Origin of the sequence: Tamaricihabitans halophyticus (assembly GCF_004340875.1) — a bacterium.
GTDB classification, from domain to species: Bacteria; Actinomycetota; Actinomycetes; order Mycobacteriales; family Pseudonocardiaceae; genus Tamaricihabitans; species Tamaricihabitans halophyticus.
Window position 1 is genome coordinate 1 of sequence record NZ_SLXQ01000027.1, and the last position, 41810, is coordinate 41810.

A 41810-nucleotide genomic window follows, 5' to 3' on the forward strand; every position below is an offset into this window, starting at 1 on the left:
CCATCGGCACCACCACCCGCTGGGGCGCCTACCGCTTCGGCATCCTCACCCTCATCCCCGTCCTCCTCATCGCCGCCAGCTGGCAATGGCTCGGCGGTCACATCGCCCAGTCGAGCGCGGTTGACGTCTCCACGGCCAAGCCCGCCAACGGCACCGAGTACCCGGTCGACCCGAACCATCCGGGCGCGATGGCGCACACCGAGGGATTCCGTTACACCGGGGAAACCGGTGTGCGCACCGCCCCCTCCGCGGTGACCCTGCCCGACGACTGGGCCCGCCTGGTCGAGCCGGACTGTCGGGTGTCCGAGTACAACGAGGAGCTGGAGATCTGTGCCAGCGATGTCCGCGCACCGAAGCGGGACATCGTGGTGGTCGGCGATTCCCACGCCCAGCAGTACCTTGGCGTGTTCAAGCCGATCGCGGACAAACAGAACTGGCGGATCACCACCATGCTGCGGGGCGGCTGCCCGTTCTCCACCCAGTCCGAGACCCGCCAGGGCAGCGAACGGTGCGTGGACTGGAACGCCGCGGCGCTCCGGGAGATCATCGAGATGCGCCCGGACGCGGTATTCACCATGGCCACCAGGAACGTCCGGGTCGGCTTGACTGAACAAACCCCACCGGGGTTTGTCGAACAGTGGCGCAAACTCGAGGCGAGCGGAATCCCGCTGGTCGGGCTCAGGGACAACCCACGGTTCACCGGCCCGCCGGCGGACTGTGTGGCGGAATACGGCAAGGACGCGAAGCGCTGTGCCACGTCAAGGGCGACACTGCTCGCGAAGGAAGCTCCCTACCAGCGCATTCCGAATATCCCGTCGAACGTGCGGTTCCTCGACTTCAGCGATTACCTGTGCACCGCCACGAGCTGTCCGCCGGTCATCGGCAACGTCTACGTGTACATGGACAACAACCACCTCAGCGCCACCTACATGTCCACGATGGCCAATATCGTGGACGAGCGGGTGCATGCCGTGCTCGGCTGGTAGCAGTCGCGCGATACCCTGGGGGCGTGTCCGGCCGTTTTCGCTCGATCGCCCGCCTCGCGCTGGTACTCGGCGTGCTTGGTGGATTGTTCGGAATGCACGGACTGCCGGGGCATGTTCCGGTTGTCCGAGCGGCGGATAGTCTGGTCACGGCCGCGCCGGCGGGGCACGCCGGGCACGGGAGTTCGACCGACGACCGTACGCCGGTCGACGGTTCGCACGGCGGGCCAACCTGCGAAGCGCGCGGGGTGCAGCAGGCGCCAAGCCCGCATGTCGACGCTACGGCCTTGCCGGTGTCGCTGGTTCCGCCAGCCACGCTGGATGACGCGGCGGGTCAGTTCACGGCAGGCAGCGATACCGGGGCGGCTCGCGCCGCGCCATTACGCACCGAATTATGCGTGTACCGAATTTAGGCCGAATCCTCGAATTTGTTTGTGACGTTCCCGCGTGATTGTCGCGCGGTGATTCGTATATCGATTTTTCACACTTATTTCTCGAGGAGTAGACCTATGTTTCGACGTGTTTCGGCTCGACGTGCGCTGGTTGGCGCGCTCGCGGCGCTCGGCGTAGCGCTTGCCGGTTGTGGCACCGGCGAGGACGCGGAGCAGCAGGCTCCCGATGCCACGGAGAGTTCGGCCAGCGCGGGCAAGCAGTTCAACGATGCGGATATCGCCTTCGCGACGGAAATGATCCCGCATCACCGGCAAGCCGTACAGATGGCTGAGCTGGCGCCGGATCGCGCGGCCAACCCCACGTTGCGCGAACTTGCCAAGGAGATCAAAGGCGCCCAGCAGCCGGAAATCGACACGATGAGCGGTTGGTTGCGGGACTGGGGTGAGCCGGTCCCGAGCGCGGACCAGTCCGGCGGAGGGCAACATGATGGTCACGGTATGGCCGAGGGACACGGGATGCCCGGAATGCTGACCGAGGACCAACTGGCCGAACTGCGCGGGGCTTCCGGTGCGGAATTCGACCAGCTGTTCGCCAGGCTGATGATCGAGCATCACGAGGGCGCCGTGACGATGTCCAAGGACCAGCAGAAGAACGGGGTCAACGACGCGGCGACCAAGCTGGCCGGCGAGATCATCGCCACCCAGCAGGCGGAGATCACCGAACTGCGCGGCATGCTGGGCAGTTAGTTGCCTACTCGCTGGGGTCCGCTCCGGGCCCCAGCGAGTATTTTCGTGCCTGGTCAGGACTCGGGCCGCCAAGGGCTGTGCGAATCGGTGGGGCGAGTGGGGTCATGGAAGCGGGGCGTATCCGGCTCCGCGGCGCGTAGTGGCACCAGATTCGCGGTGATCGCGCGCATGATCCGGGTGTGCGCGCGCATCGCGTCGCCAACGCGGTCAGCGGAAAGGTCGCCGAGATCCACCGGTTCGCCGAAATGGACCCGGAACCGGCGCTGGCCGGCCAGCGCTTTGGCGAACGATGTGACCAGCGGTTTGAGGTCCTGCCAGCCCCGAACCGTTGGCGTCCCCCAGTACATCGCTTCGTGTGCGCCCCACTGGCTGATGGTGATGACCGGAACATCGCCGTGCAGCGCCATCCTGGCCAATCCGGTCTTACCGCGTTCTGGCCACAGCCCGGGCTCCCTGCTGATGCGCCCTTCCGGGTACACCAGCAGGGGCACTCGGGCATCCCGGAGCGCGTTGGTTGCCCTGCCGAAAGCCTCGGCGACATTGCTTTTGCCTCTGTCGACCCGGATATGCCCGCTTGCCCGCAGCAGCCTGCCAAGAACCGGCGCGTCGAGTAGGCCGGCGGTGAGCATGAACCGGGGTGCGACGCCGAGGGCACGGCAGGCGGCGATGAGGACGAAGGGATCGAACATGCCGATATGGTTCGCCGCGACCAGTACCGGGCGGCCGCGCAGTTCATCCGGAAAGGTGCCGGTGACCTCGAGTTTGCCGACCAATCGGACCAGCGCGCTGTCGATTGCCGTGAGGGCACGCCATACCTGGGGAACATCCGAGATATGCGGACTCCGGCGTGTCGGCTCGGTCGAGTCGTAGTCGCGGGCCACCATGAGCAGAGCATGGCATGCGGTGCGCGGCCAGCCACGGGAAGGTGACGTTATTGACCGTGCGTGGTCGGTTCGTCGGGAATGTTGCCACTGTGACGCGAGTGGCTGCTGGGACTTTGGCCGTCCCGGCGTTACCGTGGAAGCATGGCTAGCCGCACGGTGACCTCGGGGAGTACCAAGACGCGCGCCGGTTCGGGCGCGTCCCGGTCCAGCACGAGCAAATCCGGATCCGGCAAGTCCGGGTCCGGAAAATCGACCGCGAGCAAGTCTGGCGGGTCTCGTTCTGGCGCTTCGCGGTCGAGCGGTAGCCGGTCCACGGCTCGGAAGCGGCCGGCCCGGCGTAGTTCCGCCACCGGCAGGGCGGTTCGCGGTACCTGGAACATGCTGGCCAAAGGCACCGGCGGGCTGGCCCGCACATTGGGGCGTACCCGTGATCTGGAGCCAGCGCACCGCCGCGATGGGTTGGCCTTCGGCTACATCGCGCTTGGCCTGATCATTGGCATGGCGGCCTGGTGGCAGGCGGCCGGTCCGGTGGGCCAGTACGTGGAGATCGGTGTCCGCAGCGCCGTGGGTGCCGGTGTCACGGCACTTCCCATGGTGCTGCTGGTGGTCGGCATCGTGCTGATGCGCAGTGAACCGCAGCCGGAACGGCGTCCGCGCAGGGTTATCGGATCGATCCTGTTCGTTCTCGCGTTGTTGGGTTTGCTGCACCTGTTCGCTGGCCAGTCCGAGCAGTATTCGGACTGGCTGTATGGCGGCGGCGCGATCGGTTTCGTTACCGGCGGCTACCTGGCCAAGGGCGTGACGGCGTGGGTGGCCATCCCGATCCTGTTGTTGGTGCTCGGGTACGGCGTGTTGGTGTTCACCGGCACGCCGGTGCGGGAGATTCCGACCAGGCTGCGGGAATGGGGTGTTGACCCGGAGGAGCACGCCGAGTTCGACGACGATGAGCCTGAGCTGGAACCAGAGAACGAGGTCCGGCTGCGCCGGCCGTCCCGGCGGCGCCAGGCAAGTACGGAGGAGTCCGACGAGCCAACGGCGGAACTCGCCGCGACCCCGGAGGCGCCGGCCACACCGGCGAAACGTAAGCCGGCCGAGGTGCGCGCGGCCGAGCCGCCCGAGCAGGCGAAGCCGAGCAAGGCCGAGGCTCCGGCGATCCAGGTACGCGCCGTGGAGGGTGACTACACGCTGCCGCCGCCGGATCTGCTGGTAGCCGGGGACGCGCCGAAGGCGCGGAGCAAGGCCAACGACTCGATGATCGAGGCGATCAACGGGGTACTCGATCAGTTCAAAGTGGATGCACAGGTCACTGGTTTCACCAGGGGGCCGACCGTGACCCGCTATGAGGTCGAGCTTGGTCCCGGGGTGAAGGTCGAGAAGATCACCGCGCTGACCAAGAACATCGCCTACGCGGTGGCCACCGACAATGTTCGGCTACTCGCGCCGATTCCCGGCAAATCCGCGGTTGGTATCGAGGTACCGAACTCGGATCGGGAAATGGTGCGGCTGGGCGATGTGCTGCGTTCGGGAACGGCCGGCAAGGATCCGCACCCGATGCTGATCGGGCTTGGTAAGGACATCGAAGGTCATATGGTGACCGCGAACCTCACCAAGATGCCGCATCTGCTGTGTGCCGGTTCCACCGGTTCGGGTAAGTCCAGTTTCGTCAACTCGATGCTGGTGTCCTTGCTCAGCAGAGCGACACCGGAAGAGGTCAGGATGATCCTGATCGACCCGAAGATGGTGGAGCTGACCCCGTACGAAGGTATCCCGCATCTGATCACCCCGATCATCACCCAGCCGAAGAAGGCGGCCGCGGCGCTGGCGTGGCTGGTCGAGGAGATGGAGCAGCGCTACCAGGATATGCAGGCCAGCAGGGTGCGGCATATCGATGACTTCAACAAGAAGGTGCGGGACGGGGAGATCACCGCGCCGCCGGGCAGTGAGCGCGAGTACCGGCCGTATCCCTACATCATGGCGATCGTGGATGAGCTCGCGGACCTGATGATGACCGCGCCGCGCGATGTGGAGGACGCGATCGTGCGGATCACCCAGAAGGCCCGCGCCGCCGGTATTCACCTGGTGCTGGCGACCCAGCGGCCATCAGTGGACGTGGTGACCGGGTTGATCAAGACGAATGTGCCGTCCCGCTTGGCGTTCGCCACCTCCTCGCTCACCGATTCGCGGGTGATCCTGGACCAGCCGGGCGCGGAGAAGCTGATCGGCATGGGCGATGGGCTGTACCTGCCGATGGGGGCGGGCAAACCGGTTCGTATTCAGGGCGCGTTCGTGGCTGACGAGGAGATCGCCTCGATCGTGGCGTTCACCAAGGAGCAGGCGCAGCCCGAGTACACCGAGGGCGTCACCGCCGCGAAGGCGAGCGAGCAGAAAGACGTCGACCCGGATATCGGCGATGACCTGGAAGTCTTCCTGCAGGCCGCCGAGTTGGTGGTCACCTCGCAGTTCGGTTCCACCTCGATGTTGCAGCGCAAACTGCGGGTTGGTTTCGCCAAGGCGGGTCGGCTGATGGACCTGCTGGAGACCAGGGGAGTGGTCGGCCCCTCCGAGGGGTCGAAGGCACGCGAAGTGCTACTCAAACCTGATGAACTGCAGAACTTCGTGGTTTCGGTGCGCGGCGGACCACCACCAGAAGTGCCCGATTAGTGGTGCGCGGATGCGCCGAACGTCGCTGAATCGCTGTTAGTTGCCGCCGAATTTGCGGACGGCCTGGTAGTAGGTCCATGCGGTACCGAGGCAGATTCGGTTCCCCGCGCAGATCTGTTTCAGGTCGGCGTGGAACCGATCGTCCAGCCGGAGCCGAGTGTCCGCATTGAACCGTTGCTGGCGTTTGTAATTGCGGTAGCCGAAATCGTGTCGATGGCATGCCGGGGTGAACTGGAAGCCGAACGGGTTGTCCGGCGCGGCGGAGCAGCCGTCCGAGGACCAGTCGAGCTCGGCGGGGCGCGGCGTGCTGGCGCGAACCTGGCCGAACTCGGCGAGGGACAGCTGGAACAGGTAGCGGTCGGTGACCTGCCGCACCGACTCGGCCTGTGCCACACCGGCACCCGCGAAGGTCACGGTCCCGGCGAGTAGTAGCGCGGCTAGCGCGTGACGGAAAAAGCGGGCGGGGCGGACGGACGATAAGCCAGACATCAACGCGCTCCCGTGTTCTCTGGCGCCGGTTCGGCCGGGACGATCTTGCTCATTGTGGCCAGCGCGATTGGCGTCGAGCACCGCCGTCAGGGTGCCGTGGCACCGCACCTTCGGGTGCCATGATCACCGAGTGTCAGGTGAGTTCGAGCAGCATCCTGCTGTTGCCGAGGGTGTTCGGCTTGACATAGGGCAAGTCGAGAAACTCCGCTACGCCGCGATCGGCCGAGCGGCGCATCTCCGCGTAGACCTCGGGATCCACCGGGGTACCGGCGATTTCCACGAAACCGTGGCTCGCGAAGAACCGGGTTTCGAAGGTCAGCACGAACAGCCGGGGCAGGCCGAGGTCCTTGGCCAGCTGGATCAGCTGGCGCACGATCGCGTGACCCACCCCGCCGCGGCGGATCGTGCGGTCCACCGCGACCGTACGGATTTCCGCGAGATCTTCCCAGAGCACGTGCAGCGCGCCGCAGCCGACGACCGTTCCGTCCAGCTCGGCCACCCAGAATTCCTGCACCGCCTCATAGAGCGTCACCAACTCCTTTTCCAGCAGCACTCGTCCCGCGTACTGGTCCACCAGGGACTTGATGACTCGGACATCGTCGATGCGGGCCCGCCGCACGGTAAGGCCTTCGGTCACCACCCGAGCTTAGATGTCGTGCCATGGCCAGGTCATACCGCCGCCGTATCGCGTGATGCCAGCTGAGCTACTTGCGGAATCGGGCCATATGGGACTCAGCCCATTCCCGGCCGAGTTGGGCAAGGACTTGGGCGGACCACGGGCAGCGGACCGGCTGTGACCAGTTCAGTGAGTACCGTTCCAAGGTGCCCATTCCGACACGGATGGCGGCCGCGCCTTCAACCCATTCGAATACAAAGGACGCGTAGCTGAACACGAGCACGACGGTTCCGTCTGGCAGCGCACGTCGGTACGGACCAGCCGTCTGATACGGCGCCCGATACACCGTGACCCTCCGTCCGTTGCGATGCGTGAAGACTTCGGCGCGCACTCCGGGTGGGAGAAAGGCTGGATCGATGGTGCCGCTCACCTGCCGACACCTTGACTTTCGGTTGCCGGGTGCACTGCTTTCGCCGCCTGTCCCGATTCCAGTTCACCACTCGTGTCGTCCTCGACGGGGGCGTTCCCGTCGAAATCGTGCACGACACCGTCCATGCCGATATACCAACTCATACACATAGGGTCATCGATACGATCGGATGCGGGCAGAGCACCGAGCGGGGCAAACTGACAGGGCAATCTGCGAGGCGCTAGTTGGTTTGGCAGAGCCTTCAACATGCGAGGTGGTAGATGGGACCGAACTGTCAACTCCGCGCGCGACGAGAGGCCACGCCTTCCACCGTAGTTCCTACTGGGCATATGAGTCGGGAAGAGCTTGCCGAAGCCGTTAACGAATACCTGTGGAAAACTACAGGTACGCGATATGATCTTGATGCCAACTCCATCGCCCGCTACGAGCGAGGCAAGGTGCGTTGGCCGAGTCGGCATTACCGCGAAGGATTGCGCGAGGTCTTGGGCGTAGCCGCAGATAGCGAGATAGGTTTCTGGCCAACTCGGCGTGGCAAAACCAAACCGCTGGCGCAGCCGAATTCGGCAATCGGCGAGATGAGCACGAGTGTTGATCTTTCAGTGCTTGCCGGTACGTATGTGGAGACTCCCGTGCCAACGCGGGCCGGTTGGACAGACGTGGAGCATGTACGCGCTGCCACGCGTGTAGCGGCCATGTCGGAGAACCGATTTGGCGGTGTCTTGTCCGCCGAGTCGGCCGCCGGGCAGCTGCGCTGGGCTGGAAGGCTGATCGAGGCGCAAGCGACTGATCAGGTGCGGCGAGCCATATTCGAAGCTGCGGGCAACCTTGCCAGTGTCGTCGCCTTCTCGGCGTTCGATTTCGCGAATTATGGTGCCGCCGAGCGATACTTTCAGTTCGCGTTATGGTGCTCGGGCCAAGGGGAGTCATGGCCACTGCGTGCCAATACGCTCGCCGAGATGGCGCGAATGGCCACCTATCTTGGCGATCTCGACCATGCGCTGAGTTTGATCGAGTTCGCCCAAGTTCGCGCAGACCGCGTTTCTGGTACGGCCCGAGCGATGCTCGCTGTCGTACATGCTCGGCTACTTGCTCTCAACGGACGGTATGCCGAGGCACGAATCGCGGTAGAGCGTGCCGACGAGCAATTCGCTGGCCGCGATGTTGCTGAGGACCCACCTTGGCTCTGCTACTACGACGAAGCCGAACACCAGGGTAGTACCGGTAAGGCACTGTTGCCCGGAGCTGTCGAAACGGGCGATCTCGATATTGCGGCATCCCGTTTGCGAGCGGCCATACGTTTACATGATCAGCACTATCCTCGGTCGAGGGTTTTCTCGTTGATCCGGTTGGCCTCGCTAACCATGTCGGTGGGCGATCCGCATGAGGCGGTGTCGATAGGTCGCCAGGCGCTAGACGGGGCGACTCGCTTGCGATCTAAGCGGATCGCAAGCGAGCTACATGGGTTGGCGCGGGTCTCGAGGCGGCACAGCGACATAACCGACGTTGCCGAACTACGGCAGGATCTAGTGGCCTCGGGGACGGACAGGCATTAAGGGTGATCGGATCATGATGGCGGGCGCCGCTGCGGCGAGTGACGTGCTTTCGGTTGCCGGGCGGCTGGCGCATGTCGATACGACGGATGCCGAGTTGATCCGGGATGGCGCCAACACCCTGTACCGGTTGCCACACGGGATCGTCGCCAGGATCGGCAGAGCGGGAACTGCGCATATCGCGCGGCGGGAGCTGCGGGTAGCCCGGTGGCTGGCCAATGTTGGCGTGCCTGCGATCCAGCCCGTCGCGATACCCGCGCAACCGCACCTGGTGCGCGATCGTCCGGTTACCTGGTGGGAACTGCTTCCGCCGCACCGCGTAGCAACGCCGAGCGAGTTGGGCGCGGTGCTGAACGCCCTGCATCGACTAGCTGTCCCCAGCGAGCTTGATCTGCCCTTCTATGACCCATTCGTTGGTATCGACCACGCGATGCTCGCTGACGCGGTCGGTATCGAACCAGCTGATCGTGACTGGCTAGTGCGGCGGTTCGACGACCTACGGGAGCGCTATCGACAAGCAGATTACGCCTCATCCCGGTGCGTGCTGCACGGCGACGCATGGCAGGGCAATATCGCGGTGACCGAAACCGGTCGGGTGATCGTCCTGGACCTGGAGCGGTTCGCGATCGGCCCACCCGAGTGGGATTTGGTCCAGCTTGCGGTGGACTACACGGATTTCGCCCGGCTGGGCACTGGTGACTATCAAGCGTTCGTCAGCACATACGGCGGCTACGACGTCACTGGCGCGCCACGTTACCGGCTTCTCGCTGATATTCAGGAGTTTCGCTGGGTCTGCTTTACTCTGAGTAAAACGGCGACGCGGCCCGAAGCCATCCAGGAGACACGACACCGAATTCACTGTCTGCGCGGCGACGTACCCCGTCCATGGACCTGGACCGCGTTGTAGAGCAGCACCAGCGCCGAACCGCAATCTTTAGGGATCTTGCGGGACTCAGGAGTCCAGTTCCGTTTCGGCTTGTTTGAGTGCCGCGAACTCTTCTTCTGGTGCGTTCGCGACGAGGCGGTGTCTACTGTAGAACCAGAAGTAGCCGATGGCGGCGAGGAAGATCGCTGCGGTGATCGCGGCCGCGAGTCGGTCGACGAAGAAGGTGGCGATGACGGCGGCCAGTGCGAGCACGAGGGCTATCGAGGTGGTGACGGCGCCGCCCGGGGTGCGGTAGGGCCGCGCGAGGTTTGGCTCCCGTTTTCGCAGCACGATATGCGATACGTTCAGCAGCACATAGGACACCGTGGCGCCGAAAACCGCGATGTTGATGAGTTTCGCACCATCCTGGGTGATGGTTGCCAGTGCGAAACCGATCGTGCCGGGTATCAGCAGCGCCATGTACGGGGTCTTGCGGCGGCCGGTCACGGACAGCCAGCGGGGCAGGTAGCCCGCCCTGGACAGCGCGAACAACTGGCGCGAGTAGGCATAGATGATCGAGAAGAAACTCGCGACCAACCCGGCGAGCCCAACATAGTTCACCACCTGCGCCAGGAAATTGTCTCCGCCATACGCTGCCCGCACCGCTGCCGGCAGTGGATTGTCCGCCTCCGCGATCGCACTGGAGCCAGCCCCGCCAGGCGCGGTGAGCAGGATCAGCGCGGCGAAGCCCAACAGCACCAGCATGGCCGCGATAATGCCCCGCGGCATATCCCTGCGCGGCTCCCGCGCTTCCTCCGCCGCCAGCGGAACCCCCTCCACGGCGAGGAAGAACCAGATTCCGTACACCAGCGCGGCAAGCACGCCGGCGATGCCGAACGGTAGGAACGTGCTCGCGCCAGCGGCATCGGTCGGGGCGATATCGAACAGATTGTCCACGGAGAACTGTGGGATCATTCCGGCGACGAATGCCACCAGCGCTACTACGGCGATCGCGGTGATCACGAACATCACCCGCAGCGCCTCGCCCACACCGCGCAGATGAATCCCGATGAACAGCACATAGCAGGCGAGATATACCGGCCAACTGTTGGTCAACCCGAACAGGCCGAGCGTTTCCACGTACCCGCCGATGAACACGGAGATCGCCGCTGGCGCGATCGCGTACTCGATCAGGATCGCCGTACCGGTGGCGAATCCGCCAAGCGGACCGAGTGCCCGACGGGCGAAACCGTAACCAGCGCCGGCCACCGGCAGGGCGGACGCCATCTCGGCGAGTCCGAGAATCATGCAGGTATACATTGTCGCCATCAGCGCGGTGGCGATCAGCAACCCGCCCCAGCCGCCTTCGGCCAGCCCGAAGTTCCAGCCCGCGAAATCTCCGGATATCACATAGCTGACCCCCAGCCCGGCGAGCAACACCCAGCCAGCCGCACCGCGCTTGAGCTGCCGATGTTTGAGGTACTGCGCATCCAGATGCTGGTATTCCACCTTGGCACCGTGCCGGCGCGACTTACTCATCCGTGGCTCCACCACTGTCTCGGGCCATCGTCGTGGGACCGCCCTCTAATGGAATAGGAACGTTCCATTGGAACTTGGGTAGAGTGGTCCAGTTCACGCCTTCGTGTCAATACATCTCCTGCGGTTTGTTGACTCTAGTGCCACCACGCTGGTGCTCCTGGCGAAACTTGACACCGGACGGGCTGGTCAGTTTGACTCCGAAAAGGGATAAACATGGACCTTTAAACGGCCCTCGTTGAACTCGCCCAACCCGGGAGGAACGCCGCATGGAGGCATCCGACGGCACGCTGAGTGTGCCGCGACTACGTGAACTCGTCGAGGCCGGAGCGGTCGATACCGTCCTCGTGGCACTGACCGATATGCAGGGCAGGCTGCAAGGCAAACGGTGCTCAGCGCGTTATTTCCTGGAGGAAGTGCTCGCCCACGGCACCGAGGCATGCAACTACCTGCTCGCGGTGGATGTGGACATGAATACCGTGGACGGCTACTCGATGTCCTCATGGGAGACCGGCTACGGCGACTTCGTGCTGCGCCCCGATCTGCGTACGCTCCGGCCGATTCCGTGGCAGGAGGGCACCGTGGCCGTGCTCTGCGATCTGGAATGGGTCGGCGGCGGGCCGGTGCCCGTTTCGCCGCGTCAGGTGTTGCGGCGGCAGCTGGATCGCCTCGAGCAACGCGGGCTCGCGGCGTACGTGGGGACCGAACTCGAGTTCATCGTGTTCGACGACAGCTACGAGCAGGCATGGGACCGCGGCTACCGGGACCTGCGCCCCGGGAATCAGTACAATGTGGACTACTCGATGCTGGGCACGGCTAGGCTGGAACCGCTACTGCGGGATATCCGCAACTCGATGACCGGCGCCGGCCTGTATCCGGAGTCGGTGAAAGGCGAATGCAACCCTGGCCAGCATGAGATCGCCTTCCGGTACGCCGATGCCTTGACCACATGCGACAACCACAGCATCTACAAGAATGGCGCCAAGGAGATCTCCGCGCGACACGGCAAGAGTCTGACCTTCATGGCCAAGTACAACGAGCGAGAAGGCAACTCCTGCCATATCCACATCAGCCTGCGTGGTACGGACGGTTCCGCGGTGCTGCCCGGCGACGACCAGTATGGCTTCTCGCCGCTGATGTCCCGATTCCTCGCCGGCCAGCTGCATTGCCTCGGCGAGCTCGCCTACTTCTTCGCGCCGAACATCAACTCCTACAAGCGCTTTGCGCCCGGCAGCTTCGCGCCGACCACGATCGCCTGGGGGCGGGACAACCGCACCTGTTCGCTGCGGGTGGTGGGGCACGACCAATCGCTCAGGGTGGAAAACCGCGTGCCGGGCGGTGACGTCAACCCGTACCTGGCCGTCGCGGCGCTGATCGCCAGCGGCCTCTACGGCATTGACAACGAGCTAGCACTGGAACCGGAGCTCGCGGGAAACGCCTACACCTCGGGTAAACCTTCCGTGCCAACCACACTGCACGCGGCCGCGGACGCGCTGGCCGACAGCAAGATCGCCAGCGAGGCGTTCGGCGCGGATGTGGTCGAGCACTACCTGAACGCGGCACGTGTGGAGTTGGCCGCTTTCGACGCGGCGGTAACCGATTGGGAGCGGGTTCGTGGCTTCGAGCGACTATGAGCACGGTGATCAGCGCAAGCCGCTGATCGGTATCACGACCTACCTGGAATGGTCGAGCTACGGGGTATGGCACACCGAAGGACCGGTACTGCCACGCACCTATGTGGACGCGACGCTGGCCGCGGGTGGAGTGCCGATGCTGCTGCCACCCGTGGGCACCGATTTCCGACGGATCGTCGACGGGCTCGATGGCTTGGTGCTTTCCGGCGGTGCGGATGTCGACCCGGCACGCTACGGTCAGCAGCCACATTCCCGAACCAGTGCGCGCCCGGACCGCGATGAGTACGAGTTCGGTCTGCTGGCCGCGGCGCTGCGGGCGGAACTCCCGGTACTCGGGGTCTGCCGGGGATTCGAGGTACTGAACGTGGCCTACGGGGGCACGCTGAGCCAACACCTGCCGGATGTGCTCGGGCATGATCGGCACCAGCCGGCCCCCGCGACGTTCGCGACCTCGGAGGTCACCATCGAGCCGGGCAGCGGGCTGGCCAGTGTCCTCGGCACTCGAACCACCGGGCAATGCCACCACCACCAAGGCATTGACGTGCTCGGCAGCGGGCTCACCGCGGTGGCACACACCTCGGACGGCCTGATCGAAGCGGTGGAACGGCCAGGCGCCGGATTCGTCTGCGGCGTGCAGTGGCACCCAGAAGAGGACATCAGCGACGTGCGGCTGTTCGCGGCACTCGTGGCCGCGGCCGCTGACTACGCGACAGGGAAGGGGATATGAGTACGTTCGAGGTAGTGAACCCGGCGACCGAAGAGGTGATCAGCCGTGTTCCGCTGGCCTCCGTGGCGGAGGCCGACGCGGCGATCGCCCGCGCGCACGCCGCGCTACCCGCATGGCGGGACACCGCGCCGGCTGACCGGGCGCGGCTACTGCGCCGCTTTGCCGACGCGGTCGACGCCGACCTGGACAACCTGGCGCGGCTGGAGGTGGCCAACTCCGGGCACCCGATCGGCAACGCCCGCGGGGAAGCCGGCAACGTGCGGGATGTGCTGGAGTACTACGCCGCCGCGCCAGAACGGTTGAGCGGCAAGCAGATTCCAGTGCCGGGCGGCGTGAACATCACCTTCCACGAACCCGTTGGCGTGGTCGGGGTGATCGTGCCGTGGAACTTCCCCATGCCAGTCGCAGGTTGGGGATTCGCGCCCGCGCTGGCCGCGGGGAACACCGTACTGGTCAAACCCGCCGAACTCACCCCGCTGACCGCCATGCGGCTCGGTGAGCTGGCCATTGCAGCGGGTATCCCGCCGGATGTCTTCCAGGTGCTGCCCGGCGCCGGACCTGTGGTCGGCCAGCGGCTGGTGACCCACGAGCTGGTGCGCAAGGTGGTGTTCACCGGTTCGACCCCGGTCGGCAAGGGCATCATGGCCGGCTGTGCCGACCAGGTGAAACAGGTGACCCTGGAACTGGGCGGAAACAACGCGAACATCGTGTTCGCCGACGCGGACCTGGAGCGCGCGGCGGCAGCGGCGCCGTACGGCGTGTTCGACAACTCCGGTCAGGACTGCTGTGCGCGCTCGCGGATCCTGGTGCAGCGCGAGGTGTACGAGAAATTCATGGCGCTGTTCGAACCCGCCGTACGCGGCGTGGTGGTCGGTGATCCCGCGCGGGAGGACACCGAGATGGGTCCGCTGATCTCCGCGGCACACCGCGCGCGGGTCCAGTCCTACCTGCCCGACGAGGGCGCGGTCGCGTTTCGCGGTAGCGCGCCGGGAGGTCCCGGGTTCTGGTTCCCGCCGACCGTGCTCACCCCGGCCGATTCGAGCCATCCCGCCGTCGCCGAGGAGGTGTTTGGTCCCGTCGTCGCGGTACTTCCGTTCACCGACGAGGAGGACGCGGTGCGGATGGCCAACGACACCGACTATGGCCTTTCCGGGTCGATCTGGACCAGAGACGTGGGTAGGGCATTGCGCGCCGCTCGTGGGGTAGCGGCAGGCAACCTCTCGGTGAACTCACATTCCGCGGTGCGGTACTGGACCCCGTTCGGCGGATACAAACAGTCCGGTTTGGGCAGAGAGCTTGGCCCGGACGCGGCGGAGAGTTTCACCGAAACCAAGAACGTATTCATCGCGACCGACTAAGGGGATGTGCGGACAATGACAGTGCCACAGCGAATGGACGGCAAGGTCGTCGTGATCACCGGGGGCGCCAGCGGGATCGGCCTTGCTTCGGCCCGGCGGCTCGCCGGCGAGGGCGCCACCGTGGTGATCGCCGACCTGGACAGCGACGGCGGCCGGGCCGCGGCGGACGAGGTCGGCGGCAGCTTTCACCAGGTGGACGTGACCGAGGAGGCCGAGGTCGCCAGGCTCTTCGAACAGACCGTCGCGGATCATGGCCGACTGGACGTGGCCTTCAACAACGCGGGAATCTCGCCACCCGAAGATGATTCCATTCTGGACACCGGGCTGGCGACGTGGGAGAAGGTACAGCAGGTCAACCTGAACTCGGTGTACTTCTGCTGCAAGCATGCGCTGCCGCAGATGCGCGCACAGGGCAAGGGTTCGATCATCAACACCGCCTCGTTCGTCGCGGTGATGGGGGCGGCGACCTCGCAGATCTCCTACACCGCCTCCAAAGGCGGGGTACTCGCGATGAGCAGGGAACTCGGAGTGCAGTTCGCCAGGGAAGGCATTCGAGTCAACGCATTGTGCCCAGGGCCAGTGAACACGCCGCTGCTCAAGGAGCTGTTCGCCAAGGATCCGGAGCGTGCCGCCCGGCGGCTGGTGCACGTACCGGTTGGCCGGTTCGCCGAGCCGGAGGAGATCGCGGCCGGGGTGGCCTTCCTGGCTAGTGACGACGCCTCCTTCGTCACCGCGTCCACCTTCCTCGTCGATGGTGGCATCTCCGGGGCGTACGTGACCCCGCTGTGAGTGAGCCGATCAGCCCGGACGCCGATCTTGCCGGTGCGGATCTCGCGCTGTTTCGCGCGGTCCGCACCGGCAACGCCTTCGAGGAAACCGTGGAGCGGCTGCTGCAAGCGATCAAACTCGGCGTGGTCGCTCCCGGTCAGCGCCTGCCCGCCGAACGAAACCTCGCGGCCAGACTCAATGTGAGCAGGGTAACGCTGCGCGAAGCGATCCGGGCGCTCGGCGATGCTGGCTACGTGGAGTCCCGGCGCGGCCGCTACGGCGGCACCTTTGTCACCATGCCGCCGGCCGGGGGGCTCGGTGCTGAACCATCCGTAGGTTCGGCCATCGCGCTGGAGGACACGTTGACGATGCGCAGGGCACTCGAGGTGGGCGCCGCGGAGACCGCGGCGGCTCGATCACTCAGTCCGGCCGAGCGCCGGCATCTGCGCGCCCGGTTGGCCGAAAGCAACGAGTCGACCATGGTCGACTACCGGCGTAAGGATTCCCGGTTGCACTTGGCGATCGCCGAGGTCAGCGCTTCGCCGTCGCTCACGACCGCGGTCGCGGACGTGCGGATGCGGGTGAATACGCTGCTGGACGCGATTCCGCAACTGGCGGTGAACATCGAGCATTCGAACCGGCAGCATGAGGCGGTGGTCGGCGCCATTCTTGATGGTGAACCGGAACGGGCGCGCCATGCGATGGCCGAGCATCTGGACGCCACCGCCGCCTTGCTGCGGGGATTCCTGGCCTGATACCCGCGGCGCTGCTCGCAAGCGTGGTAATTCCACCGAGTTTCGTGCGCGGGACGGAGGTTTCACGCGCGGACAGCTACCCTGAGCGGCGTGCCACAACCCACCACACCGCACCCCGCTTCCACCAGCCCCGCCACGGGGGAGCCCGTAGCGGCTGGCCGTGTCGCCATGGTCACTCTTGGTTGCGCGCGTAACGAGGTCGATTCCGAAGAGCTCGCCGGGCGGCTCACCGAGGGAGGCTGGGAGCTCGTCGACGCCGATGCGGGTGCCGCCGATGTGGTGGTGGTGAACACCTGCGGCTTCGTCGAATCGGCGAAGAAGGACTCGGTGGACACGCTGCTCGGCGCGGCCGACTCGGGTGCGAAAGTGGTCGCGGTGGGCTGCCTGGCCGAGCGATACGGCGCCGAACTCGCGGAGAGCTTGCCGGAAGCGGACGCGGTGCTCGGATTCGACCACTACCCGGATATGGCCAACCGGCTCACCGACGTGGTCGCCGGCACCGAGATCGCCGCGCACGATCCCGTCGACCGGCGCACGCTACTGCCCATCTCCCCGGTGCACCGGCCGGAAGCGGCGACCGAGGTCGCGGTGCCCGGACACGCGCAAGGTACGGGGTCCTGGGGGCCGCGGGTGCTCCGCACCAGGCTGGACAGCGCGCCGGTCGCCTCGCTGAAGATCGCCTCGGGCTGCGACCGTCGGTGCTCCTTCTGCGCCATACCCTCGTTTCGTGGCTCGTTCGTCTCCCGGCATCCCGACGAGATAGTCGCCGAGGCGGCCTGGTTGGCCGAACAGGGCGTCCGGGAACTGTTCCTGGTGAGTGAGAACTCCACATCCTACGGCAAGGACCTGGACCGCTCGCTGGGTGGTGGGCGGGCGCTGGAGCTGCTACTTGGCCGGCTGGCGGAAATCCCCGGTATCCACCGGGTTCGGGTGTCCTACCTGCAGCCGGCGGAAACCCGGCCGGGACTGGTGCACACCATCGCGACCACGCCCGGCGTCGCCCAGTACTTCGATCTTTCGTTCCAGCATGCCAGTGAGCCAGTGCTGCGCCGGATGCGCCGGTTCGGTTCGACCGACTCCTTCCTGGCGCTCTGCGATCAGATTCGGGAGCTCGCGCCCGCCGCTGGCATCCGCACCAACGTGATCGTCGGGTTTCCCGGTGAAACCGAGGACGACCTTGCCGAACTCGAGCGGTTCCTGACCTCGGCACGGCTGGACGCGGTTGGCGTGTTCGGCTACTCCGACGAGGACGGCACGGAAGCCGTCGGCCTCGCGGACAAGCTCGACACCGAGGAGATCGCGGAACGCGTCAGCCGGATCTCCGGGTTGGTCGAGGAACTGATCGCGCAGCGCGCGGAGGACCGGATCGGCGACGAGGTGACGGTACTGGTCGAAGGGACCGATCCGGAACCGGTCGGTCGCGCCGCCCATCAGGGGCCGGAAGTCGACGGCGAATGCGTCTTCGTCGCCGACGGCGAACTGGACCTTGCGGACCTCACGGTCGGCGATCTGGTGCGCGCCACGGTAGTCGAAGCCGAAGGTGTCGACCTGGTGGTGCGGGCCGTCGAGAAGCTGGCTGGAGAGGCCTTCCGGTGAGTGCGCCGGATGGCGCCGGCGACGCCGGGGTTGAACCTTCGGCGCGGGGACGGGCTGGGCCGCGTGCGGTTCCCACCGTGAATATCGCCAACGTGCTGACGGTGTCCCGGCTGCTGCTGGTGCCGGTTTTCCTGCTCGCGCTGTTCATGGACGCGGGTGAGTCAACGGGCTGGCGGCTCACCGCGACCGCGCTGTTCGCCATCGCGTCGATAACCGACCAGGTGGATGGCTGGATCGCCCGCAGGTACGGGCTGATTACCGACTTCGGCAAACTCGCCGACCCGATCGCGGACAAGGCGCTCATCGGTGCCGCGCTGGTCGGGCTGAGCGCACTCGGCGAGCTGCCCTGGTGGGTCACCATCGTGATCGGCGTCCGTGAGCTGGGCGTGACACTCTTGCGGTTCTGGGTGATCCGGCACGGCGTGATCCCGGCCAGCCGTGGCGGTAAGGCCAAAACGGTCGCACAGATTCTGGCGATCGTGATCTACCTGCTGCCGCTGCCTGGTTACCTGTTCGTCGTGGGAGCCGTGGCGATGGGTATCGCGGTCGCGCTGACCGTGGTGACCGGCGTGGACTACGTCGTCCGCGCGATCCGGTTACGCGCCAGATCGCTGGCCGATCGCGGGTGATGCCATTGTTCGGCGCGTCCGAAACTCAACTCAAGGAGCTGGTTGCCCAGCTCACCGCCGCCGGCCGGACCGTAGCCTGCGCCGAATCACTGACCGGTGGCCTGGTCTGCGCCGCCCTCACCTCCGTACCCGGTGCCAGCGCGGTGGTACGCGGTGCGCTGGTGGTGTACGCGACCGACCTGAAAGCCGAGCTTGCCGGGGTGGACCCGACCCTGCTCAGCCAGCACGGTGCGGTGCATCCGCGGGTAGCCGACCAACTCGCCGAAGGCGCGCGACGGCGCTGTTCCGCCGACATCGGTCTCGGACTGACCGGTGTCGCCGGGCCTGACCCACAGGATGGGATCGCCGCCGGCACCGTGCACCTTGCCGCGGCCACCGAGGCCGGTGTGCGGCGGCGTACCCTGCGGGCCGCTGGCGATCGCCATGCGGTGCGGGCCGCCGCCGTGGCCGGTGCGCTCGACCTGCTCGCGGCGGCGATCAGCTCGTCAGCGTGATCCGGAAGACCGGTAGTCCGGCGGCACTTTCGCGCAAGCTCGCCTCCGTCGAGTCGCGGTGCACGCCGGGAAACAGCGACCTCGTCTCGGGCCAGCGGGTCAGATAGGCCCGCAGGATCGCCGGCTTTTCCTCGTCGGCGAGTTCGGTCGCGGAGAATGTCCGCGACCCGCGGCCGACCCGGAGTGTGCCCTCGCCAGCCACCCGTAGGTTGCGGACCCACTGCGTATGCCCGCGTGGCGCGACCAGGTAGCGGCTGCCCGCATGTCGTAGTGGGAAGACCGGTGTGCTGTGCCATTGCCCGCTGTTGCGCCCCCGGACCACCAGCTGGTGCGCGCCCCGGACGGATACGCCGAGCCTGGCCAGACCGCCAACCAGGGTCTTCTGCAGGGCGTTGGTGCCGCGGCGCGGTCGAAGATAGCGGGTAGTCGATTCCGTCATGTCAACTCCTAGAGAGCAGTGATCTCGATATAGATCAGTGAACCGGATCTGATGAGTTTTGTCCAGAGCAGTGATCTCGGAATTGTCCGGCGCTCTCACCTGTGCCAGAGTGTGCGCATGAACGCCGGTCGTACGGCCAGGGAGCGGGCCCGTGCCGAGCTCACCGAGGAGATCAAGAACGAAGCGCGTCGCCAGCTGCGCATCGAGGGGCCAGCGGCGCTGTCGCTGCGTGCGGTGGCCCGCGAGCTGGGCATGGTGTCCTCGGCGCTGTACCGGTACTTCCGCAACCGAGATGAACTGCTCACCGCGCTGATCACTGATGCCTACCGGGCACTGGGTGCGGCTGCCGAACAAGCCGTGGCGACGGTGCCAGCCGAAGACCACCGGGACCGTTGGCGCGCCTGCTGGCACGCCGCGCGTGACTGGGCCGTGGCGCACCCGCACGAGTACGCGCTGATCTATGGCTCGCCGGTGCCGGGATATCACGCGCCGGGGGACACCATCGCGGCCGCTCGCCGGCTGGTGCTTGTCCTGCTCGGGGTGCTCAGGGACGGCCATGCGGCTGGTCGGCTACGGCCGCTGGCGCGGGTCAAGCTGCCCGGCGGGCTTGCTGGGCAGCTTGATGCCCTCATCGCCGAGTTCGCGCCGGAACTGTCTCGTGAGCTGTTCGCGCGGCTGCTGTCGGCGTGGACGCAGCTGTTCGGCGCGATCAGCTTCGAACTGTTCGGCCACTACGTGGGTAGCGTGGACCCGAGTGCCGATTTCTTCGCTTACCTGATCGAGGATCTGGCGGACCAGGTCGGGCTACCAGCGTAGCTCCCCGAGTTTGCGGGCGATGGCAGTCTGGTGGGGTGCGAACGGGACATACGCTCGCGATCCTGCGGCACGCGAAGTCGGCGTGGCCGGAAGGGATCGCCGATCAGCTTCGCCCACTAGCCGCGCGCGGTCAGCGGGACGCGCCCATGGCCGGCCGGTGGCTGGCCGGTCGGACACCCGTCCAGTTACTGCTCTGTTCACCCGCGCGGCGTGCCCGCGAGACGGCCGAACTCGTGGTCGCGGAACTGGACCCGGCGCCGGATATCACATGTGACGAGCGGATCTACGCGGGCGGCGTCGACGGGGCGTGCGCCGTACTTCGCGAGCTGCCCGCGAGCCTCGGTGCCGTGGCACTGATCGGGCACAATCCGACGCTGGAGGAACTTGTTGACCTGCTCGGTGGGCGGTCGAGCAGGCTGAAGACCTCGAGTATCGCCGTGCTGGAAAGCCGTTCGCCGTGGGCGGACATCGGTTCGTCCGGATCGGCGAAGCACGCCTGGGGGCGTTTGACCGCCGAACACACCGCGCGCGGCTGAATCGGGAACAAAACCCCGTCGCATTCCGTTCGCTATTGGCGGACACAGTGTGGTTTCGCTGCGAACCCGTACGCCGGGTGGGTACGGTGAAGCCACGAGCTCGCTGGAGAAGGGAGGCGCGCGATGACCGTGCTATTGCGCGAGGCGATCGGCGACCGGCTTCGCCATGCCCGCACGAACAAGGACCGCACGCTGCGCGAGATCTCGCGGGTCGCCCGCGTCAGCCTTGGCTATCTTTCCGAGGTCGAGCGAGGGCGTAAGGAGGCCTCCAGCGAACTGCTCGCGGCCATCTGCGAGGCTCTCGACCTGCCACTCGACGAGCTGCTGAGCAATGTCGCGACGGATGTGCGCGCACTGAGCAGCGTCGCAAGCGGGCTCGGCGAACACCCGGAGCCCGCGACGGTTCCCGCGGCGAGTGGTGCCGAGCAAGCCGAGGCAAGCTCGGACCTGCCGGCGACCGAGGCGGCGCCGGCCGCGACCGCGTCGGCCAGCGCCGCGATGCCCGGAATGTCCGGTGCCGTACTCGCCGAGTCGGTGCCTGCCGGGTTCGCGATGCCGCCGAACCGGGTGGCGAGCGCCGGTTCGCGGCACGTCGAATGGCAGGACGCGCCACTGGGCGGCGCAATGCTCAGTGACGGTGTCATCCGGACCGGAACGCTCGGCAACGAGCTGGCCGATCTGCGACTTTCGCCCAACACGCTGCCCCCGATGGGGACGGGCCTCACCGCCGGCAGGGCGGCCGTGATCGTCGCCGCCTGATCGTCGCTGCCTGATCGGCCGCCGAATGTCCCCGATGTGGTTGCGCTCCGTGTACCCACGGTTCGTATGCTGGCGGGGTCGTACTGAGCGGGTTCAGGAGGTCGGTCGCGGGTGACAACGGTCATCATTATCGTCGTGCTCGTCGTCATCGCGGCTGGTGCGCTCGCGCTTATCCCGCTGATGAACGCGAGTACGCGTCAGGCGCGACTGGCGCCAGAGGAGCCGTCCGGACCGCTACCGGGCAGCCCCGCGCAGGTGTGGCTGGCGCGCGGCGAGCGGGTGCTCGGCGAACTTCGCGGCAAACTGTCCGAAGCGCCGGTTTTCGACATGTTGTCCGCCGATGCCGAGCAGGTCGTCGGTGAGCTGCGGGCGACCGCCGGGCAGGTCGCCGAACTCGATCGTGGGATCGCCCAGATCCCGACGCCCGAGCTGGAGCGGCAGCGGGACCACTTGGCCGAGCAGCTGAGCGCCCGACAGACCGCCGAGGCGAGCCCGGAAGGGCTGACCGAGCAGTACGAGCTCACCAAGGCGCGGGAATCAGTGGAGTCCAGGCTGGCTGTCGCGGAGCGGCAGCGCGCCGCGCGAGACGCCCTGCTGACCAGGATGGAATCCGCCGTACTCGGCTTGGAAAGCTCTCGAGACGAGGTCACCGTCATGCTGGTCGAGTCGGCCGGCGCGGAACTGCCGGCGGCCGCCACCGCCCAGGCCGCGCTTTCCGAGCGACTCACCGGGCTCCGTGCCGGCCTAACCGAGGTCAGGGAGCTCACGGCGGGCGATATGGTGCGGCCGGATACCGATCCGCCGCCAGTTGATCGGTCCAGCGGATGAGGTGATGATCGGGGCCATCCCTGATTTCCCCCGGGGTCAGCTAGAAGGTCTCGCGCTCACCTGACACGATGGAACAAGCGCCGAACACCTGGTCGTTACCCGGCCAGATGGGGGCACGGGCAGCGAGACCGGGATTTGACCAACAAGATCAGCAGAACGAAGAAGGCAGGCGGAGGAGATGGCCAATCCGTTCGTGAAGTTCTGGAAGTACCTGATGGCGGCGTTTTCCAACAAGATCGATGAGAACGCCGACCCCAAGGTACAGATCCAGCAGGCCATCGAGGATGCGCAGAAGCAACATCAGGCGCTTTCCCAGCAGGCGGCCTCGGTGATCGGCAACCAGCGGCAGCTGGAGATGAAGCTCAACCGGCAACTGGGGGAAGTGGAAAAGCTCCAGTCCTCCGCCCGTCAGGCGCTGGTACTCGCCGACGAGGCGCGCTCCAAGGGTGACGACAAGAAGGCGACCGAGTTCGAGAACGCGGCGCAGGGCTTCGCGACCCAACTGGTGACGGCCGAGCAGGGCATCGAAGATCTGAAGACCCTGCACGACCAGTCGCTACAGGCCGCTGAGCAGGCAAAACAGGCCGTTGAGCGCAACTCGATGATGCTCCAGCAGAAACTGGCCGAGCGCACCAAGCTGATGTCCCAGCTTGAGCAGGCCAAGATGCAGGAGCAGGTGTCCGCTTCGCTCAACCAGATGTCCGAACTCGCCGCGCCGGGAAACACCCCTTCGCTCGAAGAGGTGCGGGACAAGATCGAGAAGCGCTACACCACGGCGCTCGGCTCGGCCGAGCTCGCCCAGAATTCGGTTCAGGGACGGATGATGGAGGTGCAGGCCTCCACCACCGAGCTGGCCGGCACCAGCCGGTTGGACCAGATCAGGGCATCGATGCAGGGCGGCAGCGTCGCGGGCGAGGTTACCGGCGGCGCGGACGCCGCCACCGCACCGACGCCGTCGGCGAGCATCCAGCAGGAAATCCAGCAGCGCGTACAGCAGGAGCAGAAGCAAGCTGGCTCGGCCTGACCAGACCGCCGCGTACGCTGGGAGGCGCGGGAGCACTATGGATGGCGCAGCGCCGGCGGACGACGGGCGGTAGACGATGGATCGGCGTAGGGACGGGCTACCCCAGCTTTCCGAGCTCGGGGAACTCTTCGACAAGCATGTCGGGCGCCATCTGGAATCGCCGATGGTCGGCCAGCTCAGGGAGAAGTTCGACCGCTGGAACGACCCGGCCGCTCGCCTGGTCCGGCGCCGGCGCAGGGCCTCCCGGCTGCTGACCTTCTGGATCATCCTGCTGTTGGTGTTCGGAACCGTCGCCGGGCTGGGGTTCGCCGGGGTGGTCGGTGGCGGCGGCGAGATCGTGACACTCGGTTCGAGTGGGTCCTTGCTGCTCGCGATCGTCGCGGGGGCACTGAGCGTACGAACCGGTATCCGACTGCGCGCCCTGAACCGCACCGAACTGCCGGAGAGCAGCACCCCGCCGCCGCTACCCCCGAGGGAATCCGCGGCCCGCGCACCGATGGAGCAGTTGGCCGAGGCGCAGCAGTCACTGGATCAGCTGATGGGGACGCTGCACGCGGGTGGCGGCAGCTCGCTGATTCCGGAGGCCTCGGTGGCCGACGCGCGGGAGACGGCAGCGGAGGCGGCCGCCGCGCTGCACCAGTTGGCCGACCGGATTCAGGCGATCGAGCGGGCACGGGAGTCAGCTCCGCAACGCGAGCGAGTAGCACTGGGGGAGGCGGTGCACACCTTGCTTGGCCAGTTGGAACGTGGCCTCGAGGGTTACCGGAGTTTGGTCGCCGCGGCCGGCCGAGCCGTCGCCGAGAGCAGTGGACACCTCGACGAGCACCAGCGGCGCCTCACCGAGGCCACCGACCACCTGGCTGGACTGGCCATCGCCGTTCGCGAGGTTTCCGCGCGCGGCCAGTGATCGCACCCTGCTCCGTGTTCGGGTGCGGTCACTGGCCGTGTTCGCGTTCTTTAAGGTTAGCGAGCCCGTCGGGGCGGTGAGCGTTAACCGATCGGGCGATCGGTGGGCGAGATCGGGGCGGGGAGCACGTCTCGCCCGGTGAGGTAGGCATCCACCCCAGCCGCTGCCGCCCGACCTTCCGCGATGGCCCAGACGATCAGCGACTGGCCCCGCCCCATATCGCCGGTACTGAACACGCCATCCTGGTTGGTCATAAACGAGGCGTCCCGCGCCACATTGCCGCGCTCGTCGTAATCCACCCCGAGGCCGGTCAGCAGCGCATCCTTTTCCGGGCCGACGAAGCCCATCGCGAGCAGCACCAGCTCGCAGGGTAGCTCTCGCTCGGTGCCTTCGACCGGCTCGAACCTGCCATCGACGTTACGAACCTCGACCAGGCGCAGCGCCCGGACATGCCCCTGCGCGTCACCCAGGAATTCCTGCGTGTTCACCGCGAACATCCGTTCGCCGCCCTCCTCGTGTGCCGAGGAGACCCGGTAGATCATCGGATGCGTTGGCCAGGGCTGGTTCGCTGGCCGGGATTGCGTCGGCGTCGGCATGATCTCCAGCTGCGTCACCGATGCGGCGCCCTGTCGGTGTGCGGTGCCGAGGCAGTCGGCACCGGTGTCGCCACCACCGATGATGACCACGTTCTTGCCCTCCGCGTGAATGGGCGAGCGGTCGAGATCGCCTTCCTGCACCCGGTTGGACGGCGGCAGGTACTCCATCGCCTGGTAAATACCGTCCAGTTCGCGCCCTGGCACGGGCAGATCCCGCCAGGCGGTGGCACCACCCGCGAGCACCACGGCGTCGTGGTCTGCGCGGAGTTGCTCCGTGGGTAGGTCCGCGCCGACATTGACGCCGGCGCGGAAGGTGGTCCCTTCGGCGCGCATCTGGTCAAGCCGGCGATCCAGCCGCCACTTCTCCATTTTGAACTCGGGAATCCCGTACCGCAGCAGTCCACCGATCCGATCAGCTCGTTCGTAAACGGTGACCTCGTGACCTGCCCTGGTCAGCTGTTGCGCCGCGGCGAGCCCCGCCGGCCCGGAGCCGACGACCGCCACCCGCTTCCCGGTTCGCGTGCTCGGCGACTCGGGGCCAACCCACCCTTCCGCCCAGGCACGATCGATGATCTCGATCTCCACCCGCTTGATCGTGACGGCGTCACTGTTGATCGCCAGCACGCAGGCGGATTCGCACGGCGCTGGACACAGCGTGCCAGTGAACTCGGGGAAGTTGTTCGTGGCATGCAGCCGTTCACTGGCCGCCCGCCAGTCCTGTCGCCACACCAGCGTGTTCCACTCGGGAATCAGATTGCCCAGCGGGCAACCCTGGTGGCAGAACGGGATACCGCAGTCCATGCACCGGCCTGCCTGGGCTTCCAACCGGTTGTGCGCGAAGTCCTCGTACACCTCGCGGTAGTCGAGCAGCCGCAGGTCGACCGGTCGGGAAGCCGGGGTCTGCCTGGGGGTGGTGAGGAAACCCTTCGGGTCAGCCATGTGCCGCCTCCATGATCGCTTCGTTGACGTCCCGGCCATCGCGCTCGGCCGCCGCCCGCGCGTTCAGTACTCGCTTGTAGTCCTTCGGCATCACCTTGCCGAAGCGTTCGACGGCGACATCCCAGTCGGCGATCAGCGCGTGTGCCACCGCCGAGCCGGTTTCGGCGTGGTGCCGCTGCACCAGCTCACGGAGGGCCTCGCGATCCTGCTCATCGAGCGGATCGATATCCACCATCTCGGCATTCACCCTGCGCTCGTCCAGGTCGAGCAGGTAGGCGAGACCGCCGGACATGCCAGCGGCGAAGTTCCGGCCGGTTGGCCCGAGCACCACCACGCGGCCGCCGGTCATGTACTCGCAGCCGTGGTCGCCGACGCCCTCGACCACCGCGTCCGCGCCAGAGTTGCGCACGCAGAAGCGTTCCCCAACGACACCGCGTAGGAACGCGCCGCCGGAGGTGGCGCCGTAGAGGATCACGTTTCCGGCGATGACGTTGCGTTCCGCGGTCAACGCCGCCGCCGGGTCCGGACGCAGCGTGATCTGCCCACCGGAAAGTCCCTTACCGACGTAGTCGTTCGCGTCGCCACGTAGTCGCAGGGTGATGCCCTTGGGTAGGAAGGCGCCGAAGGACTGGCCGGCCGATCCGGTGAAGGTGATGTCGATGGTGCCGTCCGGCAGGCCGTCGCCACCCCAACGTTTGGTCAGCGCCGAGCCGAGCATGGTGCCGACCGTGCGGTTGACGTTGCGGATCGGCAGATCCAGCCGCACCGGCTCGATCGGCTCACCGGCTGATGGGGTCAGCACGCCTTCACACAGCTGGATCAGCGTGTTGTCCAACGCTCTGTCCAGACCGTGGTCCTGATCGGTTACCTGGTGCCGGGCGGCACCCTGCTCGAGTTCGGGCACATGGAAGATCGGGTCGAGATCCAGCCCGGCGGTCTTCCAATGGCGCACCGCCTCCCTGGTGTCGAGCAGTTCGGCGTGCCCGACCGCTTCGGCCACCGACCGGAAACCGAGTGCGGCGAGGTACTCGCGCACCTCCTGCGCGATGAACTGGAAGAAATTGACCACATACTCGGCCTTGCCGCTGAACTTCTCCCGCAGCGCTGGATTCTGCGTGGCCACCCCAACCGGACAGGTGTCCAGATGGCACACCCGCATCATGATGCAACCGGATACGACCAGGGGTGCGGTGGCGAAGCCAAACTCCTCCGCGCCAAGGAGCGCCGCGACGATCACGTCTCGACCGGTCTTGAGCTGACCATCGGTCTGCACCACGATGCGGTCCCGCAGCCGGTTCGCCAGCAGGGTCTGCTGGGTCTCGGCGAGGCCGAGTTCCCACGGCGTGCCCGCGTGCTTGATCGAGGACAGTGGCGAAGCACCGGTCCCGCCGTCATGTCCGGAGATCAGGACCACGTCCGCCTTGGCCTTGGACACCCCGGCCGCCACCGTGCCAACGCCCACTTCGGACACCAGTTTGACATGCACCCGGGCCGAGGGATTCGCGTTCTTCAGATCGTGGATCAGTTGGCGCAGGTCCTCGATCGAGTAAATATCGTGGTGCGGTGGCGGCGAGATCAGCCCCACGCCTGGCGTCGAGTGCCGGGTCTTGGCGATCCATGGGTAGACCTTCGGGCCAGGCAGCTGGCCGCCTTCGCCGGGCTTTGCGCCCTGTGCCATCTTGATCTGCAGATCGTCCGCGTTGACCAGATACTCGCTGGTGACGCCGAAGCGGCCGGAAGCGACCTGTTTGATCGCCGAGCGGCGCAGGTCCCCGTTGGAGTCCACAGTGAACCGATCGGAGTCCTCGCCGCCTTCGCCGGTGTTCGACTTGCCGCCCAGCCGGTTCATCGCGATCGCGAGCGTTTCGTGCATTTCCTTGGAGATCGACCCATAGGAGATCGCGCCGGTCGCGAACCGGCGCACGATCTCGGCTACCGGTTCGACCTCGTCGATCGGCACGGGTTCACGCGCGCCCTCGCGGAAGCCGAACAGGCCGCGCAGCGTCATCAGCCGCTCCGCCTGCTCGTCGACCGCCCTGGTGTACTCCTTGAACACCTCGTACTGGCCGGACCGGGTGGAATGCTGCAGCTTGAACACGGTCTGCGGGTTGAACAGATGCAGTTCGCCCTCCCTGCGCCACTGGTACTCGCCACCGATGGCGAGCGAGCGGTGCGGGTTGTGCATCCCGTCTTCCGGAAATGCCAGACGGTGCCGCCTGGCTACCTCGGTGGCCAGTTCGGCGAAGCCGACCCCACCGAGCCGCGAGGTGGTTTCGGCGAAGCAGCTGTCGATGACGTCGCTGCCGAGCCCGATCGCCTCGAAGATCTGCGCCCCGGTGTAGGAGGCCACAGTGGACACGCCCATCTTGGACATGGTCTTGCGCACCCCCTTGCCGAGCGCCTTGATCAGGTTCCGCGTGGCGGTCTTCGCATCGGTGCCCGCGATTTCGCCCTGCTCGGCCATTTCCTCGACGGTGGCCATCGCCAGGTACGGGTTGATGGCCGAGGCGCCGTAGCCGATGAGCAGCGCGATGTGGTGCACCTCTCGGGCATCGCCCGACTCGACGACGAGGCCGACTCTGGTTCGAGTCTTCTCCCGCACCAGGTGGTGGTGTACGGCACCGGTCAGCAGCAACGAGGGGATCGGTGCCCGTTCCGCGTCGACGCCGCGGTCGGAGAGCACGATCAGCCGCGCGCCATCGGTGATCGCGGCGCTTACCTCGGCGCGGATCTCGTCCAGCCGGCGCACCAGCGCCTCGCCACCGCCGCGCACGTCGTAGGTGCCATGCACGGTACAGGCCTGGTATTCCGGACGATCGCCATCGTCGTTGATATGCACCAACTTGGCGAGTTCGTCATTGTCCAGCACGGGGAACGGCAGCACGATTCGCCGGCAGGAGTCGGATCGCGCCTCGAGCAGGTTCGGCTCGGAACCGAGCTGAGCTTCAAGGGAGGTGACCAGTTCCTCGCGGATCGCGTCCAGCGGCGGATTGGTGACCTGCGCGAACAGCTGGGTGAAGTAGTCGAACAGCTGCCTCGGCCGCGCGGAAAGTGGCGCGAGCGGCGCGTCGTTGCCCATCGAGCCGATCGGTTCGGCGCCGCTGGCCGCCATCGGCTGCAGCAGCACCCCAAGTTCTTCGTCGGTGTAGCCGAATGCCTGTTGCCGGCGCACCAGGGAAGCATGGGTGGGTACCTCACGCTCGCGCTCCGGTAGGTCCTCGATCCGGGTCACGCCATCGCGCACCCAGTCGCCATAGGGGTGTTCGGCAGCCAGCTGCCCCTTGATTTCCGCATCGTCGACGATGCGTCCCTGCGCGGTGTCCACAAGGAACATCCGGCCGGGTTCCAGCCGTCCCTTGCGGATCACTTTGGACTGGTCGATCTCCAGCACGCCGACTTCACTGGCCAGCACCACGAGCCCGTCCTCGGTGACCCAGTACCGAGCTGGCCGCAGGCCGTTGCGATCCAGCACGGCGCCGATCTGCGCGCCATCGGTGAAGGCAACCAGCGCCGGGCCATCCCATGGCTCCATCAGGGTCGAGTGGTACTCGTAGAAAGCGCGCCGTGCCGGATCCATCTCGGTGTGGTTTTCCCACGCCTCCGGGATCATCATCAGCACCGCGTGCGGCATGCTGCGGCCACCGAGATGCAGCAACTCGAGCGTTTCGTCAAAGGTTGCCGAATCGCTCGCGCCCGGAGTCAGGATCGGATAGAGCCGTTCCAGTTCACCAGGGATCAGCTCGGTGTCGAGCATGCTTTCCCGTGCACGCATCCAGTTCCGGTTGCCCTGCACGGTGTTGATCTCGCCGTTGTGCGCGAGAAAACGGTACGGATGGGCGAGTGGCCAGGATGGGAAGGTGTTCGTGGAGAACCGGGAGTGCACCAGTCCGAGCGAGCTGGTGACCCGTTCGTCGGTCAGGTCCGGATAGAACGGACCGAGCTGTGGTTCGGTGAGCATGCCCTTGTACACGATGGTCCGTGCGGACAGGCTCGGGAAGTACACATCGGTCTCGTGCTCGGCGCGCTTACGCACGCAGAAGGCATTGCGTTCAAGGGGGAGTCCGGTGCGAGGGTTGCCCTCCGCATCGGCGGCGGAAAGGAACAGCTGCCGGAAGATGGGCATCGTGCTCGCGGCGGTCCTGCCTACCTGGTCCGGATTGGTGGGCACCGCGCGCCAGCCGAGTACGCGCATGCCCTCCTCGGCGGCGATGCGTTCGATCGCGGTTGCCGCTGCCTCCGCGGCGTCCGGTTCGGCCGGCAGGAAAGCCGTACCCACGACGTAACTTCCCGGGGCGGGCAACGCGAAATCCACGACGGCGCGCAGGAACTCGTCGGGTACCTGGAGCAGTACGCCCGCGCCGTCACCGGTGTTCGGTTCGGCCCCTCTGGCGCCGCGGTGCTCCAGATTGCGCAGAGCTATCAGCGCCTTGCGCACGATGTCGTGCGTTCTGCGGCCGGCGAGATCGGCGACAAAGGCGACACCACAGGCGTCGTGCTCGTATTTCTCCTCGTACAGCCCACCCGGCTTGGGCGATTGTGGGGCCTCGATGCCCTGTGGGGATGTGTGCGTGCGGCGCGGAACAGTCACCGGACCTCCCGTGGTCTTGGCTACACCCGGTACGCATGCCCACTGCGATGGGGGCCGGCCGAGGAACCGTACCCGACTACGACGCGTCGATCCGTTATTCGAAAAATCACGGAATCCGGGAGAGTAGCGGCCCTGGCACTCTCCGTAGTCTTGCTTCCTGCGACGTTCGGATGTCGTCGAGGTTCCTCTCGGGTAAATTGTCGATTCTAGTCGGACAGCGCAAGGGTTCCGGCATCGCGAGGTTGCTTGTGGCTACGCTCGCTCGGCCAACGCTCGGTTGATTTCGCGAATCATCCCTGGTCCTCGGTATATGAAGCCAGTGAAAACCTGGACAAGGCTTGCTCCCGCGTCCAGCATTCGCTCGGCGTCGTGCGCCCCGAATATTCCGCCGACGCCAATGATAGGCAAGGCCCCTTCAGTACGCCTATGTACGAAGGACACGATTTCGCGCGCCCGATTCGCGAGTGGCCGGCCGCTGAGACCACCGATTTCCTTCCCGAGATATGCGTCACTGGCGGCGAGGCCAGTGCGCTCGATCGTGGTATTTGTCGCTATTACCCCGTTAACCTTGTGTTCATCACACACTTCTAGTAGCTCGGCGATTGCCTCATCGGTGAGATCGGGCGCGATTTTCACCAGCAGTGGTCGCCGGCGACCGTGCTCGGCGGCGAGTTCCGTGGAGGCGAGCTGAAGTTCGGCGAGCAGTTCGGTGAGTGCGGTCCGGTCCTGCAGAACGCGCAGTCCCGGAGTGTTCGGCGAGCTGATGTTGATCGCGAAGTAATCGGCGTACGGGTAGAGACCGCGCAGCGAGTAGCGGTAGTCGGCGACGGCGTCCTCCAGCGCGGTGGCTTTCGATTTGCCGATGCTCACGCCGAGTGGGACGTCCAGCGGGCCGGTGGTACGCAGGGTTTCGGCGAGCGCGTCGGCGCCCGCGTTGTTGAAGCCCATGCGATTGATGATCCCCTCGCTGTCCGGTAGCCGGAAAAGCCGCGGTTTCGGGTTTCCCGGCTGCGGCAGGCGGGTCACCGTGCCCGTCTCCAGGAAGCCGAAGCCGAGGGCGGACCAGCAGGGCAAGGCGTGACCATCCTTGTCCATCCCGGCGGCGAGACCGACCGGATTGGGAAAGCGTAGGCCGAACACGTCGGTGGGCACGGCGACGGCGTAGTACCGCCGCAGCGCGTGCAGCGCAGGTGGGCTTACCCGCAGTTTGGCGAGCAGGCCGAGGACGCGTTCATGGGCGATCTCAGCGTTTCCGCCACCGGTGCGGAACAGAGCGCGACGGATGAGCTTCTCGTAGATCACGGGTACATCGTGCACCTTGGGACAACCGGGCGATATTTGGCGTAATCCTGGCAACCCTCCGTACGGGGGAGGTAAGCTCCTTGGTTGATCATGAGAATGGAACCGATGGGGGCAGCCAGTGGCGGCCAATACCAGGCTGGGTGAGCAGCGCAGAATAGCGGCCGGGGCGTTCCTTGGCGCCGCGCTCGCCGCGGTGCTGTCGCTGGCCGTGGGCGGCGACTCGACCCCGTTGAGTTCCGGCCCGCTCGGCCCGGCGCAGGCTCCGCCGCCGACCGTGCTCACCACCACATCGCAGGACCCGCGGCCGGATACGGCTCCGCGTGAGCAGCCGAAGGCTCCCGCCTCCACCACGCCCGCGCCACCGTCCACGACCTCGGTGCCGACTACCGCCCCGCAGCCGACCGCCACCGATCCGCAACCTTCGGAAGCTCCGGAGACCCAGCCGGACGTGCCGGAACGGACCGGTCAGCCGAAACCCACGTCCTCGGCGGTGCCGGCGAACCCGCCGGCCGAACGGCCGGAGTCCTCGCCGAGCCCGCCGCCGTCCAGCTCCACACCACCGCCGGATCCGGAACCGGAATGCCCATGGTGGTGGATCTTCTGCTGATGCCGGGTCAGTGCTGGCCGTCCCGGACCGGGCCGGTCTGGCACCGAGGACAGTAGAAGGCCACCCGAGATACGCGTTCGGCACCGTGCTTGGCGCGATGGACCCGGCCGCCACAGCTGAAGCAGCCGGTGCGGCTTCGTTCGTATACCCAGGTTCGCCGGCCGCGGCGTAGTTCCCCCGTGGTGCTTTGTTCGGCGCGCCAGGCGTTCGCGGACAACAACTGTCGAGAAAGGTCAACAGCCCGAGCCAGCTGCTGATCGTCCAGTTCGGACAGTAGTGTCCACGGTGTCCGTCCGAGCAGGAAGCAGACCTCAGTCGCGTAGAGGTTGCCGACGCCGGCCATCACCCGCTGGTCCAGCAGGGCGGTGGACAGTTCGGCCGTGGGCATGGCGCGCAGCCTGCCGACGATCTCATCGGTCCACTGATCTGTCCAGTGTGGATCGAGGAGGTCCGGACCGAGGCCGGCGAGGAGCCGGTGCTCGTGATCCGTGCGCACCATCGCCAGCTCGTGCAGGTGAAAGCCAATGGCCAGCCGGTCGGTGGTGCCAAGCACCGCGCGGGCCTGATGGGCGGGTCGCTGCCAGCGCGCGCTTGGCGCGCCAACCTGCCAGAGCCCGTCCATCCGCAGGTGGTTGTGCAGGCTCAGGTTCCCGGTGAAGCGGATGAACAGGTGCTTGCCTGCCGACCGCGCGCCGAGCACCCCGTGTCCGGCCAGTTCCACCGTGGCCAGTCGAGGATGACGTAGCTCGGCGCGGCTGAGCTCCTTGCCCGCGAGCGCGGCATCCAGCTGATGGGCGGCGCGAAAGACCGTGTCACCCTCCGGCATCCGGTGCTCCCGTACACTGGGTCAGGCTGGCCACTCGTGATCGTCCTCCTCGTCCTCCTCGCCGATCAGGTGGTGTCGACGCGGGCGCAGGGTTTTGGCGAGCAGGATGTTGAAGGCCAGCGCTACTTCGCGCGCGCCCGGTGTCGGCCACTGGTGGATGGGTAGGCAGGCGCCCTGTGCCTGCTGGATCGCCAGTCGGTCGGGTAGCGCGGTGGGCAACACGAGTTTGCCAAAGGTGTCTCTGAGCTCCTGCCAGCGAAACAGGTGCTCCCTGGAATGCGGACGGACCCGGTTGACCACCACGCCGAGTGTCTGCAATCGGGAGTTGTGCTGTTCGTGCACCAGTTCGACGGCTTCGTGGGCGCGTTGCACGCCGGTTACCGCGAACATGTTCGGTTCGGTAACCAGCAGTGCCCGGTCGGCTGCCACCAGTGCCGAGCGAGTCAGCTGGCCGAGCGAAGGTGGGCAGTCCAGCAGGACCAGCTGGTAGGGCAGCTCTCCGTCGCTGACCAGCTTGGTGAGCTCGGTCAACGCTCGTCCCAGCGTGTTCAGCCGGCGCGAGTTCGGATCCGGGTGGTTCAGGGCTTCGACGTCCTCGGCCCCGGGCAGCACGTCCAGCCCTTCGCCCCAGCCGCTCGGGGCGATCGCGCTGGCGAGCACCGCTGCCCGTGGCGCGGCGAGCACCTGCGCCAGCGTGTTGTCGGATTCCGCGGGATCCAGCGCCGCGGTGGAGTTGCACTGCGGGTCGAGGTCCACGACCAGGGTTCGAACCCCCCTGCGCAACGCCGCGGACGCGAGCCCGAGCGTCACCGTTGTCTTCCCGACGCCACCCTTGAGGCTGAGCACAGCGACCGTACGCACGTACCGAAGCCTACGTCTTCTAGGCTTGCGAGCCATGCGGAACGACGCCGTGCACCGGGTACTCGATGCCGAACTGGCCGCGACACGCCAGCGGGGGGTGGATTCGCCGCGGGTTCTTGACGTCGGCGGCGGTAGTGGCGTGTGGGCGGTGCCCCTCGCCGCGGCCGGATGCCGAGTGACCGTGCTCGAGCCGAATCCGAACGCGCTGGCCACGCTACGGCGCAGGGCGGCCGAGGAGGGTGTGCTTGACCGGATCACACCGGTGGCCGACGACAGTGACGTGCTCGGCACCGTGGTGCCAGCTGGCGAAGCTGATCTCGTGCTGGCGCACGGTCTCCTCGAAGTGGTCGACGACCCCGCCGCTACCGTCGCCGCGCTCGCCGCCGCGCTCGCCCCTGGCGGCGCGCTGTCGGTGCTGGTCGCCAACCGGTTCGCGGCGGTACTGCATCGCGCGATGGCCGGCGATCTGGGCGACGCGCTGCGCCTGCTGCGCGACCCGGAAGGGCGCGCGCCGGACGACGTGGCACCCATGCGGCGCCGGTTGGACGGCGATCGGCTGGTCGAACTGGTCGCGGCCACCGGGTTGCGGGTGGAGACCCTGCAGGGGGATGCGGTGGTGTCGGATCTGGTGCCCGGATCGGTGCTGGAGTCCGGTTCGGAGGCGGTCGGCTCGCTCGCCGAACTCGAACTCGCCGCGGCGAGCACTCCTGGGCTACGGAACGTGGCGAGCAGGCTGCATGTACTGGGTAGGGCCGCTGGCTGAGGCGCGGAAAGTGTCGGTCCGCTGGCGTACCGTGCTGGCTGATGACGTGGCGGATTGATCCCCGGTGGATCGGGCCCAGGCAGATGGGATCCAGGTAACTCATGGCACGGGGTGGTAATGGGGCGCAGCGGTAATGGGGCGCAGCGGTGACCTGCCCCGTGGGCTGCTCGACCGGTATCGAGTTCGTCCGGAGTCGTGCCCGGACGACACCGGTTGCCCGATCCTGCACGTCGATATGGACGCTTTTTACGCCTCGGTCGAACTCCGCGAGCGGCCGGAGCTGCGCGAGCACCCGGTAGTCGTCGCTGGCGAGGGCGCCCGGGGCGTCGTGACCTCGGCGAATTACGTGGCCAGACGGTATGGCGTCCGTTCGGCCATGCCGGCCGGGCAGGCGCGCCGGCTGTGTCCGAACGCGGTATTCCTGCCACCGAACTTCGCGGCCTACCGGGAGGTGTCAGCCGGGGTACAGGCGGTGTTCGCGGAGCTCACGCCACTCGTGGAACCACTGAGCCTGGACGAGGCGTTCCTGGACGTGGCCGGAGCCCTGCGCCGGTTGCGTAGCACGCCAGCGGCGATCGGTCAGTGGATCCGCCGGACCGTGGCCGAGCGGTTCGAGATCAACTGCTCGGTGGGGGTGGCGCCGACCAAGTTCCTCGCCAAACTGGGTTCCGGCCTGGCGAAACCGGACGGGATGATCGTGGTGCCGCGTGGTTCGGAGCTGGCGTTCCTGCATCCGCTGCCGGTGAGCGCGCTCTGGGGCGTGGGCAAGCGCACCGCCGAGCAGCTGCGCGAGCTCGGGTTGGAAACCGTGGCCGACGTGGCCGCGGTACCGCTGGCGAGACTGCGACGCAGTATCGGCAACGCGAATGCCGAATCACTACACGCGCTGGCCAACGGCCACGACGATCGCGCGGTGACGCCTGACGCGCCGGAGAAGTCCCTTGGCGCCGAGGAGACCTTCGAAACCGACCAGCATGATCGGGACCTGCTCAACCGCGAGCTGCTTCGCCTCGCCGAGCGCACGGCGGCGGCACTGCGCTCGCGAAACCTGTACGGCCGAACCGTGTCGATCAAGGTGCGCTACGCCGATTTCCGCACGATTACCCGGTCCCGGACACTGCCGGTGGCGACCAACCTGGCGCGCGAGGTCTACGCCACGGCCAGCGCGCTGCTCGAGGAGCAGGTGGCCCCCGGCGCGGTACGGCTGATCGGCGTTCGCGTCGAACAGTTGACCGCCGACGCGGAGTTCGCGGAGCAGCTCCTGCTCGGTGGCCCGGACAGGGGCTGGAAGGAGGCCGAAGACGCCGCGGACGAGGCCCGAGCGCGATTCGGCTCCGCCGCGGTGCGCCCGGCCACGCTGCTGGGCGGCGCGAGCCCCCGGCAAGCAGGTACCACGCACGGAACCTCGGGCCATCGGGAAGGCCGATCAGTCGAGCAGTAGTCGCACCGTGCGCTCCAAGCGGTCTGTGACGTCGCTGGCGGATGCGCGTCGGGTGACCCAGGCGACGAGTACGGAGAGCCAGACGTCGCTGAGCACCCTGGCGATCGCGAGTTGTTGTTCGTCCGGCTCTCCATTGGCGGACATGGTGGCGGCGAACGTGCGATCCATGAGTTTGCTGACGGTGTCGACTTCGGTGGCTGCGGTGGCGTCGGCGAACATGAAGGCGCGGGTCATGGCTTCGGTGAGGTGTGGGTCGCGTTGCATGCGGCGGGTGGTTTTGGCGAGGACGTGGAGCATGCGTTGGCTGGGGGTGTTGCCGGGGATTTTGGTGCGGCGGAGTTTGGTGTGGGCTTGGTGGAATTCGCGGCCGAGTGCGGTGACGAGTAGGTGGGTTTTGGAGGGGAAGTAGCGGTAGAGGGTGCCGAGTGCGACGTCGGCGTGTTCGGCGACGGTGCGCATTTGGACGGCGTCGTAGCCGCCTTTGCTGGCTAGTCCGAGGGTGGCGTCGAGGATGCGTTGCCGGCGTTCCCGCTGCGCCGCCGAACCGTGGTCTCCCAGTTGCCAGGCGGGAAGGTCGGGCGAGCCTGCGGACGGCGAAGTTGCCATGGTGCGTGATCCCCTGTTGGTCGACTGCCAATTAACGTAACGTGTTCCACCTTGTCCAGCCGATCTTACTGAGGCACTGTCTGCTCGTTAATGGCCTGGTGAGCGAATGCACTGCTGAATAACTAAAACGTGTTCTATATCTCGTCGTCGGTGACTGGACGCGAAAGCGTTGCCGGCGGCGGGGTTTGCTGCTTGGTTTGGTTCGTGACGGCTTCGGATATCCAGCGCAGGGTGGCGGCGATCTGGCGAATCGAGTCCGCTTCGTTGGTCGCCGGGCTCGCCGGCACGTTGCGGGACGTGGGGCTCGCGGAGGAGTTCGCCCAGGACGCGCTGGTCGCCGCATTGGAGCAATGGCCTACCAGCGGGATCCCGGACCGGCCGGGCGCCTGGCTCATGGTCGTGGCCAAACGCCGCGCGGTGGACCATTTTCGTCGCCAGCAGAGACAGGCCAACTACCTCGACGAGCTGGGGCACGCGCTGCTACGGGAGGGTGCCGAGGCGGAACCGGCCCCGTCCGATGAGCTGGTCCAGGACGACCTGCTTCGGCTGATGTTCACCGCCTGCCATCCGGTGCTGCCCGCGCCCGCGCGGGTGGCGCTCACGCTGCGCACGCTGGGCGGGTTGCGTACCGAGGAGATCGCTCGGGCGTTTCTGGTGTCCGAATCGACGATCGCGCAGCGCATCGTGCGGGCGAAACGAACCATCGCGAACAAGGGCGTGCCGTTCGAAGTACCCGGTTCGCGGGAACTGGCCGGCCGGCTGTCCGCGGTGCTCGAGGTCGTCTACCTGATCTTCAACGAGGGCTACGCGGCCACGGCCGGACAGGATTGGACCCGGCCCGCGCTCGTCGAGGACGCGCTCCGGCTCGGTCGGATGCTCGCCGAGCTGCTACCGAAGGAACCCGAGGTGCACGGACTGATCGCGCTGTTGGAGATCCAGGCGTCCCGGATCAGGGCTCGCACGGGTGCCAGCGGCGAGCCGGTGCTGCTGATGGACCAGGATCGCTCCCGCTGGGACCAGTTGCTTATTCGGCGTGGTCTGGCCGCGCTCGAGCGCGCGGTGGCGCTGAGTGGCACGCTTGGGCCGTACTCGATCCAGGCCGCGATTGCCGCCTGTCATGCGCGGGCGCGGACCGCGGCGGCGACCGACTGGGCCCGGATCGTCGCGCTCTACGGCGCACTCGCGCGGATACAGCCCTCGCCGGTCATCGAACTCAACCGTGCGGTTGCGGTATCGATGGCCTCGGGGGCGCGGGCCGGCCTGGAGCTGGTGGACGCGTTAGCCGCGAGCGGGGCGTTGGATGACTACCATCTGCTGCCGAGCGTGCGCGGAGACCTGCTGAACAAGCTCGGGAGGTATGCCGAGGCACGCGTCGAGTTCGCGCGGGCGGCTGAGCTGACCCACAACGGTGCCGAGCAGGCATTGCTTCGCGAGCGAGCGGCGAGGGCCGCCGAAAGCTCAGCGGAGCAGTAGATTCACGGTCAGCTCGAGACGCTTCGTGACGTCGCTGGCGGATGCGCGTCGGGTGACCCAGGCGACGAGTACGGAGAGCCAGACGTCGCTGAGCACCCTGGCGATGGCGAGTTGTTCCTCGGTCGGTTCCGCTTCCCCCGCCATCGCCATCGCGAACAGGGCATCGATCTGCTTGCTGACGGTGTCGACTTCGGTGGCTGCGGTGGCGTCGGCGAACATGAAGGCGCGGGTCATGGCTTCGGTGAGGTGTGGGTCGCGTTGCATGCGGCGGGTGGTTTTGGCGAGGACGTGGAGCATGCGTTGGCTGGGGGTGTTGCCGGGGATTTTGGTGCGGCGGAGTTTGGTGTGGGCTTGGTGGAATTCGCGGCCGAGTGCGGTGACGAGTAGGTGGGTTTTGGAGGGGAAGTAGCGGTAGAGGGTGCCGAGTGCGACGTCGGCGTGTTCGGCGACGGTGCGCATTTGGACGGCGTCGTAGCCGCCTTTGCTGGCTAGTCCGAGGGTGGCGTCGAGGATGCGTTGCCGGCGTTCCCGCTGCGCCGCCGAACTGGCTGCGTCCGAGGCGAGCAGGGTGCCATCGGATGCGTTGGCTGAGCGGGTGTTCGATCGTGCTGCCATCGACGACTGCTCCGGAAACGTTCGGGTCGCGCGCGACGCGGTTCAGATGCGGTTTCCAGCCTACTCATATCCACGCGGGCATCCCGGCACGAACGCGCCGTCCGGCGTCGGCTACTCGTAGCTGATCTGCACGGAGTCGGTGACCGGTAGGGACTGGCAGGCGAGCACGATGCCCTCGGCGATGTCCTCGTCGTCCAGCACCTCGTTGTTGAGCATCTTCACCTCGCCGGAAACCAGCCGGCAGGCGCAGGCGCTGCAGGCGCCCTCACGGCAGGAGAACGGGGCATCGATTCCCGCCTCCAGCATCAGGTCAAGCAGTTTCGTGCCGGCCGGCCACGACAGTGCATGCCGCTGCCCGTCCAGTTCTACCGCTAGCTCGGTAGCGGGGCGATCGACGTCCGGAGCTGGCGCTGGTGCGGCCTCGAACGGGCTGTTCGACAGTGAGTGGAACTTCTCGATGTGTACCCGGTTTCGGGGTACCCCGAGGCTATGTAGCGCTTCCCGCGCGGCGTCGTAGAAGCCGGCCGGTCCACAGAGGTAGGCCGGTAGTTCGGCATAGGGCGCGAGCAACGCGGCCAGCCGGCCCGCGTTCGGCATACCCTGGAGCGCCACCAGCCAGTGCGTCACCACCAGGCGATCGGGGTAGGCGGCGGACAGGTCGCGTAGCTCCGCCGCGAAGATCACCGCCCGCTCGTCCGGGTTCGCGTACACCAGAACGACCCGACCGGAGCCGGCGGCCAGAATGGATTTCACGATCGACAACACCGGGGTGATACCGCTGCCGGCGGCGAGCAGGAGCACGTCCTCGTCCAGCGAAGCTGGCGTGAAAACCCCGGCTGGTGGCAGCACCGTCAACTCGGTGCCCACCCGCAGGTTGTCGCACAACCAGTGCGAGGCATAGCCGCCGGGGGTGCGCTTGACAGTGATCCGCGGCGCCGGATCGACATGCGGTGAGCTGGACAGCGAGTAGCAGCGCGCGACCGATCCCGTGTGCTCGCTTGGCACGCGGACCGTGAGGAACTGACCGGGCCGGTAGTCGAGCCGGTCGTGTTCGGCAGCGGTGGCGAGTTCGAACGAGCAGGTTTCGGCGGTCTCGGCGATCACCTTGCTCACCCGGACGGGGAATGCGGTGTTCACGGCGAGCTCCCGTTGGCGACGTCAATCTCACCGGAGCTGACGGCCTGTTCGATACTCGCGGTCAGCGCGACACAGCCGGCCACGGTGTGCTCCGTCCGTTCAGCGAGTTCCGGGCAGCCGCTCACCGCCTCGGCGGACCACTGGATGCTCGTGTGCCGCAGGCTCGTCTTGTGCACCAGCACCCGCTGCGCGCAGTTCGCGCAGTCGTGCGGCTGAAACCGCCCAACCAGGTAGTCGGCACGGTCCCGCCGAGTCCGTTCGTGTAGCCGCTCGCGTTCGGCGGTCCGGTCCGGCGGGCGTGCTTTCGCCCATGCTGCCAGCTCCGCCACGTTACCGTGCCTCCTGCTGCTCGGCGGCGCGCCTGGCGAGGTTTTCCGTCACTTCAGCCTGCCAGGCTTCGTTCGCGCGGGTAGTGTCCACTTCGAACTCAAAGCGCTGCACCATATCCGGGGTGACGTCGGCGGCATCGGTGTAGAACTGGTCGTACCAGCGGCGCAGTTGATACACCGGACCGTCCTCTTCGCACAGCAGCGGATTGTCGATGCGGGTCTTGTTCTTCCAGATCTCCACGTCTTGCAGGAAGCCGACGCCGACCCCCTTGGCGAACTTCGCGGCGAGCTTGTCCGCCTGCGCGTCATCCAGGCCGGGAAGTTTCTTCACGATGACACCCCACTGGAGAACGAACGAATCAGCGCTGACCGGATAGTGGCAGTTGATCAGTACCGTCTCCAGCTCGGTGCCCTTGAAGTCGTGCCACAAGTAGTTGATCATGTATGACGGTCCGTAGTAGGACGCCTCCGAACGCAGCAGATTGTCCTCGCCGGAATAGGTTGAGTTCGCTCCGACATCCGGCCTGCCCTTCGAATTCAGGTACTGCGTAGCGACATGTCCCTCGAACACGTTCTTGAAATAGGTGGGAAACGCGAAGTGGACGTAGAAGAAGTGCGCCATGTCCACCACGTTGTCGATGATCTCCCGGCAGTTCGAACCCTCGATCCGCACGGAATCCCAGGTCCAGTTGCTCCATTCGGGAGAGTAAGCGCCCTCGATGCGGGGTATGACGACGTTGTCTGGCGGTGGGTTTCCCTCCGGGTCGTGCCAGATGAACAGCTGGCCGTTCGTCTCCAGCGTTTGCCAAGCCCGGGTTCGTGCGCGGAGCGGAATTCGTCGCGCGTAAGGGATTCCCGCGCATCGCCCGTTGCCAGCCCATCGCCAGTCGTGGAACGGGCAGGCCACCGCGTTACCTTTGATGGTGCCCTGGCTCAGGTCGCCGCCCATATGCCGGCAGTAGGCATCCAGTACGTTCAGTACACCGTCCTCGCCGGCGAAGACGACGAGTTTGTTGCCGAATGCCTGCACGGCATGCGGTTGGCCGTCCCGGAACGGCTCGGCAAGTCCGAGGCAGTGCCAACCCCTGGCGAACCGTGTCGGTGGCGCGCCCACGTCGATCATGCGTACCTCGGATGCGCCATTGCTCGGGTTTGGCTGGGTCATCGGGTACCCCTAAGGTTGATCTTGTTCAGGGATTGATCGCCCTGACCCCTAAGGTTGATCTTGTTCAGGGATTGATCGCCCTGACCGCCCAGAAGCGATGGGGCGTGGCTTATCGGGTACTGCCGGTCGTATGGCTCTC

Annotated in this window: 41 protein-coding genes and 1 pseudogene; 24 read left to right on the top strand and 18 right to left on the bottom strand. The window is 66.6% G+C overall.

The genetic code is table 11. The features are described from left to right. The 3 genes from EV191_RS30260 to EV191_RS28805 all read left to right on the top strand — a co-directional run. Positions 1-986, top strand: a 986-nt coding sequence (locus EV191_RS30260) for an SGNH hydrolase domain-containing protein (RefSeq protein ID WP_279388477.1), incomplete at its 5' end; no start/stop codon positions are given. 23 nt (positions 987-1009) lie between these two features. Then, on the top strand, positions 1010-1396 hold the full coding sequence (locus EV191_RS28800; protein ID WP_132881125.1) for a DUF6153 family protein: 387 nt from the start codon (positions 1010-1012) through the stop codon (positions 1394-1396). Positions 1397-1492: 96 nt separating this feature from the next. Further along, the gene (locus EV191_RS28805; RefSeq protein ID WP_132881127.1) at positions 1493-2122 is read left to right on the top strand and encodes a DUF305 domain-containing protein; all 630 of its coding nucleotides are present in this window, start codon (positions 1493-1495) and stop codon (positions 2120-2122) included. Between the two features lie 53 nt (positions 2123-2175). Here EV191_RS28805 and EV191_RS28810 read toward each other — a convergent pair whose 3' ends face one another. After that, a complete protein-coding gene (locus tag EV191_RS28810) occupies positions 2176-3006 on the bottom strand; it encodes a lysophospholipid acyltransferase family protein (protein ID WP_132881129.1) in 831 nt (276 codons plus the stop codon). 128 nt (positions 3007-3134) lie between these two features. Beyond that, entirely contained in the window at positions 3135-3386 is a 252-nt protein-coding gene (locus EV191_RS30745; RefSeq protein WP_243659314.1) for a hypothetical protein, read from the bottom strand. On the opposite strand from EV191_RS30745, the gene EV191_RS28815 reads away from it, so the two are divergent. Beyond that, positions 3385-5667, top strand: coding sequence for a DNA translocase FtsK (locus EV191_RS28815; RefSeq protein ID WP_243659315.1), 2283 nt, complete (start codon positions 3385-3387; stop codon positions 5665-5667). The two genes, EV191_RS30745 and EV191_RS28815, sit on opposite strands and share 2 nt — an antisense overlap. A gap of 36 nt (positions 5668-5703) precedes the next feature. On the opposite strand, the gene EV191_RS28820 is transcribed toward EV191_RS28815, so the two are convergent. From EV191_RS28820 to EV191_RS30265, 4 genes are all read right to left on the bottom strand, one after another. Beyond that, entirely contained in the window at positions 5704-6156 is a 453-nt protein-coding gene (locus EV191_RS28820; RefSeq protein ID WP_132881132.1) for a phospholipase, read from the bottom strand. A gap of 133 nt (positions 6157-6289) precedes the next feature. Then, the gene (locus EV191_RS28825) at positions 6290-6793 is read right to left on the bottom strand and encodes an amino-acid N-acetyltransferase (protein ID WP_243659316.1); all 504 of its coding nucleotides are present in this window, start codon (positions 6791-6793) and stop codon (positions 6290-6292) included. 67 nt (positions 6794-6860) lie between these two features. Beyond that, positions 6861-7202, bottom strand: a complete 342-nt coding sequence (locus EV191_RS28830) for a hypothetical protein (protein WP_132881136.1) — start codon at positions 7200-7202, stop codon at positions 6861-6863. Beyond that, positions 7199-7345: a hypothetical protein gene (locus EV191_RS30265; protein ID WP_165913158.1), complete on the bottom strand. Its 147-nt coding sequence runs from the start codon at positions 7343-7345 to the stop codon at positions 7199-7201. The genes EV191_RS28830 and EV191_RS30265 overlap by 4 nt, the downstream gene beginning before the upstream one ends. A gap of 186 nt (positions 7346-7531) precedes the next feature. Between EV191_RS30265 and EV191_RS28835 the strand changes: the two genes are divergently transcribed. Next, complete coding sequence (locus tag EV191_RS28835) at positions 7532-8755, top strand: tetratricopeptide repeat protein (protein WP_132881137.1); 1224 nt, start codon at positions 7532-7534, stop codon at positions 8753-8755. A gap of 13 nt (positions 8756-8768) precedes the next feature. Next, positions 8769-9659: a phosphotransferase family protein gene (locus tag EV191_RS28840; protein WP_243659317.1), complete on the top strand. Its 891-nt coding sequence runs from the start codon at positions 8769-8771 to the stop codon at positions 9657-9659. 45 nt (positions 9660-9704) lie between these two features. On the opposite strand, the gene eat is transcribed toward EV191_RS28840, so the two are convergent. After that, complete coding sequence (eat, locus tag EV191_RS28845) at positions 9705-11156, bottom strand: ethanolamine permease (RefSeq protein WP_132881139.1); 1452 nt, start codon at positions 11154-11156, stop codon at positions 9705-9707. 266 nt (positions 11157-11422) lie between these two features. Here eat and EV191_RS28850 point away from each other — a divergent pair, with 266 nt between their 5' ends. The 8 genes from EV191_RS28850 (at position 11423) to EV191_RS28885 (ending at position 19114) form a co-directional block, all read left to right on the top strand. Further along, positions 11423-12787: a glutamine synthetase family protein gene (locus tag EV191_RS28850; RefSeq protein WP_132881141.1), complete on the top strand. Its 1365-nt coding sequence runs from the start codon at positions 11423-11425 to the stop codon at positions 12785-12787. Beyond that, on the top strand, positions 12768-13514 hold the full coding sequence (locus tag EV191_RS28855; protein ID WP_132881143.1) for a gamma-glutamyl-gamma-aminobutyrate hydrolase family protein: 747 nt from the start codon (positions 12768-12770) through the stop codon (positions 13512-13514). The genes EV191_RS28850 and EV191_RS28855 overlap by 20 nt, the downstream gene beginning before the upstream one ends. Beyond that, on the top strand, positions 13511-14872 hold the full coding sequence (locus EV191_RS28860) for an aldehyde dehydrogenase family protein (protein WP_132881144.1): 1362 nt from the start codon (positions 13511-13513) through the stop codon (positions 14870-14872). The genes EV191_RS28855 and EV191_RS28860 overlap by 4 nt, the downstream gene beginning before the upstream one ends. Positions 14873-14893: 21 nt before the next feature. Further along, positions 14894-15661: a 3-oxoacyl-ACP reductase gene (locus tag EV191_RS28865; RefSeq protein WP_132881184.1), complete on the top strand. Its 768-nt coding sequence runs from the start codon at positions 14894-14896 to the stop codon at positions 15659-15661. Next, entirely contained in the window at positions 15658-16395 is a 738-nt protein-coding gene (locus EV191_RS28870; RefSeq protein WP_243659318.1) for a FadR/GntR family transcriptional regulator, read from the top strand. Before EV191_RS28865 ends, EV191_RS28870 begins: the two co-directional genes overlap by 4 nt. A 168-nt stretch (positions 16396-16563) precedes the next feature. Further along, complete coding sequence (gene rimO / locus EV191_RS28875; RefSeq protein ID WP_132881188.1) at positions 16564-17991, top strand: 30S ribosomal protein S12 methylthiotransferase RimO; 1428 nt, start codon at positions 16564-16566, stop codon at positions 17989-17991. Further along, positions 17988-18620, top strand: a complete 633-nt coding sequence (pgsA, locus tag EV191_RS28880) for a CDP-diacylglycerol--glycerol-3-phosphate 3-phosphatidyltransferase (RefSeq protein ID WP_132881146.1) — start codon at positions 17988-17990, stop codon at positions 18618-18620. The genes rimO and pgsA overlap by 4 nt, the downstream gene beginning before the upstream one ends. After that, on the top strand, positions 18620-19114 hold the full coding sequence (locus EV191_RS28885; RefSeq protein WP_132881189.1) for a CinA family protein: 495 nt from the start codon (positions 18620-18622) through the stop codon (positions 19112-19114). Before pgsA ends, EV191_RS28885 begins: the two co-directional genes overlap by 1 nt. Here EV191_RS28885 and EV191_RS28890 read toward each other — a convergent pair. After that, positions 19098-19553: a nitroreductase family deazaflavin-dependent oxidoreductase gene (locus EV191_RS28890; RefSeq protein WP_132881148.1), complete on the bottom strand. Its 456-nt coding sequence runs from the start codon at positions 19551-19553 to the stop codon at positions 19098-19100. The genes EV191_RS28885 and EV191_RS28890 overlap by 17 nt on opposite strands. A gap of 117 nt (positions 19554-19670) precedes the next feature. On the opposite strand from EV191_RS28890, the gene EV191_RS28895 reads away from it, so the two are divergent. The 6 genes and pseudogenes from EV191_RS28895 (at position 19671) to pspM (ending at position 24423) form a co-directional block, all read left to right on the top strand. Beyond that, positions 19671-20369 (top strand): TetR/AcrR family transcriptional regulator, encoded by a 699-nt coding sequence (locus EV191_RS28895; protein ID WP_132881150.1) that lies wholly within the window; start codon positions 19671-19673, stop codon positions 20367-20369. A 35-nt stretch (positions 20370-20404) separates the two neighbouring features. Further along, complete coding sequence (locus EV191_RS28900) at positions 20405-20905, top strand: SixA phosphatase family protein (protein WP_132881152.1); 501 nt, start codon at positions 20405-20407, stop codon at positions 20903-20905. Positions 20906-21028: 123 nt separating this feature from the next. Continuing rightward, positions 21029-21271 (top strand): annotated as a pseudogene (locus EV191_RS28905) (helix-turn-helix domain-containing protein); the annotation flags it as partial. Positions 21272-21775: 504 nt separating this feature from the next. Beyond that, positions 21776-22492, top strand: a complete 717-nt coding sequence (locus tag EV191_RS28910; RefSeq protein ID WP_132881153.1) for a hypothetical protein — start codon at positions 21776-21778, stop codon at positions 22490-22492. Positions 22493-22670: 178 nt separating this feature from the next. After that, positions 22671-23516 (top strand): PspA/IM30 family protein, encoded by an 846-nt coding sequence (locus tag EV191_RS28915; protein WP_132881155.1) that lies wholly within the window; start codon positions 22671-22673, stop codon positions 23514-23516. 76 nt (positions 23517-23592) lie between these two features. Next, positions 23593-24423: a phage shock envelope stress response protein PspM gene (pspM, locus tag EV191_RS28920; RefSeq protein WP_132881157.1), complete on the top strand. Its 831-nt coding sequence runs from the start codon at positions 23593-23595 to the stop codon at positions 24421-24423. Positions 24424-24506: 83 nt separating this feature from the next. Here the strand turns inward: pspM and EV191_RS28925 are convergent, their stop codons facing one another. The 3 genes from EV191_RS28925 to EV191_RS28935 form a co-directional block, all read right to left on the bottom strand. After that, positions 24507-25958 (bottom strand): glutamate synthase subunit beta, encoded by a 1452-nt coding sequence (locus EV191_RS28925; protein ID WP_132881158.1) that lies wholly within the window; start codon positions 25956-25958, stop codon positions 24507-24509. Beyond that, entirely contained in the window at positions 25951-30507 is a 4557-nt protein-coding gene (gltB, locus tag EV191_RS28930) for a glutamate synthase large subunit (RefSeq protein WP_132881191.1), read from the bottom strand. Before gltB ends, EV191_RS28925 begins: the two co-directional genes overlap by 8 nt. Before the next feature lie 291 nt (positions 30508-30798). After that, positions 30799-31848 carry a quinone-dependent dihydroorotate dehydrogenase gene (locus EV191_RS28935; protein WP_132881160.1) on the bottom strand — a complete coding sequence of 350 codons (1050 nt, stop codon included), beginning with the start codon at positions 31846-31848 and terminating at the stop codon, positions 30799-30801. A gap of 118 nt (positions 31849-31966) precedes the next feature. On the opposite strand from EV191_RS28935, the gene EV191_RS28940 reads away from it, so the two are divergent. Beyond that, positions 31967-32455, top strand: a complete 489-nt coding sequence (locus EV191_RS28940) for a hypothetical protein (protein WP_132881162.1) — start codon at positions 31967-31969, stop codon at positions 32453-32455. Positions 32456-32462: 7 nt separating this feature from the next. Here the strand turns inward: EV191_RS28940 and EV191_RS28945 are convergent, their stop codons facing one another. Both EV191_RS28945 and EV191_RS28950 read right to left on the bottom strand, forming a co-directional pair. Continuing rightward, complete coding sequence (locus tag EV191_RS28945; RefSeq protein WP_132881163.1) at positions 32463-33281, bottom strand: DNA-formamidopyrimidine glycosylase family protein; 819 nt, start codon at positions 33279-33281, stop codon at positions 32463-32465. A 21-nt stretch (positions 33282-33302) separates the two neighbouring features. Then, on the bottom strand, positions 33303-34142 hold the full coding sequence (locus tag EV191_RS28950; RefSeq protein WP_243659319.1) for a ParA family protein: 840 nt from the start codon (positions 34140-34142) through the stop codon (positions 33303-33305). Positions 34143-34176: 34 nt separating this feature from the next. On the opposite strand from EV191_RS28950, the gene EV191_RS28955 reads away from it, so the two are divergent. Then, the gene (locus EV191_RS28955; RefSeq protein WP_132881167.1) at positions 34177-34905 is read left to right on the top strand and encodes a class I SAM-dependent methyltransferase; all 729 of its coding nucleotides are present in this window, start codon (positions 34177-34179) and stop codon (positions 34903-34905) included. A 133-nt stretch (positions 34906-35038) separates the two neighbouring features. Then, positions 35039-36346 (top strand): DNA polymerase IV, encoded by a 1308-nt coding sequence (locus EV191_RS28960; RefSeq protein WP_132881169.1) that lies wholly within the window; start codon positions 35039-35041, stop codon positions 36344-36346. Here the strand turns inward: EV191_RS28960 and kstR (EV191_RS28965) are convergent. Beyond that, a complete protein-coding gene (kstR, locus tag EV191_RS28965) occupies positions 36332-36952 on the bottom strand; it encodes a cholesterol catabolism transcriptional regulator KstR (protein WP_132881171.1) in 621 nt (206 codons plus the stop codon). The two genes, EV191_RS28960 and kstR (EV191_RS28965), sit on opposite strands and share 15 nt — an antisense overlap. 204 nt (positions 36953-37156) lie before the next feature. Here kstR (EV191_RS28965) and EV191_RS28970 point away from each other — a divergent pair, with 204 nt between their 5' ends. Next, positions 37157-38425 carry an RNA polymerase sigma factor gene (locus tag EV191_RS28970; protein WP_132881173.1) on the top strand — a complete coding sequence of 423 codons (1269 nt, stop codon included), beginning with the start codon at positions 37157-37159 and terminating at the stop codon, positions 38423-38425. On the opposite strand, the gene kstR (EV191_RS28975) is transcribed toward EV191_RS28970, so the two are convergent. The 4 genes from kstR (EV191_RS28975) to EV191_RS28990 form a co-directional block, all read right to left on the bottom strand. Continuing rightward, the gene (gene kstR, locus EV191_RS28975; RefSeq protein WP_132881175.1) at positions 38411-39040 is read right to left on the bottom strand and encodes a cholesterol catabolism transcriptional regulator KstR; all 630 of its coding nucleotides are present in this window, start codon (positions 39038-39040) and stop codon (positions 38411-38413) included. The two genes, EV191_RS28970 and kstR (EV191_RS28975), sit on opposite strands and share 15 nt — an antisense overlap. 111 nt (positions 39041-39151) lie before the next feature. After that, positions 39152-40177 carry a ferredoxin--NADP reductase gene (locus EV191_RS28980; protein ID WP_132881177.1) on the bottom strand — a complete coding sequence of 342 codons (1026 nt, stop codon included), beginning with the start codon at positions 40175-40177 and terminating at the stop codon, positions 39152-39154. Then, a complete protein-coding gene (locus EV191_RS28985) occupies positions 40174-40506 on the bottom strand; it encodes a hypothetical protein (protein WP_132881179.1) in 333 nt (110 codons plus the stop codon). Before EV191_RS28985 ends, EV191_RS28980 begins: the two co-directional genes overlap by 4 nt. A gap of 1 nt (position 40507) precedes the next feature. Then, positions 40508-41671, bottom strand: coding sequence for a 3-ketosteroid-9-alpha-monooxygenase, oxygenase component (locus EV191_RS28990; protein WP_132881181.1), 1164 nt, complete (start codon positions 41669-41671; stop codon positions 40508-40510). Positions 41672-41810 lie beyond the last annotated feature (139 nt).

Bases quoted from the DNA above. Each gene is read 5' to 3' on its own strand.
- EV191_RS28925 (WP_132881158.1), bottom strand. From the start codon at position 25,958: ATGGCTGACCCGAAGGGTTTCCTCACCACCCCCAGGCAGACCCCGGCT.
- EV191_RS28850 (WP_132881141.1), top strand. From the start codon at position 11,423: ATGGAGGCATCCGACGGCACGCTGAGTGTGCCGCGACTACGTGAACTC.
- EV191_RS28955 (WP_132881167.1), top strand. From the start codon at position 34,177: ATGCGGAACGACGCCGTGCACCGGGTACTCGATGCCGAACTGGCCGCG.
- kstR (WP_132881171.1), bottom strand. From the start codon at position 36,952: ATGGCAACTTCGCCGTCCGCAGGCTCGCCCGACCTTCCCGCCTGGCAA.
- rimO (WP_132881188.1), top strand. From the start codon at position 16,564: ATGGTCACTCTTGGTTGCGCGCGTAACGAGGTCGATTCCGAAGAGCTC.
- EV191_RS28915 (WP_132881155.1), top strand. From the start codon at position 22,671: ATGGCCAATCCGTTCGTGAAGTTCTGGAAGTACCTGATGGCGGCGTTT.
- EV191_RS28885 (WP_132881189.1), top strand. From the start codon at position 18,620: ATGCCATTGTTCGGCGCGTCCGAAACTCAACTCAAGGAGCTGGTTGCC.
- EV191_RS28815 (WP_243659315.1), top strand. From the start codon at position 3,385: ATGCTGGCCAAAGGCACCGGCGGGCTGGCCCGCACATTGGGGCGTACC.
- EV191_RS28835 (WP_132881137.1), top strand. From the start codon at position 7,532: ATGAGTCGGGAAGAGCTTGCCGAAGCCGTTAACGAATACCTGTGGAAA.
- EV191_RS28840 (WP_243659317.1), top strand. From the start codon at position 8,769: ATGATGGCGGGCGCCGCTGCGGCGAGTGACGTGCTTTCGGTTGCCGGG.
- EV191_RS28990 (WP_132881181.1), bottom strand. From the start codon at position 41,671: ATGACCCAGCCAAACCCGAGCAATGGCGCATCCGAGGTACGCATGATC.
- eat (WP_132881139.1), bottom strand. From the start codon at position 11,156: ATGAGTAAGTCGCGCCGGCACGGTGCCAAGGTGGAATACCAGCATCTG.
- kstR (WP_132881175.1), bottom strand. From the start codon at position 39,040: ATGGCAGCACGATCGAACACCCGCTCAGCCAACGCATCCGATGGCACC.
- EV191_RS28810 (WP_132881129.1), bottom strand. From the start codon at position 3,006: ATGGTGGCCCGCGACTACGACTCGACCGAGCCGACACGCCGGAGTCCG.
- EV191_RS28945 (WP_132881163.1), bottom strand. From the start codon at position 33,281: ATGCCGGAGGGTGACACGGTCTTTCGCGCCGCCCATCAGCTGGATGCC.
- EV191_RS30745 (WP_243659314.1), bottom strand. From the start codon at position 3,386: ATGTTCCAGGTACCGCGAACCGCCCTGCCGGTGGCGGAACTACGCCGG.
- EV191_RS28805 (WP_132881127.1), top strand. From the start codon at position 1,493: ATGTTTCGACGTGTTTCGGCTCGACGTGCGCTGGTTGGCGCGCTCGCG.
- EV191_RS28960 (WP_132881169.1), top strand. From the start codon at position 35,039: ATGGGGCGCAGCGGTGACCTGCCCCGTGGGCTGCTCGACCGGTATCGA.
- pspM (WP_132881157.1), top strand. From the start codon at position 23,593: ATGGATCGGCGTAGGGACGGGCTACCCCAGCTTTCCGAGCTCGGGGAA.
- EV191_RS28895 (WP_132881150.1), top strand. From the start codon at position 19,671: ATGAACGCCGGTCGTACGGCCAGGGAGCGGGCCCGTGCCGAGCTCACC.
- EV191_RS28860 (WP_132881144.1), top strand. From the start codon at position 13,511: ATGAGTACGTTCGAGGTAGTGAACCCGGCGACCGAAGAGGTGATCAGC.
- EV191_RS30265 (WP_165913158.1), bottom strand. From the start codon at position 7,345: ATGAGTTGGTATATCGGCATGGACGGTGTCGTGCACGATTTCGACGGG.
- EV191_RS28890 (WP_132881148.1), bottom strand. From the start codon at position 19,553: ATGACGGAATCGACTACCCGCTATCTTCGACCGCGCCGCGGCACCAAC.
- EV191_RS28820 (WP_132881132.1), bottom strand. From the start codon at position 6,156: ATGTCTGGCTTATCGTCCGTCCGCCCCGCCCGCTTTTTCCGTCACGCG.